General features: G+C 74.5%; 51 protein-coding genes, 3 pseudogenes and 1 riboswitch (1 of these 55 cut by a window edge). Of the genes and pseudogenes, 30 read left to right on the top strand and 24 right to left on the bottom strand.

Features of this window, described 5'->3' with window-relative positions:
• Window positions 1-575: 575 nt before the first annotated feature.
• Window positions 576-1,814 (bottom strand): molybdopterin molybdotransferase MoeA, encoded by a 1,239-nt coding sequence (moeA, locus tag AFB00_RS13570; protein ID WP_068797529.1) that lies wholly within the window; start codon window positions 1,812-1,814, stop codon window positions 576-578.
• 214 nt (window positions 1,815-2,028) lie between these two features.
• On the opposite strand from moeA, the gene groL reads away from it, so the two are divergent.
• Window positions 2,029-3,657, top strand: a complete 1,629-nt coding sequence (gene groL, locus AFB00_RS13565) for a chaperonin GroEL (RefSeq protein WP_068797528.1) — start codon at window positions 2,029-2,031, stop codon at window positions 3,655-3,657.
• Window positions 3,658-3,735: 78 nt separating this feature from the next.
• Here the strand turns inward: groL and AFB00_RS13560 are convergent, their stop codons facing one another.
• Window positions 3,736-4,704: a helix-turn-helix transcriptional regulator gene (locus tag AFB00_RS13560; RefSeq protein ID WP_068797527.1), complete on the bottom strand. Its 969-nt coding sequence runs from the start codon at window positions 4,702-4,704 to the stop codon at window positions 3,736-3,738.
• A gap of 48 nt (window positions 4,705-4,752) precedes the next feature.
• Here AFB00_RS13560 and AFB00_RS13555 point away from each other — a divergent pair, with 48 nt between their 5' ends.
• Window positions 4,753-5,352 (top strand): TIGR03086 family metal-binding protein, encoded by a 600-nt coding sequence (locus tag AFB00_RS13555; protein WP_068797526.1) that lies wholly within the window; start codon window positions 4,753-4,755, stop codon window positions 5,350-5,352.
• 106 nt (window positions 5,353-5,458) lie between these two features.
• Here the strand turns inward: AFB00_RS13555 and AFB00_RS34005 are convergent, their stop codons facing one another.
• On the bottom strand, window positions 5,459-5,899 hold the full coding sequence (locus AFB00_RS34005) for a PspC domain-containing protein (protein ID WP_068797525.1): 441 nt from the start codon (window positions 5,897-5,899) through the stop codon (window positions 5,459-5,461).
• Window positions 5,900-5,991: 92 nt separating this feature from the next.
• The gene (locus AFB00_RS13545) at window positions 5,992-7,653 is read right to left on the bottom strand and encodes a DNA repair helicase XPB (protein WP_068797524.1); all 1,662 of its coding nucleotides are present in this window, start codon (window positions 7,651-7,653) and stop codon (window positions 5,992-5,994) included.
• A gap of 414 nt (window positions 7,654-8,067) precedes the next feature.
• On the opposite strand from AFB00_RS13545, the gene AFB00_RS13540 reads away from it, so the two are divergent.
• The 4 genes from AFB00_RS13540 to AFB00_RS13525 all read left to right on the top strand — a co-directional run bounded on the left by AFB00_RS13540 (window position 8,068) and on the right by AFB00_RS13525 (window position 14,281).
• Window positions 8,068-12,513, top strand: a complete 4,446-nt coding sequence (locus tag AFB00_RS13540) for a nitrate- and nitrite sensing domain-containing protein (RefSeq protein WP_068797523.1) — start codon at window positions 8,068-8,070, stop codon at window positions 12,511-12,513.
• A complete protein-coding gene (locus AFB00_RS13535; protein WP_068797522.1) occupies window positions 12,510-12,938 on the top strand; it encodes a roadblock/LC7 domain-containing protein in 429 nt (142 codons plus the stop codon). The genes AFB00_RS13540 and AFB00_RS13535 overlap by 4 nt, the downstream gene beginning before the upstream one ends.
• A gap of 76 nt (window positions 12,939-13,014) precedes the next feature.
• Window positions 13,015-13,683, top strand: a complete 669-nt coding sequence (locus tag AFB00_RS13530) for a DUF742 domain-containing protein (protein ID WP_068797521.1) — start codon at window positions 13,015-13,017, stop codon at window positions 13,681-13,683.
• A complete protein-coding gene (locus AFB00_RS13525) occupies window positions 13,664-14,281 on the top strand; it encodes a GTP-binding protein (protein ID WP_083275507.1) in 618 nt (205 codons plus the stop codon). Before AFB00_RS13530 ends, AFB00_RS13525 begins: the two co-directional genes overlap by 20 nt.
• Window positions 14,282-14,377: 96 nt before the next feature.
• Here AFB00_RS13525 and AFB00_RS13520 read toward each other — a convergent pair whose 3' ends face one another.
• A complete protein-coding gene (locus tag AFB00_RS13520) occupies window positions 14,378-15,277 on the bottom strand; it encodes an alpha/beta hydrolase (RefSeq protein ID WP_068800288.1) in 900 nt (299 codons plus the stop codon).
• Here AFB00_RS13520 and AFB00_RS13515 point away from each other — a divergent pair.
• Both AFB00_RS13515 and AFB00_RS13510 read left to right on the top strand, forming a co-directional pair.
• Window positions 15,276-16,209 (top strand): annotated as a pseudogene (locus tag AFB00_RS13515) (helix-turn-helix domain-containing protein). The gene AFB00_RS13520 and the pseudogene AFB00_RS13515 overlap by 2 nt on opposite strands.
• Window positions 16,210-16,373: 164 nt before the next feature.
• Window positions 16,374-17,300 carry an FAD-dependent monooxygenase gene (locus AFB00_RS13510; RefSeq protein WP_068797519.1) on the top strand — a complete coding sequence of 309 codons (927 nt, stop codon included), beginning with the start codon at window positions 16,374-16,376 and terminating at the stop codon, window positions 17,298-17,300.
• Here the strand turns inward: AFB00_RS13510 and AFB00_RS31845 are convergent.
• A pseudogene (locus AFB00_RS31845) lies at window positions 17,297-18,194 on the bottom strand (IS5 family transposase). The gene AFB00_RS13510 and the pseudogene AFB00_RS31845 sit on opposite strands and share 4 nt — an antisense overlap.
• Before the next feature lie 46 nt (window positions 18,195-18,240).
• Window positions 18,241-20,526, bottom strand: a complete 2,286-nt coding sequence (locus tag AFB00_RS13495) for a helicase-associated domain-containing protein (RefSeq protein WP_068797518.1) — start codon at window positions 20,524-20,526, stop codon at window positions 18,241-18,243.
• A 114-nt stretch (window positions 20,527-20,640) separates the two neighbouring features.
• Here AFB00_RS13495 and AFB00_RS13490 point away from each other — a divergent pair, with 114 nt between their 5' ends.
• Both AFB00_RS13490 and AFB00_RS13485 read left to right on the top strand, forming a co-directional pair.
• A complete protein-coding gene (locus tag AFB00_RS13490; protein ID WP_068800287.1) occupies window positions 20,641-20,823 on the top strand; it encodes a hypothetical protein in 183 nt (60 codons plus the stop codon).
• A gap of 44 nt (window positions 20,824-20,867) precedes the next feature.
• The gene (locus AFB00_RS13485) at window positions 20,868-21,428 is read left to right on the top strand and encodes a nucleotidyltransferase family protein (RefSeq protein WP_068800286.1); all 561 of its coding nucleotides are present in this window, start codon (window positions 20,868-20,870) and stop codon (window positions 21,426-21,428) included.
• Between the two features lie 80 nt (window positions 21,429-21,508).
• Here the strand turns inward: AFB00_RS13485 and AFB00_RS13480 are convergent, their stop codons facing one another.
• Window positions 21,509-22,105: a LysM peptidoglycan-binding domain-containing protein gene (locus AFB00_RS13480; RefSeq protein WP_068797517.1), complete on the bottom strand. Its 597-nt coding sequence runs from the start codon at window positions 22,103-22,105 to the stop codon at window positions 21,509-21,511.
• A gap of 440 nt (window positions 22,106-22,545) precedes the next feature.
• On the opposite strand from AFB00_RS13480, the gene AFB00_RS13475 reads away from it, so the two are divergent.
• Entirely contained in the window at window positions 22,546-23,319 is a 774-nt protein-coding gene (locus AFB00_RS13475) for an HARBI1 family protein (protein WP_060714430.1), read from the top strand.
• Window positions 23,320-23,373: 54 nt separating this feature from the next.
• Here AFB00_RS13475 and AFB00_RS13470 read toward each other — a convergent pair whose 3' ends face one another.
• Entirely contained in the window at window positions 23,374-24,204 is an 831-nt protein-coding gene (locus tag AFB00_RS13470; protein ID WP_068796054.1) for an HARBI1 family protein, read from the bottom strand.
• 459 nt (window positions 24,205-24,663) lie between these two features.
• Between AFB00_RS13470 and moaC the strand changes: the two genes are divergently transcribed.
• The 3 genes from moaC to AFB00_RS13455 are packed head-to-tail and all read left to right on the top strand — an operon-like array spanning window position 24,664 to window position 26,071.
• The gene (moaC, locus tag AFB00_RS13465) at window positions 24,664-25,167 is read left to right on the top strand and encodes a cyclic pyranopterin monophosphate synthase MoaC (protein ID WP_083275505.1); all 504 of its coding nucleotides are present in this window, start codon (window positions 24,664-24,666) and stop codon (window positions 25,165-25,167) included.
• Window positions 25,164-25,643 (top strand): MogA/MoaB family molybdenum cofactor biosynthesis protein, encoded by a 480-nt coding sequence (locus AFB00_RS13460; RefSeq protein ID WP_068797516.1) that lies wholly within the window; start codon window positions 25,164-25,166, stop codon window positions 25,641-25,643. The genes moaC and AFB00_RS13460 overlap by 4 nt, the downstream gene beginning before the upstream one ends.
• The gene (locus tag AFB00_RS13455; protein ID WP_068797515.1) at window positions 25,640-26,071 is read left to right on the top strand and encodes a molybdenum cofactor biosynthesis protein MoaE; all 432 of its coding nucleotides are present in this window, start codon (window positions 25,640-25,642) and stop codon (window positions 26,069-26,071) included. The genes AFB00_RS13460 and AFB00_RS13455 overlap by 4 nt, the downstream gene beginning before the upstream one ends.
• Before the next feature lie 100 nt (window positions 26,072-26,171).
• Here the strand turns inward: AFB00_RS13455 and AFB00_RS13450 are convergent, their stop codons facing one another.
• On the bottom strand, window positions 26,172-26,735 hold the full coding sequence (locus AFB00_RS13450; protein WP_068797514.1) for a LysM peptidoglycan-binding domain-containing protein: 564 nt from the start codon (window positions 26,733-26,735) through the stop codon (window positions 26,172-26,174).
• A gap of 431 nt (window positions 26,736-27,166) precedes the next feature.
• Between AFB00_RS13450 and AFB00_RS13445 the strand changes: the two genes are divergently transcribed.
• The 8 genes and pseudogenes from AFB00_RS13445 (at window position 27,167) to AFB00_RS13415 (ending at window position 35,757) form a co-directional block, all read left to right on the top strand.
• Entirely contained in the window at window positions 27,167-28,108 is a 942-nt protein-coding gene (locus tag AFB00_RS13445; protein ID WP_442965856.1) for an AAA family ATPase, read from the top strand.
• 5 nt (window positions 28,109-28,113) lie between these two features.
• Window positions 28,114-29,250, top strand: coding sequence for a vWA domain-containing protein (locus tag AFB00_RS13440; protein WP_068797513.1), 1,137 nt, complete (start codon window positions 28,114-28,116; stop codon window positions 29,248-29,250).
• Window positions 29,243-30,358: an XdhC family protein gene (locus tag AFB00_RS13435; RefSeq protein WP_068797512.1), complete on the top strand. Its 1,116-nt coding sequence runs from the start codon at window positions 29,243-29,245 to the stop codon at window positions 30,356-30,358. Before AFB00_RS13440 ends, AFB00_RS13435 begins: the two co-directional genes overlap by 8 nt.
• A 155-nt stretch (window positions 30,359-30,513) precedes the next feature.
• Window positions 30,514-31,007: pseudogene (locus tag AFB00_RS35805) on the top strand (iron-containing alcohol dehydrogenase); the annotation flags it as partial.
• An 18-nt stretch (window positions 31,008-31,025) separates the two neighbouring features.
• A complete protein-coding gene (locus AFB00_RS35800) occupies window positions 31,026-31,691 on the top strand; it encodes a hypothetical protein (protein ID WP_442965869.1) in 666 nt (221 codons plus the stop codon).
• 9 nt (window positions 31,692-31,700) lie between these two features.
• A complete protein-coding gene (locus AFB00_RS13425) occupies window positions 31,701-33,071 on the top strand; it encodes a MadS family sensor histidine kinase (protein ID WP_083275504.1) in 1,371 nt (456 codons plus the stop codon).
• Window positions 33,068-33,772: a MadR family response regulator transcription factor gene (locus AFB00_RS13420; RefSeq protein ID WP_083275503.1), complete on the top strand. Its 705-nt coding sequence runs from the start codon at window positions 33,068-33,070 to the stop codon at window positions 33,770-33,772. Before AFB00_RS13425 ends, AFB00_RS13420 begins: the two co-directional genes overlap by 4 nt.
• 191 nt (window positions 33,773-33,963) lie before the next feature.
• Complete coding sequence (locus tag AFB00_RS13415) at window positions 33,964-35,757, top strand: HNH endonuclease signature motif containing protein (protein WP_068797511.1); 1,794 nt, start codon at window positions 33,964-33,966, stop codon at window positions 35,755-35,757.
• A 403-nt stretch (window positions 35,758-36,160) separates the two neighbouring features.
• Here the strand turns inward: AFB00_RS13415 and uxuA are convergent, their stop codons facing one another.
• From uxuA to AFB00_RS13395, 4 genes are read right to left on the bottom strand one after another with little or no spacing between them, the layout of a single operon-like run.
• A complete protein-coding gene (uxuA, locus tag AFB00_RS13410; RefSeq protein ID WP_197519843.1) occupies window positions 36,161-37,381 on the bottom strand; it encodes a mannonate dehydratase in 1,221 nt (406 codons plus the stop codon).
• The gene (locus AFB00_RS13405) at window positions 37,378-38,178 is read right to left on the bottom strand and encodes a 6-phosphogluconolactonase (protein WP_068797510.1); all 801 of its coding nucleotides are present in this window, start codon (window positions 38,176-38,178) and stop codon (window positions 37,378-37,380) included. Before AFB00_RS13405 ends, uxuA begins: the two co-directional genes overlap by 4 nt.
• Entirely contained in the window at window positions 38,175-39,581 is a 1,407-nt protein-coding gene (locus tag AFB00_RS13400; protein ID WP_068797509.1) for an AGE family epimerase/isomerase, read from the bottom strand. The genes AFB00_RS13405 and AFB00_RS13400 overlap by 4 nt, the downstream gene beginning before the upstream one ends.
• Window positions 39,578-41,110, bottom strand: a complete 1,533-nt coding sequence (locus AFB00_RS13395; RefSeq protein WP_068797508.1) for a sodium:solute symporter family protein — start codon at window positions 41,108-41,110, stop codon at window positions 39,578-39,580. The genes AFB00_RS13400 and AFB00_RS13395 overlap by 4 nt, the downstream gene beginning before the upstream one ends.
• A gap of 138 nt (window positions 41,111-41,248) precedes the next feature.
• On the opposite strand from AFB00_RS13395, the gene AFB00_RS33220 reads away from it, so the two are divergent.
• The 4 genes from AFB00_RS33220 to AFB00_RS13375 all read left to right on the top strand — a co-directional run bounded on the left by AFB00_RS33220 (window position 41,249) and on the right by AFB00_RS13375 (window position 45,564).
• Entirely contained in the window at window positions 41,249-42,217 is a 969-nt protein-coding gene (locus tag AFB00_RS33220; protein ID WP_068797507.1) for a LacI family DNA-binding transcriptional regulator, read from the top strand.
• A gap of 502 nt (window positions 42,218-42,719) precedes the next feature.
• Window positions 42,720-43,478: a hypothetical protein gene (locus tag AFB00_RS33215; RefSeq protein WP_156819520.1), complete on the top strand. Its 759-nt coding sequence runs from the start codon at window positions 42,720-42,722 to the stop codon at window positions 43,476-43,478.
• Window positions 43,468-44,895, top strand: coding sequence for a mannitol dehydrogenase family protein (locus tag AFB00_RS13380; protein ID WP_068797506.1), 1,428 nt, complete (start codon window positions 43,468-43,470; stop codon window positions 44,893-44,895). Before AFB00_RS33215 ends, AFB00_RS13380 begins: the two co-directional genes overlap by 11 nt.
• Before the next feature lie 69 nt (window positions 44,896-44,964).
• Entirely contained in the window at window positions 44,965-45,564 is a 600-nt protein-coding gene (locus tag AFB00_RS13375; RefSeq protein WP_068797505.1) for a hypothetical protein, read from the top strand.
• Between the two features lie 8 nt (window positions 45,565-45,572).
• Here the strand turns inward: AFB00_RS13375 and AFB00_RS13370 are convergent, their stop codons facing one another.
• Genes AFB00_RS13370 through thiO form a run of 3 tightly spaced genes read right to left on the bottom strand, consistent with a single transcriptional unit; the run spans window position 45,573 to window position 47,697 of the window.
• Complete coding sequence (locus tag AFB00_RS13370) at window positions 45,573-46,331, bottom strand: thiazole synthase (protein ID WP_083275498.1); 759 nt, start codon at window positions 46,329-46,331, stop codon at window positions 45,573-45,575.
• Window positions 46,332-46,333: 2 nt separating this feature from the next.
• Entirely contained in the window at window positions 46,334-46,534 is a 201-nt protein-coding gene (thiS, locus tag AFB00_RS13365) for a sulfur carrier protein ThiS (protein WP_068797503.1), read from the bottom strand.
• 2 nt (window positions 46,535-46,536) lie between these two features.
• Window positions 46,537-47,697: a glycine oxidase ThiO gene (gene thiO, locus AFB00_RS13360; RefSeq protein WP_068797502.1), complete on the bottom strand. Its 1,161-nt coding sequence runs from the start codon at window positions 47,695-47,697 to the stop codon at window positions 46,537-46,539.
• A gap of 1 nt (window position 47,698) precedes the next feature.
• Window positions 47,699-47,809: riboswitch (TPP riboswitch) on the bottom strand.
• A gap of 26 nt (window positions 47,810-47,835) precedes the next feature.
• On the opposite strand from thiO, the gene thiE reads away from it, so the two are divergent.
• Window positions 47,836-48,564, top strand: a complete 729-nt coding sequence (gene thiE / locus AFB00_RS13355) for a thiamine phosphate synthase (protein WP_083275497.1) — start codon at window positions 47,836-47,838, stop codon at window positions 48,562-48,564.
• On the opposite strand, the gene AFB00_RS33210 is transcribed toward thiE, so the two are convergent.
• The 6 genes from AFB00_RS33210 to ectA all read right to left on the bottom strand — a co-directional run bounded on the left by AFB00_RS33210 (window position 48,537) and on the right by ectA (window position 53,917).
• Window positions 48,537-49,646, bottom strand: coding sequence for a hypothetical protein (locus AFB00_RS33210; protein WP_156819519.1), 1,110 nt, complete (start codon window positions 49,644-49,646; stop codon window positions 48,537-48,539). The two genes, thiE and AFB00_RS33210, sit on opposite strands and share 28 nt — an antisense overlap.
• Before the next feature lie 250 nt (window positions 49,647-49,896).
• Window positions 49,897-50,571, bottom strand: a complete 675-nt coding sequence (locus AFB00_RS13345) for a DUF3159 domain-containing protein (protein WP_068797500.1) — start codon at window positions 50,569-50,571, stop codon at window positions 49,897-49,899.
• A 49-nt stretch (window positions 50,572-50,620) separates the two neighbouring features.
• Entirely contained in the window at window positions 50,621-51,505 is an 885-nt protein-coding gene (gene thpD, locus AFB00_RS13340; RefSeq protein WP_068800279.1) for an ectoine hydroxylase, read from the bottom strand.
• 171 nt (window positions 51,506-51,676) lie between these two features.
• Entirely contained in the window at window positions 51,677-52,072 is a 396-nt protein-coding gene (locus AFB00_RS13335) for an ectoine synthase (protein WP_068797499.1), read from the bottom strand.
• A 7-nt stretch (window positions 52,073-52,079) separates the two neighbouring features.
• Window positions 52,080-53,333, bottom strand: coding sequence for a diaminobutyrate--2-oxoglutarate transaminase (gene ectB, locus AFB00_RS13330; protein WP_068797498.1), 1,254 nt, complete (start codon window positions 53,331-53,333; stop codon window positions 52,080-52,082).
• Window positions 53,330-53,917, bottom strand: coding sequence for a diaminobutyrate acetyltransferase (ectA, locus tag AFB00_RS13325; RefSeq protein WP_083275494.1), 588 nt, complete (start codon window positions 53,915-53,917; stop codon window positions 53,330-53,332). Before ectA ends, ectB begins: the two co-directional genes overlap by 4 nt.
• A 446-nt stretch (window positions 53,918-54,363) precedes the next feature.
• On the opposite strand from ectA, the gene AFB00_RS13320 reads away from it, so the two are divergent.
• On the top strand, window positions 54,364-54,555 hold the full coding sequence (locus AFB00_RS13320) for a hypothetical protein (RefSeq protein ID WP_068797497.1): 192 nt from the start codon (window positions 54,364-54,366) through the stop codon (window positions 54,553-54,555).
• 49 nt (window positions 54,556-54,604) lie between these two features.
• On the opposite strand, the gene AFB00_RS13315 is transcribed toward AFB00_RS13320, so the two are convergent.
• Entirely contained in the window at window positions 54,605-55,366 is a 762-nt protein-coding gene (locus AFB00_RS13315) for an SDR family oxidoreductase (protein ID WP_068797496.1), read from the bottom strand.
• Window positions 55,367-55,473: 107 nt separating this feature from the next.
• Here AFB00_RS13315 and AFB00_RS13310 point away from each other — a divergent pair, with 107 nt between their 5' ends.
• Together AFB00_RS13310 and AFB00_RS13305 are read left to right on the top strand one after the other, a co-directional pair.
• A complete protein-coding gene (locus AFB00_RS13310; protein ID WP_068797495.1) occupies window positions 55,474-56,343 on the top strand; it encodes a HalD/BesD family halogenase in 870 nt (289 codons plus the stop codon).
• A 5-nt stretch (window positions 56,344-56,348) separates the two neighbouring features.
• Window positions 56,349-56,756, top strand: partial view of a choline/carnitine O-acyltransferase gene (locus tag AFB00_RS13305; protein ID WP_068797494.1) — the start only. Its footprint extends 1,407 nt past the window's final position; 408 of the gene's 1,815 nt are visible here — the first part of the coding sequence; it begins with the start codon at window positions 56,349-56,351; its stop codon lies beyond the right edge, outside the window.

The following is a 56,756-nucleotide window of genomic DNA, read 5'->3' as shown; positions in this document are numbered from 1 at the left end:
CTCCTGATGCTCCGGTTGGGGGGATCGTCACGCTACGCGGGCGGCCCGGACGCACGACCGGCGGGACGGCGCGGACACGCAGGGGCACCGTGCGGACACGTGCGGACACGCCGGGAGGGGCCGGTTCCCGCGATCCGCTGGGTACCGGTGGCACCATCTGACGGTTCGCGATGCACGGCGCGGTGCGCTCCCGGGCACGACGACCGGACCCCGGGAACGCAAAGGGCCGGGGCCGTCATCCCCCGAGACGACGACCCCGGCCGTGGAACCGCTCGTCCGCTCCCCAGCGACGGGCGGTGGGTCCTGTGCTGCGAAGGGTTTACCCCCTCGCGGAGAAAAGTATTCCTCCCCGGCGACCGGCAGTCCAGATCACGAACGATGTCGACCCTGATCTACCTCGTTCGGCGGAACGCACATCAGTATCGACGTCGCGCGCGGTGAGATCGTTGCCCGAGCTACCTATGAAGCGGGTCACACTATCGGCCCAGTGCAGACTCCGAGCGGGTGATCGCCCTGCCGCACAGTGCTTCCCCGTTTCCCCTCGGAACGGACCGCTCGGCGCGACCGGACCTCCCCTAACCGCCCAGAAGGACGATCGACACGCGCTCGCCGTCGGCCACCGCGGTCGTCTCCGCCGGGATGTCGATCAGGCAGTCGGCCCGGGCCAGCGCCGCGATCAGATGCGATCCGGTGGAGCCGACCTCGGCCACCGTGCCGGCGACCGCGTCGAGGATCCCGCGCCGGAACTGCCGCCGGCCGGGGACCGACGTGAGCGCCCCGTCCAGCCGGGCCGTCACCACCGGCCGTCCCGGGTCCGGACGGCCCATCGCGGCCCGCAGCGCCGGGCGGACGAACACCTCGAACGACACCAGCGAGCTCACCGGGTTCCCCGGCAGCGTCACCACCGCGACCGAGGTCCCGCCCAGCTCCAGGCGGCCGCAACCCTGCGGGCCACCGGGCTGCATGGCGACCTTCCCGAACGCGACGCCGTGCCCGAGCATCGCGTCCTTGACGACCTCGTAGGCGCCCGCGCTGACCCCGCCGGAGGTGAGGACGAGGTCGACGCCGTCCCCGGCCCGCTCGGCGAGGACGGCCCGGAACCGGTCGACGTCGTCCGGGACGAACGACAGCTGCTCGGCCGTCGCACCCGCCTCCCGGACCGCGACGGCGAGCATCGTGCCGTTCGACTCGTAGATCTGCCCCGGCGCGAGCTCCTCGCCCGGCGCCACCAGCTCCGAGCCGGTGGAGAGCACGAGCACGTGCGGGCGGCGGTGCACGGTGAGCCCGGGACGGCCCACCGCTGCGGCGAGACCGATCTGCGGCGCGCCGAGGACGGTGCCCGCGGTGAGCACGACGGCGCCGGCCGCGGCGTCCTCACCGGCCCGGCGGACGAAGGCGCCGGGCTGCGGCTGCGCGGAGATCCGGACCCGCCCGGTGCCGCCGTCGGTCCGCTCGACCGGCACCACCGCGTCCGCCCCGGCCGGGACCGGTGCCCCGGTCATGATCCGGGCGACCGTGCCGGGCGCCAGCGGGGGCACGTCGGTGCGCCCGGCCGGGATGTCCGCGGCCACCGGCAGCTCGACCGGGTGTGTGTCGGACGCGCCGGCGAGCTCGGCGGCCCGGACCGCGTAGCCGTCCATGGCGGAGTTGTCGAAGGGCGGCAGCGCGAGCCCGGCGGTCAGGTCCCCGGCCAGCACCCGGTCGCTCGCCCCCGCCAGCGGGACCGTCTCCGTGCCGGTCGGCCGCACCAGTTCCGCCACCGCCGCGGCGTGCTGCTCGACGCTGCGGGTACCACCCTCCGGCCAGCTGCTCATGCCGTCATCCTGCCCGGCTGCGGACCGGCCCCGCACACCGCGGCGATCAGCTTGCACTCGATACCTGCGAGTGCTAGAAACGGGACAGCATCCACTGGCACTCGTGTCTGTGGAGTGCCAGGTCGGAACGGTGAGTCCGGCGCAGGGTAGCCGGGCGTCCGTCGCGGGCACCGCATCCGATCACTCGACTCTGTCTACGGAGGGCAACACCCCCATGGCGAAGCAGATCGCGTTCGACGAGGAGGCCCGCCGGGGCCTCGAGCGGGGTATGAACACCCTCGCCGACGCCGTCAAGGTGACGCTGGGCCCGAAGGGCCGCAACGTCGTGCTCGAGAAGAAGTGGGGCGCGCCGACCATCACCAACGACGGTGTGTCGATCGCCAAGGAGATCGAGCTCGAGGACTCCTGGGAGAAGATCGGCGCCGAGCTGGTGAAGGAGGTCGCCAAGAAGACCGACGACATCGCGGGTGACGGCACCACCACCGCCACCGTGCTCGCCCAGGCGCTGGTCCGCGAGGGGCTGCGCAACGTGGCCGCCGGCGCGAACCCGATGGGTCTCAAGCGGGGCATCGAGAAGGCCGTCGAGGCCGTCTCCCAGGCGCTGCTGAAGAGCGCCAAGGAGGTCGAGACCAAGGAGCAGATCGCGGCCACCGCGTCGATCTCCGCCGCCGACAAGCAGATCGGCGAGCTCATCGCCGAGGCGATGGACAAGGTCGGCAAGGAAGGCGTCATCACGGTCGAGGAGTCGCAGACCTTCGGGCTCGAGCTCGAGCTCACCGAGGGCATGCGCTTCGACAAGGGCTACATCTCGCCCTACTTCGTGACCGACGCCGAGCGCATGGAGGTCGAGCTGGAGGACCCCTACGTCCTGCTGGTCTCCTCCAAGATCTCCACGGTCAAGGACCTTCTCCCGCTGCTGGAGAAGATCATGCAGTCCGGCAAGCCGCTGGCCATCATCTCCGAGGACGTCGAGGGCGAGGCCCTGGCGACCCTGGTGGTCAACAAGATCCGCGGGACGTTCAAGTCCGTCGCGATCAAGGCCCCCGGGTTCGGTGACCGCCGCGAGGCGATGCTGGCCGACATGGCCATCCTCACCGGTGGCGAGGTCATCTCGGAGAAGGTCGGGCTCAAGCTCGACACCGCGGACCTGTCGCTGCTGGGCACCGCCCGCAAGGTCGTCGTCACCAAGGACGAGACGACCATCGTCGACGGTGCCGGTGACGCCGACCAGATCGCGGGCCGGGTCAACCAGATCCGTGCCGAGATCGAGCGCACCGACTCCGACTACGACCGCGAGAAGCTCCAGGAGCGCCTGGCCAAGCTCGCCGGTGGTGTCGCGGTCATCAAGGCCGGTGCGGCGACCGAGGTCGAGCTCAAGGAGCGCAAGCACCGCATCGAGGACGCCGTGCGCAACGCGAAGGCGGCCGTCGAGGAGGGCATCGTCGCCGGCGGCGGCGTCGCCCTGCTGCAGGCCGGTGCCGGCCTGTTCGAGGGTCTCGGCCTGGACGGCGACGAGGCCACCGGCGCGAACATCGTCAAGGTCGCGCTGGAGGCCCCGCTCAAGCAGATCGCGGTCAACGCCGGTCTCGAGGGTGGCGTCGTCGCGGAGAAGGTCCGCAACCTGCCCACCGGTGAGGGCCTCGACGCCTCCAACGGTGAGTACAAGGACCTGGTCAAGGCCGGCATCATCGACCCGGCCAAGGTGACCCGCTCGGCGCTGCAGAACGCGGCCTCGATCGCGGCCCTGTTCCTCACCACCGAGGCGGTCATCGCCGACAAGCCGGAGAAGGGCGGCGGCGCCCCCGCCGACCCGACCGGCGGCATGGGCGGCATGGACTTCTGATCCAGGCTCCCAGCCACCAGCACCATCCGCGGGGGCGGTACCGGTTCGCCGGTGCCGCCCCCGCGGCGTGTCCGGGGTTCACCCCAGCGCGACGACGGCCGCCCTGGCCCGGCCGAGCAGCGTGGCGCGCAGCTCGCCCGGTGCGACGATCTCGACCTCGGGCAGCAGTGGCCAGAGCATCGTGGCGGCGTGCCGCAGGTCCCCGAACGCGGCCGTGACCTCGACGGTCCCGCCGTCGGACCGCTCGTCGCCGACGGTGAGCCCGGCCAGCAGGTGCCGGGCGGCGGCCGCGACCCGCACCCGGACCGCGACCCCGGGGTGCCGGTCCCGGAAGTCCGCGCGCCGGCGCAGCCACAGCTGCTCCAGGTCCACCCCGTCGGGACGGCGTGCGGGCTCGTCGAGCACCTCCGCGGACCCGATCCGCGAGACCCGGTAGGTCCGGTCCTCCCCGTCCCGGATCGCGAGCAGGTACCAGCGTCCGGACGCCTGGACCAGCCCGACCGGGTCGACCACCCGCTGCACCGGCGCGGGTACCGGCCCCTCCCGGCGGGGCCCGCCACCGGCCCGGTACCGGATCCGGAGCCGGGTGCCGCCGAACACCGCCCGCTGCACGGCGTCCAGCGCCGGGGTCCCGTCGTCGGCCGGGTCGGCGAGCAGCCCGCCGCTGCGGACCAGCACCCGTCCGGCGGCCCCGGCGGCCCGGGTCCTCGCCGTCTCCGGCATCGCCGCCACGATCTTGCGCATCGCCGACGAGAACTCCGGCCCCAGCCCGAGCGCGCCCGACGTGGCGACGGACCCGGAGGTCAGCAGCGCGACGGCCTCGCCGGGCGTCAGGCCGGTCAGGTCGGTGGTGAAGCCGGGCAGCAGCGCGAACCCGCCGTGCCGGCCGCGCTCGGCGTAGACCGGGATCCCGGCCGCGGAGAGCGCCTCGACGTCGCGGAGCACGGTCCGCTGGGAGACCTCCAGCTCGGCGGCGAGCGCGGCGGCCGTCATCCGGCCGCGGTGGCGTAGCAGCAGCGTCAGTGAGAGCAACCGGTCGGCGCGCACCGGGAAAGCATGACAGGAGATGTCGTGATTCGGGACCAGGCTGGTGCCATGACGACGACGGACGACCTCCCGACCGATCCCCGCCCCACCTGGTTCGCCGCCCTGGACCGGGTCGCCGCGCTCGCGGCGGCCGTGCCGGCGGACCGCATGGCCGACCCGACCCCGTGCGACGGGTTCGACGTCCGCACCCTGCTCGCCCACCTGGTGACGACGGTGCGCCGCCCGGCGGCCCTCGCCGCCGGTACCGATCCCGCGGCGCCACCGCTCGTCAGCGCGGACGTGCTCGACGCACCGGCCGCGGCCTACGTCGCTGAGGCCGCCGCCGTGCAGGTGGCGTGGTCGCGCCCGGATACCGGGGCGCTGCTCGACCGGACCGTCCGGCTGCCGTTCGGCGAGGTCCCCGGCCGGACCGCGGTGTGGGCGTTCGTCAACGAGACGCTGGTGCACGGCTGGGACCTCGCCGTCGCGACCGGGCAGGACCCGGAGGGCGATCCGGAGCTCGCGACGACGGCGCTGGTGGCGGCCCGGCAGCTGATCCCGGCCGAACCGCGCGGCGGCCCGGTCCCGTTCGCGCCGGTCGTGCCCCCCGCACCCGGCGCCGGACCGGCCGAGCGGCTGGCGAACTGGTCCGGCCGGTCCCGGCCCTGACCCTGCGGTGCCCGGCGCCGGCCGGCGCGGGTGCGGCGCTCCCCTCGTGCGCCGCACCCCGGCCGGCCCGGCCCCGCGTCCACCGCCGCCCTGACCCGCCGGCCCGTCAGCCGACCGGGGCGATGATCCAGGCGGCGAGGTAGACCAGCGCGGCCGCGCCACCGGTGACCAGGGTGAGCACCAGCACGAGGATCCGCAGCAGCGCCGCGTCGGCGCCGAGGTCCGCGGCCAGTGCGCCGCACACCCCGCCGAGCATCTTGTCGGTGGCGCTGCGCCGCAGGCGGAAGGAGCCGAGCCGGGACGCCAGGCTCGGGCCCGCGGTGGTGTTCTGCGGCGCGCCGGTGCCGGGCGGCAGTCCCGGCCCCGCGGTCCCGGCCGGGCCGTCCGCGGCCGGAGCCGCGGTGGCGGTCGTGGCCTGCGCCGCCGTGGTGTCGTGGACCGCCGTGGTGTCGTGGACCGCGGTGTCCTGCGCCGCGGCGGTGCCGGCCGCGGCCGGGTCGGTCGCGGTGGTCTGGGTCGCGGAGGTGGTGGCTGCTGTGGTGTCCATGGCTCCACCCTGTCCGGCCGGGCCGGGCCGGAACTCGGGATCGCCCCGGAGAACGACCCGGAACCGGCCCGGTCCCGGGTCGGGGGGCGGGCTCAGTCGGTCTCGGGGAGGGCGGGGCCGAGCAGGTCGTCGGCGTCGACGATCCGGTAGGCGTAGCCCTGCTCGGCGAGGAACCGCTGCCGGTGCGCCGCGTAGTCGGTGTCCACGGTGTCCCGGGAGACGACCGAGTAGAAGTGCGCCTGCCGGCCGTCGGCCTTCGGGCGCAGCAGCCGCCCGAGCCGCTGGGCCTCCTCCTGGCGCGACCCGAACGTGCCGCTGACCTGCACCGCGATCGTCGCCTCCGGCAGGTCGATGGAGAAGTTCGCGACCTTCGAGACGACCAGGGTGTCGATCTCGCCGTTGCGGAACGCGTCGAAGAGCTTCTCCCGCTCCCGGTTGCGGGTCGAGCCCTGCACGATCGGCGCGTCCAGCTTCTCGCCGAGCGCCTCCAGCTGCTCCAGGTAGGCCCCGATCACCAGCGTCTGCTCCCCCTTGTGCCGGTCCAGGATCGCCTGCACGACGTTGAGCTTCGTGTGCGCGGTGGACGCGGCCCGGTAGCGCTCCTCGGAGTCCGCCGTGGCGTAGGACATCCGCTCGGCCTCGGTCAGGGTCACCCGCACCTCCACGCACTCGGCGGGGGCGATCCAGCCCTGGGCCTCGATGTCGCGCCACGGGGCGTCGTAGCGCTTCGGCCCGATCAGCGAGAACACGTCGCCCTCGCGGCCGTCCTCCCGGACCAGGGTCGCGGTGAGGCCGAGCCGGCGGCGGGACTGCAGGTCGGCCGTCATCCGGAAGACCGGCGCGGGCAGCAGGTGCACCTCGTCGTACACGACCAGGCCCCAGTCCCGGGAGTCGAACAGCTCCAGGTGCCGGTACTCGCCCTTGGTCTTGCGTGTCACCACCTGGTAGGTCGCGATGGTGACCGGGCGGATCTCCTTGCGCTCACCGGAGTACTCGCCGATCTCCTCCTCGGTCAGCGACGTCCGCGCGATCAGCTCGCGCTTCCACTGCCGGCCGGAGACGGTGTTCGTGACCAGGATCAGCGTGGTGGCCCCGGCCCGGGCCATCGCCGCGGCGCCGACCAGCGTCTTGCCCGCGCCGCAGGGCAGCACGACGACCCCCGAGCCGCCGTCCCAGAACCCGTCGACCGCCTGCTGCTGGTAGTCCCGCAGCGTCCAGTCGTCCTGCCGCAGCTCGATCGCGTGCGCCTCGCCGTCGACGTAGCCGGCGAGGTCCTCGGCCGGCCAGCCGACCTTGAGCAGCGACTGCTTCAGGCGGCCGCGTTCCGAGGGATGGACGACGACCGTGTCGTCGTCGATCCGCTTCCCGAGCATCGGTGTGATCTTCTTCTGCCGGAGGATCTCCTCCAGCACCGCGCGGTCCAGCGCGGTCAGCACCAGGCCGTGCGCGGGGTGGTTGGACAGCTGCAACCGCCCGTACCGCCCCATCGTGTCGACGACGGCGACCAGCAGCGGCTGCGGCACCGGATAGCGCGACCACCGGACCAGCGCGTCCACGACCTGCTCCGCGTCGTGCCCCGCCGCGCGGGCGTTCCACAGCGCCAGCGGGGTGACCCGGTAGGTGTGGACGTGCTCCGGGGCGCGCTCCAGCTCGGCGAACGGGGCGATCGCGGCGCGTGCGGCGGCCGCGTCGGCGTGGTCGACCTCGAGCAGCAGTGTCTTGTCGGATTGCACGATGAGAGGACCGTCGGTCACGGAGTGAATCCTTTCGACGCCTGTTTGCCGGAGTTCCGGGCCCGCCGGGCATCGAGCCGAGACGAACGGTCGACGTGTGTCACGTCACGTGGCCGGAGAGCAACCGTCGCTACGCCACTCGGGACAGCGGCACTTTGGGGGCTAGACTCCGGAGCCGTTCGTCACGCACAGACGAGACCCAGCCCGATCCTATCGGCCGGACTCCCCCGGGACGCGGCACCCGCCGCCCCGTGTCGGCACGAGATGGTCGAGCGGGTCCCGTCGTGACCCGAAAGGCGCCCCGGAACAGCTGATGCTCCCCCTCCTCGACGACGCCCCCCGGCGGACCCACCGGCCCGCCGCTCGCCGGGATCACCCGGGAGTCACCGCTGCCCCGATCGCGCCCGGACCGGAGACCGACAGGGAGACCTCGCCGTGAGCACCGCGACCAGCACGGAAGCCCCGAGAACCCTCTCCGAGCGGCTCGACCCGCGGAACTGGAGCCTGGTCGCCAAGCTGGCGGTCGTCGGCCTGGTCCCGACGGTGCTCGCGCTGACGATCGGCGCGATCCGCGTCATCGACCAGGCGAACGTGGCCGAGGAACTCGGCCGCGGCAGCGCCCTGGTCGACGTCCACCAGCAGATCGATGCACTGTCCGGAGCCCTGCAGGCCGAGCGGGACGCCGCCGTCGTCTTCGTCTCGGCCAACCGGCCGGGTGATCGCCTGGCCGTCGACAACGCCCAGACCGCGACCGACGAGGCCCTGCGCGACACCACCGAGCTGCTCGGTGCCGCCGTGGAGCAGGCGCCGCAGCTCGCGACCGCCCGCCGCCAGGCGGAGACGACGCTCAGCCAGCTCCCGGTCATCCGCTTCCAGGTCGCCGAGGGCCCGTCGCCGGTGGCCGACGTCAGCAGCCGCTACACCTCGGTCGTCCAGCGGGTCCTCGGTCTCGACCGGGCACTCGTCGGGCAGCTGCAGACCACCGAGACGTCCGGTCTGACCAGCGCGCTCGGCTCCGGCGCGAACGCCGCCGAGGCGATCGAGCTGGAGCGCTCGGTGGTCAACGGGGCGCTCGCGGCCGGCCGGCTGGACGAGGCGCAGCGGGCGCTGCTCACCGGCGCCGACGCCACCTTCCAGACCGCGGCGGGCGACTTCCAGGCGTCGCTCTCCCCGGAGCAGGCGGACGCGTTCGGCAACTTCGCCGCCGCACCGCCGAACTTCGAGCGCGACACGCTGCGCGACCGCGCACTCGCCGCGCCCCCCGACGCGCCGCTCGACATCGACCCGCTCGCGTGGAAGGCCGCCGTCGACCGCTCCGCCGAGGCCATCGACCAGTCCACCGGCGCCGCCGAGCAGGCCTTCGTCGACGGCCGGAACGCGGCCGCCGAGGAGGCGGGCAACACCGCGGGCCTGAACTCGGTGCTGCTGATGCTGACCCTGCTGCTGACCGGTGGCATCGTGCTGCTGCTCGGCCGGCAGATGGTCCGCTCGCTGCGGCTGCTGCGCAGCTCCGCACTGGAGGTCGCGGAGCGCAAGCTGCCCGCGGCGGTGCAGTCGGTCCGTTCCGGGCAGGCGCCGAACGCCGTCGTCGAGCCGGTGCCGGTGGACAGCCGGGACGAGATCGGTGAGGTGGCCCGCGCGTTCGACGCGGTGCACGGCCAGGCGATCCGGCTGGCCGCCGACCAGGCGGCGCTGCAGCAGAACGTCAACAGCATGTTCGTCAACCTGTCGCGCCGCTCCCAGGCGCTGGTCGAACGGCAGCTGCAGCTGATCGAGCAGCTGGAGAGCAACGAGCAGGACGCGGACCAGCTGTCCAACCTGTTCCAGCTGGACCACCTCGCGACCCGTATGCGCCGCAACAGCGAGAACCTGCTGGTCCTCGCGGGCACCGACCTCGCGAAGCGGAACGTGGCACCGGTCCAGGTCGTGGACGTGCTCCGGGCCGCCGTGTCCGAGGTCGAGCAGTACCAGCGGGTCATCGTCCAGACGCCGCCGAACGCGACCATCGCCGGGCGGGCCGCGAACGACCTCGTCCACCTGCTGGCCGAGCTGCTGGACAACGCCACCAACTTCTCCCCGCCGGACTCGCAGGTCGTCATGTCGACCACGCGCACGGCCGACGAGTCGCTGCTGGTCGAGATCTCCGACCGCGGTGTCGGCATGACCGGCCCCGAGCTGAACGACGCCAACCAGCGGCTGTCCGGCCCGTCCGAGGTGGACGTCTCGGCGTCGCGCCGGATGGGGCTGTTCGTGGTCGGCCGGCTCGCCTCGCGGCACCGGATCGGCGTCCGGCTGTCCGGCACCGCCGGTGGCGGTGCGGGCGGGCTCAACGCCTCGGTGATCGTCCCGCCGCTGCTGGTCCCCTCCGCCGCGCTGCCCGAGCAGCGCCGCGACGGCGGCCAGCAGCCGTGGGGCCAGGACGCCCCGGCTCTGCCGCCCGGACCGCCCGCACCGGGCAACCGGGCACCCGAGGCGCCGGTCGCGCCCGTCGGCGGGGCCCCGGCCCCGGTCTCGGCGGTCAACGGCTCCGGGCGCGGCGGATCGCTGCCCTCGCTGGTCGCGGGCTCGGACGGGCCGCTGACGCCGACGTTCGAGGCCGGTCACGCCACCACCGGTGGCGCCCGGAACGGATCGCTCTCGGCCCTGCCGACCCGCACGCCGGGCTCGTCGCTGCGCCGCAACGCCCAGCCCGGCGACGCGGCGGGCGAGGAGAAGACCTCGACCAACGGGGTCGCCCCCGGCGGCGGTGCGCAGGCGTTCCTGCCGTCGCGCGACGGCGGCACGGCGGAACCGACCTCCTCGGACTTCTTCACCCCCGCCGACCAGAAGCCCCGGTCGTCCGGCCGGGGCGGCACCGAGCCCGGCGGCACCGGGCCGAAGGGCCTGGACGCGCTGCGCGGACGGCCCGGCACCCCGGACCGCCCGACCGGCACCGGGGCGGGCGACGCCGCCGGGACCGGCGAGCAGCCGGCCGTCGACGGGCAGTCCCCGCGTCCCGCGGCCGGTACCGCCGCCGCCCTGGGCCTGGGTCTCGCCGGTGCGGCCGGCCGCTCCGGCACCGACGGCCGTCGCGAGATGGACGACACCGTCGTGATCGGCGCCGCGGTCGACGACGACGAGCCGGCCGGCACCCCCGCGCCGGACACCGACGGCCCGGCCACCGCCAGCACCGACACCGCCAGCACCGACACCGACGGCTCCGACGCCCCCGTCGCCGGGGACCGTCCGGCGACGGCGGACCGTACGTCGGCCGACGACCCCGGTACGACCGCCGACGCCGAGCAGCTGCCCGCGGAACCGCCCGCCCGGGAGACCGACGCCGACGCCGGGCGCACCACGGCCGACGCCGGGCCCGGTGACGCCGAGGACGACGAAACCTCCGCCGACGGGCCGGCCGGCACGGCCGACGTCCGGGCCGCCGGCGGCGTGACCGACACGCAGGACGCCGGGACCGACGCCACGGACGACCCGGCGGACGACGCCGCGAGCACCGGCACGGGTTCGCCCGAGTCCGGTACGACCGGGTCCGGTGCGGCTACGGCCGGTGCGGTCGCCGCCGGTGCGGCCGGTGCCGCGCTCACCGGTGCGGCGATCTCCGGGGCGGGTTCCCGCCCCGGCCCGGACACCGACGACGAGACCGACGACGGGGCGGGCCCCGACACTGCCGACGCCGGTCGTACCGCGGCCGGTAGGACCGACCCGTCCGGGACGACCAACCGGCCCGCCGCCCCCGCCGCCCCCGTCGCCCCCGTCGCCCCCGTCGCCCCCGCGGCCTCCGCGCCGGCCGACGAGGACACCTCCGGCCCGGCGGAGCCGCGGAACACCCCCGGCACCCCGCCCGGGGCACCGACCGAGGAGACGTCGACCGCGTCGTTCCCCGCGGTGCGGCCCAGCGGGCGCGAGCCGATGGGCGGACCGCTGCCGGACGGGCACCCCGGCCCCAGCCGGCGCCCGGTGATGCCCGGTGGCCGCGCACCGTCCCGCGGCCCGGTCCCGCTGCCGCAGCGGGCACCCGGCCGGGGCGGTCCGGGCACGAACGGCAGCCCGGCGCCCGCTCCCGGGCCGAACGGGGTCCCGGCCCCGACGGCCAACGGCTCCGCGGCACCCAACGGGTCCGCGCCCAACGGGTCCGCGCCCAACGGAGCAGGTCCGAACGGGACGGGACCGAACGGCGGGCCGGGCGTACTGCCCAAGCGCCCCGTGCGCGGCCCGGCCGGGCCCGCACCGGCCGCCCCTCCCGGCGAGGAGGAGCTGTTCGCACCGAAGGTGCCCGTCGAGGGCGACCGCGGCCAGCTCCGCAAGCCCGGTGCGATGGACCAGGTCCGCGCGCACAACGGCAGCGCCGCCGAGGGCGGACCGACCACACCGATCTTCGACGACATCGCGTCCGCCTGGTTCCGCTCCAACCGCTCGGTGCCGGTCCGCTGGCAGGACGGCTCGCCCGCCCAGACCGGTGGGCCCGCCACGGCCGAACGGACCGCCACCGCGGCGCCCGCGACGCGGACCAGGACCGCCGAGGAGAACGGCGCACCGGACTTCGCCTCACCCGCCGACGAGGTCTGGCGGCAGGCGCAGGAGGCCGGCGACGCCCCCGCCGCCGAGGTCCCGGACGAGCAGCTGACCCAGGCCGGGCTGCCGAAACGGCGCCCGCGGGCGCGGTTGCTCCCGGGCAGTGCGGCAGGATCCACCGTGCTCAGTCCCGCACCGGCCGCCGAGCCGCGCGACGCCGAGAGCGTCCGTGGCCGGTTGGCCAGCTACCAGCAGGGCGTGCGTCAGGGGCGCGAGAGTGCCTCGAGCACGCGGCGCACCACCAGTGCGGCCGGGTCCCCCGAGCCGTCCGCCGAACGACAGAACTCGTCCGACCCCGAGGAGACCCCGTGAGGCCACAGCAGGCACAGCCGAGCCAGAGCCGATTCGGCTGGCTGGTCACGAACTTCGCCGAGCGCGTACCGGGTGTCGCGCACGCGATCGTCGTCTCGACCGACGGGCTGCTGCTGACCGCGTCGGACCGGCTCCCCCGCGACCGCGCCGACCAGCTCGCCGCGGTGGCGTCCGGTCTGGTCAGCCTGACCCAGGGTGCCGCCCGCTGCTTCGACGCCGGCGGCGTGGTGCAGACGGTCGTGGAGATGGACCGCGGCATCGTGCTGCTCATGTCCATCAGCGACGGGTCGTGCCTCGCGGTGCTCGCGTCGCCGAGCTGCGACATCGGTCTGGTCGGCTACGAGATGACGCTGCTGGTCGACCGGGTCGGCCAGCTGCTCACCCCGGAGCTCCGCGCCGAGCTGCAGGGCTCGTTCGGGCCCTGAGCCCGGACCGAAGCGACGACCGAGGCGATACCGTCATGCGCCGCAGCCGACGATCGACCAGAGCGGGTGAGATCCGATGACCCAGGACCCGGGGGGGTCTGGGCCCGAGCCCACGTTCGCCGACGTCATGAACGGGTTCAGCCTGGACTCGAAGCGCAAGCCGAAGAAGCGCCGCTGGGGACGCGACCGGCAGGAGGACGAGCAGCCGGAGGCCCCGGTGGACCGTCCGCCCGCCGCGCCCGCACCCGCACCTCCGCCCGCGCCGGTCGAGATGACCGGTCCGTACGGCCGCGGTACCAACCCGCAGGGCTACCGGCCGGTCCCGGCCGAGCCCGAGATCGTTCCACCCCCGCCGCCACCGCCACCGCCGGGCGCTCCGGCTCCGGCGCCACCGGCGGAGGGCGGTGCGTCCTTCGTCCGGCCCTATGCCTGGACGCGCGGGCGGACCAAGTCGGGCTACGAGCTTGCGATCGAGACCCTGGTCTCGGTCAGCAACCGTGCCCTCAGCCAGCTGGAACAGCTGCCGATGGAGCACCGTTCCGTCGCCGATCTCCTGGTCGAGCAGACCCGCTCGGTGGCGGAGGTCGCGGCGCTGCTGTCGCTTCCCCTGGGCGTGGCCCGGGTGTTGCTCGGGGACATGGCCTCGAGCGGCACGGTGACCGTTCACCAGACCGCGAGCACCCCCGGCAACGTGCCGGACCTCGCGCTGATGGAAAGGGTGTTGAGTGGACTCCGTCGGCTCTAGGCCTCAGCCGCATCAAGCAGCTGCCGGCCCGGCCCGCGCGGCGACGATGTCGGCCAAGATCGTTGTGGCCGGCGGGTTCGGCGTCGGGAAGACCACGTTCGTCGGGTCGGTCTCGGAGATCATGCCGCTGACCACCGAAGCCGTGATGACCGAGGCGAGCTCGTCGCACGACGACCTCTCGGCCACCCCCAACAAGCGTTCGACGACGGTCGCGATGGACTTCGGCCGGGTCTCGCTGGACTCCGACCTCGTCCTGTACCTGTTCGGGACGCCGGGGCAGCAGCGCTTCTGGTTCATGTGGGACGACCTGGTCCGCGGCGCGATCGGCGCCGTCGTCCTGGTCGACACCCGCAGGCTGGCCGACTCGTTCGCGGCGATCGACTTCTTCGAGGACCGCAGTCTCCCCTACGTGGTGGGGGTGAACGCGTTCGACGGCCGCCTGCAGCACGGGCTGGAGGACATCCGGGAGGCGATGTCGATCGACCCGGCGGTGCCGATGGTCGTCTGCGACGCCCGGCAGCGGCAGTCGACCAAGGAGACGCTGATCGCCCTGGTCCAGCACGCGATGCACCAGCGGATGGCCGCCGGCGCCCGCTGAGGCCGCTGTACCGCGACCGCGACCGTACGGGCGGGCCGCGTGACACCCGCCGGGTCGGGTGTCACGCGGCCCGCTCGGTGTTGTCCGGGGGTCCCGTCAGGCGGCCCCGGGCGCGGCCAGGTGGGTCGCGAAGAACGGCGCCAGTTCGGCGACGGCGGCGGTGACGTGCTCGTCGACGTCGTAGAGCGACACGTGGGTGGCGCCGTCGACCACGACCAGCCGTTTCGGCTCGGCCGCTCGTTCGACGGCCGCCCGGCTGATGTAGGCCGTGTCCGCCGCCGACCCGACGATCATCAGCAGCGGGCGCGGCGCGATGAGCCGGACCAGGGCGTAGGAGTCGTACTGGATGATCTGGTCGAGGTTGCGCACCGGCCAGGGCTGCACCGCCCGCGGATGGTGTCCGCGCGGGGTGCGGTAGTACTCGTAGGTCTCCGCGTCCACGGCGTCGGTGATCCACTCCTGCCGGTGGATCCCCTCCCCCCGCGCCTCGGCGGTGCGCGCGGCACCGGCCCGTTCGAGCAGCGCCCGCGTCGTCTCCGGGCTCTGGCCGCCGCCCAGCCCGTCGCGCATGACGGTGCCCAGGTCACCCGCGCTCACCGTGGCCACCGCCCGGATCCGCAGGTCGGTCTGGGCGGCGTAGGGCACGTACCCGCCGGAGGCGCAGATCCCCAGCGCGCCGATCCGGCCCGGATCGACGTCGTCGCGCGCGCTCAGGTAACCGACCGCGGCCTTCACGTCCTCGGCCCGCTGGAACGGGTCCTCCAGGCCACGGGGTTCGCCCTCGCTCTCGCCCTGGTACGCGGCGTCGAACACCAGCGTGGCGAACCCCGCGCGGACCAGGCGTCCGGCGTAGATGCTCGCCGTCTGCTCCTTGACCCCGCCGCTCGGATGGCCGACGACGACGGCCGGGAACGGTCGCCCGGCGGGCGCGTCGGGCAGGAGGAGGGTCCCGGCCAGCGCGAGGCCGTTGCTCGGGAAGGTCACGTCGATCCGCATGCCGTCCAGTCTCGGCCGGTGCACCCGGCCCGGCGTGGGCCAGAGCTGTCCTCCCCCGGCCGGGCGGGGTGCTGCGAGACTCGGCCGGATGGGCAGCGAACTCGGTGACTTCCTCAGGGCGCGACGCCGCAGGGTGGACCCGGCCGCGGCCGGGATCGTCGACGACGGACGGCGGCGCGTCCCCGGCCTGCGCCGGGAGGAGGTCGCGCTGCTGGCCTCGATCAGCCCCGACTACTACACCCGTCTGGAGCAGGGCAGGCGCCGGGCGGCCGAGCCGGTGCTGGACGCACTGGCCCGGGTCCTGCGACTGACCGGTGACGAGCGGGCCCATCTCTTCGAGCTCTCCGGCAGGGACGGCGCATCGCCGCGCCGCCGTCCGGCCGGGCGGGTCCGGCCGCCGTTGCAGCACCTGCTCGACGACCTCACCGACACCCCCGCGCTCGTGCTGGGCAGGCGCACCCAGGTCCTGGCCTGGAACCCGCTGGCCGCGGCGTTGTTCACCGACTTCGCCGCGCTGCCTGCGGACCGGCGCACCTTCGTCCGGCTGGTCTTCCTCGATCCCGTCGTGCGCGCTGTACGTCGACTGGGAGCACGTCGCGCGGTCCTGCGTCGCGCAACTGCGGAAGGAGGCCGCCGCGGACCCGGGGGATCCGGCGCTGACCGCGCTGGTCGGCGAGCTGTCCGTGCAGGACCCGGACTTCCGGCGGTGGTGGGCCGAGCACCGGGTCCTCCGGCGCACGGCGGGGACGAAGACCCTCCGCCATCCGGTGGCCGGCGAGCTGGACCTCGACTGGTCGACGCTGAGCGACGCCGCCGACCCGGACCAGCACCTCATCGCGCTGACCGCCGCCCCGGGTACCCCGGCCCGCGACGGCCTGCGCCTGCTCGCCTCGTGGGCCGCCGCCGGCCCGGCCCGCCCGCGACCGCGCTGATCAGTCGCGCCCGATCCGGGTCTGCAGCCCGGTGAGGAGCCACTCCAGCACCTCGGCGAAGCCCTGCGGCGCGGCCCGGAGCCGGTCCGGGTCGGCGGCCCAGGCGCTGAAGTGCGGATGGGCGCCGGCGGCGGCGATCCGTTCCAGGTACGGCGCGCAGCCCGGTGCGCGAGTCGCTCGGCATCACCCGCTCCGGTCCCGGGCCGGTCGGCGAGCCCGGCGTCTCGGTCTGCTTCCGGGCCGATCTCGGCGACGTCCTCGGCGGGCGCGCGTTCAACCTCTGCCGGATCGACCATCCGGCGGCCACCGGCGCGCTGGCCTCGGTCGACGGGCGGTACCGGTGGGTGTTCATGACCGGTGCCCCGCCGGGGGCGGATCCGGCCACCCGGGACTGGCCGGCCGTTCTGCGGAACGCGATCGGCGCACCCGTGCCGGACCTGGAGGTGGTCGACGTGCTCGCCTGGCGGCCCGAGTCGCTGGTCGCGGACCGGTTCGGCGTGGGCCGGGTGTTCCTGGTCGGGGACGCCGCACACGTCATGCCGCCCTGGGCCGCGATGGGTGCCAACACCGGCATCGCGGACGCGCACGGTCTCGGCTGGATGCTCGCCACCGTCCTGCACGGGGAGGCCGGTCCCGCGCTGCTCGACGCCCACGACGCCGAACGCCGTCCGGCCGCGGTCTTCGTCGCCGACCAGTCGACCCGGCGGGCCGGGCGCGTGCACGGGCCGGACGCGGCGCCCGATCCGGCGCTCGCCGACCCGTTCGTGCTCGCCGCGGGCGGCACCCAGTACCTGGCGGGCGCGGTCCGGCACGGCGGGCGTCCCGATCCCGAACCGGTCACCACGTTCGCCCCCGCCGGGCGGGTCGGCACCCGGGTACCGCACCGCAGGCTCCCCGGCGGCCGGTCCACCCTGGACCTCGCCGGCCCCGGCTGGGCGGTGCTCACCGGCGACGACGGCGGCGCCGACTTCCTCGGCCCGCGGGAGTGCGTGCTGCTGCGCCCCGACGGCGTCGTCGCCTGGCGCGGCGACGATCCGGCCGCGGCGTGGCGGGTGCGGGCCGAACTGCTCGCCGCCGGGGCCGGCGACTAGGGTGTGTCTCCCAATGCGCGGAGCCAGGTGACGATCGCCTTCAGGACGGCGCCGCCGCGGAAGGTCAGGGCGAGCTTGTCGTAACGGGTGGCCAGCCCGCGCCACTGCTTGACGTGGCAGAACCCGCACTCGACGACGTTGCGGTTTCGGTAGTCGACCGGATCGAATGCGGGCGGTCGGCCACCGCGTGAGCCCCGTCGTTTGCGGTGTCCCTGCTGGTCAGAGGGCTCCGGAATGACAGCGATGATCCGGCGCTCGCGCAGGTGCCGGCGGATCGCGCGTGAGGAGTAGGCCTTGTCCGCGCGCACGCGTTCGGGCCGGGTCCGGGGTCGTCCCGGGCCCGGTCGGGCGATGCTCAGGCGCGCCATCAGGTGCGGAAACATTGGCGAGTCGCCGCCCTGGCCGGGGCCGAGGAGGACCACCAGCGGGCGGCCGTGCCCGTCAACGAGCTGGTGGATCTTCGTCGACAGCCCTCCGCGGGACCGTCCCAGCGCGTGATCTGCTGGTTCGGCGAGCAGATTCGTGTAGTTCGATCCGGCCCCCTGTGTCGCGCTTGAGGGTCGCGGCGTGCTGGTGGGCACGGATGATCGTGGAGTCCACGCTGACCGCCCACCCGAGCACCTCGGCGGCGTCGGCCTCGATCAGAAGAGCAGCCAGGATGTGGTCCCAGGTGCCGTCGCCGCTGTAGCGGCGGTGCCGCTTCCACAACGTCTGCCACGGCCCGAACTCGGCTGGGACGTCGCGCCAGGGAAGCCCGCACCGATACCGGTAGATGATCCCCTCGAGCACCCGGCGGTCATCGCGGAACGGGCGCCCGCGACGACCCTCGGAGGAGGGCAACAGCGGCGCCAGACGGGCCCACTGGGCATCAGTCAGGACAGCGGTACGCGGCACCGATCAAGCATCGCGCACCCCGGTCCGCCTATCTGGGAGACACGCCCTAGGTCGACTCGACCTGGGCGATGGCCGTGATCCGGTGCAGCTGGATCCGGCGCAGCTCACCGTTGATGATGTCCCGGCCCTCGACGACGCCGCCACCGACCGATGTCGGCGCCAGCACCCGGTCGCCGGCCACACCGTGGGCGTCGACGAAGCCGATCCAGACGGTCCGCCCCTCGCGCACCGCCGCCTGCAACGAGGCGAGATTGCCGGTGGAGCCGGTGGCCTCGCGCCGTCCCGCGACGCTGCGCCGCACCCCGGCGAGCGCGTCCCCGGCCCGCAGCCGTTCGACGAGCTCCTCGGCCCGCACGGAGGTCCCGTCGTGCACGACACCGCCGGTACGGGCGTTGGCCCCGCGCCGCCGCGACTCCGCACGACGGCCGCGTGCCTTGAGGTCCAGGACCGCGCCCCCGTCGTCCTCCGCGGCCGGGCTGAACCCGGCGGCACGCAGGCCGTCGAGCACCTCGGCCAGCGGGAGGGCGCTCACCACGACCGTCGGCGCGATCCGGCGCAGCCCGAGCTCGCGGGTGCCCTCGTGCGCGAGCACCTCGGAGAGCAGCACCTCCTCGTCGGACCGCAGGAAGCTCGCCACGGCGCCGCCGCGCAGCCGTCCGTGCCGGCGGGCGACGTCGTCGACGAGGTAGGTCAGCGTCTGCGGCACCGGGGTCCGGGAGCGCGCGGTCAGGAACTCCCGCACGTCCTCGGCCGTGCGGCCGGTGTCCAGCGCGCGGCGCAGGCTCTGCTCGGTGAAGCGGTAGACCGTCGCGCCACCCGCGGATTCGACGTCGGCCAGCACCGCGAGCTCGTGCGCCAGGTCCGCGGACAACCGGCCCGGTGCGACGGCGGTGAGGTCGGCCTGCAGCAGGATCTCCTCGACCGGGGCGGGGAGTGCGGCGTGCAGGGCCGCGGCCGCCTCGGTGGGGTGCCGGGCCTCCCGGGTCGCCGGGTCCAGGAGCACCCGCCCGGCGGTGGTCATCGCGTCGAGCGCGACGACCCCGATGACCGTCCCCTCCTCGACCGTCCAGCCGACCATCTCGTCGCGGAGCCGGCCGCCGCGCCGGGGCGCCGCCCAGGCGAGCACCTGCGCGAGGTCCTCGGCCGACCCGACGGCCGTCCCGTCCGGCAGGTCGGCGAGCGCCTGCAGGATCCGGCGCCGGTCCCGCGGCGCGGGCGGCCGGCGCGGGCCGTCGGAGAGCGCGTTGACCGGCTTGTCGGCCTCGTCCCGGCGGCCGACGACGCCGGGCAGCCGCGGCAGCTCCAGCCACGTCCTGGCCAGCACCGCCCAGCGGGACTCCTCGGGGCCGGCCGCCCAGACGTCGGCCTCCGGGGTCGGCAGCCACTCCGGCGTCAGCGACTCGGTGTCGCCGATCAGGTCGGCGCCGAGCAGGATCTCCAGGATCAGCGCGGCGGTGGCCTCGTCGGTGTCCGCCGCCTTCGCCGCGCGGCGCAGTTCGCGCACTCCGAACCCGCCGGAACGCAGCACCCCCGGCGCCTCGGCACCCAGCATCTCGAGCACCTTGTCCACCCGGCGCAGGAACTCCAGCGCCGCGCCCGCCCCGGTGCCGTCGACCGTCTTCGGGTCCCGCTCGCGCACGGTGACGTCCGGCCGGGTGACGTCGACGTCCCGGCCCATCGGCCGGTCCCCGCGCAGCGCGAGCGCCACCTGGCGCGGCAGCTCGACGGTCTCGGTGTCGCGGCGCACCAGCAGGCCCTTCGACACCAGTGCGCCGACCGGGCCGGATCCCTCCGAGGCTCCGCGGGACCGCCCGATCGGCGGTCCCTGGGCGAGCACCTCCAGCACCCGGCGCTCGTCGGAGGTGACGCCGGCCAGCAGCTCGTCCAGCGCCACCGTCGCGACGACGCCGCTCCCGTCCCGGCCGAGGCCCGCGGGCCACTGGCCGACCACCTCGGACGCCGCGGGGATCACGGCGAGCCCGTCGTCCGGGCCCCAGGCCAGGGCGAGGTCCCGCAGCGGCGCGAGCCCGGCGCGGAAGGTCGCCCCGTCCACCCCGGCGCCGAGCCACCAGCGGGGGCCGCGCTCGGTCGTCGTGCCGTCCACCGGGCCGCTGCCCGCACCGGCCAGCACCAGGGCCTCCAGCACCGTCAGCGCGACGGTGCCGAGGTCCTCGCAGGCGCGCTGCACCGACGCCCGGATCGACGCCCGGGTCGCCAGCACGGTGAGGTCGGCCGGCGGGGGCACGGCGAGATCCGGGCGGGCGCGCAGCAGCGCGGCGAGGAAGCCGTCGTCCTGCTCCCGCAACCACTCGACCAGCGACGTCTGCACCACTGCCAGCGTAGTCGGGTGGCGGGAGCCGCACCGGGGCGGACAGGGGGCACCGCCGGGGGATACTGGCGGGGACACCGCCCCCGGCCCCGCCGGGCACCGATGCTGGAGGAACCGATGGCCGCGAAGCCCGTCAACCCGGACCGGATCGACCCGAACTGGCCGCAGCTGCCGGACGGCGAGCACCCGCTGACCGAGCTCACGGGCACCGTGCAGGGCAACATGTCGCCGTTCGGTGAGGTCGAGTTCCCGATCGACAGCGTGCCCTACGAGCACCCCGTCACCGAGATCAACCGCTGACCGTGGTCGCGGGTCTCCTGCTCGCCGGGGGTGCGGGCCGCCGGATGGGCACTCCGAAGGCGCTGGTGCGGCTGCACGGCGAACCGCTGGCGGTACGTGCGGTGAAGGCGCTGCAGGCCGGTGGCTGCGGCCCGGTCACCGTGGTGCTCGGTGCCCGTGCCGACGACGTCACCGACGTGCTCCGCACCGCGGGCCTGGGCACGAACGACAGCGACGTGGGTGTCGTCGTCGCCGAGGACTGGGACGAGGGCATGGGCGCCTCGCTGCGCCGTGGGCTCGGCGCGCTGACCCACCTGCCCGGCACCGGGGCGGCGCTGGTGCACCTGGTCGACCTGCCCGGCGTCGGGCCGGAGGCGATCGCCCGGCTGGTGCAGGGCGCGACCCACTCGTCGTTGCGGCGGGCGGCCTACGACGGCGTCGGCGGGCACCCGGTGCTGCTCGGCCGGGACCACTGGTCCGGTGTGGTCGGGACGGCGGCCGGCGACGCGGGGGCCCGTGACTACCTCGCCGGGCGTCCGGACCTGGAGCTCGTCGAATGCGGCGACGTCGCCGCCCCGGACGACGTGGACACCCCGGCCCAGCTGCGCCGCCTCGCCGGCACCTGAGCCACCCGCACACGCGTGTGCCCCGGTTCCGCTGGGAACGGATCCGGGGCACACGTGCGGGAGCCCTGCCGGGCCGGCGGTCAGAGGTTCAGGACCTGACCCGGGTGGATGAGCTGCCCGCCGTTCAGACCGGGGTTCTTCGCGAGCAGGTCCTTCCAGTTGCCGGCGCCCTGCGCGGCGGCGATCCGGCCGAGCGTGTCGCCGGACTTCACGGTGTACGTGCCGCCGGACGCGGGAGCGCTCAGCTTGGTCCGCTCCGGGGCCTGGGCCCCGGCGTCGCGCTCGACGGTGCGCGGCGTGGCGGAGCCGGAGGCACCGGTCTTCTTCGAGCACGACGGCCAGGCGTTCCAGCCCTGCTCGGCCAGCACCTTCTCGGCGACGGCGATCTGCTCGGTGCGGCTGGCCTGGTGCGCCGACGACGCGTAGTCGCCGCCACCGAAGGCCTGCCAGGTGGTGGGGCTGAACTGCAGCCCACCGTGGTAGCCGTTGCCGGTGTTCGCCGACCAGTTCCCGGTGCTCTCGCACTGGGCCAGCTCGTCCCAGGTGGAGTCCGTGGCGGCGTTGGCCGGGACGACCGCGAGCATCGGGGCGCCGAGGACGGCGCCGGCGACGGCGGTGCGGGCGATGGCCCGGCCGGTGGTACTGGGTTTGCGGTGCTTGCCTCGGTATCGAGCCATGACAGGTCTCCCGCGCGGCGCATTCCGATGGCGGCCGGGGAGTTGGCCACCGAACCGCTCGGCGGTCGGCCCTGTCCCACGGGTACCTCGGGGGCCGGTGGCCGCCGGACAGGGAGCGCTGCGGCACCGGAGCCCGTCCGCAATGGGGGAGTCGGCCGGGCTGCGATCGAAAGTAGGTCACGTCCGGACGGCGCGGAAGTCGGCTGCGACACGGCGCGTCGGCGCCCCCGCCGCGCCTATCAAGATCGAACAATGAGCCTTTCCCAGTAGTGGGGAGCGGCTGGCGGCGACACGCCGGGGGCGTGGAGGTGCTCAACGAGGGTGCGGGACCCCGGTAGAAGAGGTCGGTCCGCTCAAAGATCGACTCACCACCGAGGTCCCGCGTGCCCGATCCTGTCACCTACACCGCCGTGCTCCCGATCGGGGAGCCCACCGCGTCCATGTTGTCGCGGCTGTTGGCCGAGGAACGCCTCCGGCGCGGGACCCGGCGCGGGCGCCGGGCGCTGGACTGTGACCGCCACGCGGTGCTGGTGCTGCGCTGGTTCCTCGACGCCACCCGGGTCGCTCAACTCGCCGCCGACAACCAGCTGAGCCTGTCGAGTACCTACCGCTACCTGCACGAAGGCATCGACGTCCTGGCCGCCGCCGCGCCTGGACTGCCCGGCGCGCTGCTCGCGGCCCGCACCGCCGGGCACACCCACGTTCACCTCGACGGCACCGTGATCCACACTGACCGCTCCCGCACTCCCGGACCGACCCCGGGAGTGGATCTGTGGTGGTCGGGCAAGCACCACGTCCACGGCGGGAACGTTCAGGTCCTCACCGCGCCTGACGGGTGGCCGTTGTGGACATCCCCGGTGCGCCCGGGCCGCGAGCACGACACCACCTGCGCCCGCGGCCACCCCGGCCTGCTCGACGCGATCGAGGACTGGACCGACGACACCCACGTCGTGCTCGCCGACCTCGGCTACGACGGTGAGAACACCCGCCTGACCTGCCCGTTCAAGACCCCCACCGGCGGTGGGCTGTCGGTGGACAAGCGCACCGTCAACACGCTGCACTCCGCCGTCAGGGCTGTGGCCGAACGCGGGAACTCCCTGCTCAAGACCACCTTCAAGGCGCTGCGTCGGGTCAGCTTCTGCCCCTGGCGGATCGGCGCGATCACCGCCGCCGCGCTCGTTCTCCTCCACGTCGAGCACGACCGAACCACATGATCAACCAGCACCTACTGGGAAAGGCTCAATGAGGTGTTCTCAGTAGCGTGGTGATCATGTTGTGCGGTCGTATTCGGTGTGGAGTAACACGAGCGCGGCGGCGGTGATCGCGCCGGTGCGCCAGGGACAGAGGGTGACTCGCTGTAGCGTTGCGAAGGTGGTCTTGAGCAGGGCGTTTGCTCGTTCGGCGAGTGCTCGGGTGGCTGAGTGCAGGCTGTTGACGGTGCGCTGATCGACTGTTCGGCCGCCGGCGGGGATGGGTTTGATCGGCACGGTGAGTCGGTGGGCCTCACCTTCGTAGCCGAGATCGCCCAGCGCGGCGTGGTCATCATCGATCCAGTGATCGAGGTCTTCGAGCAGACCGGGGTGGGCTCGGGCACAGGTCACGTCGTGTTCGCGCCCGGGTCTTCCCGGGGATGTCCATAGCGGCCATCCATCCGGGGCGGACACGACCTGGACGTTCCCGCCGTGGCGGTGGTGTTTACCCGACCACCACAGGTCGACCCCCGCGGTGGGGCCGAGCGCGCGGCAGCGGTCGGTGGCGATCAGGGTGCCGTCCAGGTGAACGTGGGTGTGTCCGGCGAGGCGGGCGGCGAGCAGGGCACCGTGCAGCCCGGGTGCGGCGCTGGCGAGGACGTCGATGCCTTCGTGCAGGTAGCGATAGGTGGTCGCGGTACTGATCGCGTTGTCGCGGGCCAGGTGCCGGACCCGGGTGGCGTCGCAGAACCAGCGGATCACCAGCACTGCCTGGGCGAACGGGGTCAACGCCCGCCGCCGGGGGCGGGTACCGCGGCGACAGCGTTGAGCGGCCAGAAGCCGAGCCAGGTAGGCCACGGTGTGCTCCCCGATCGGGAGGACAGCGGTGTAGGTGACAGGATCGGACATGCGGGGCCTCGGAGAGTTCGTTGATCTTGGTCGACCAACTGAGCCTTTTTCAACCTGACCAGCGAGCTTCTGCGTCAGGAGATCGCGAAGGTTGCAGCGCAACTGCTCTGACCACAGCTGCACAGGTCACCGGCTCGCCAGCTCGGCGTCTGCACCCACACAACCAGGCCCCTGAGCTGCCGGAACGGCAGGTTGAAAAAGGCTCACTGCTCTACCGGGGCCCTGCCCCATGTCCTAGACATCTCCACTCCCTCGGCGTGTCGCAGCGGAACGACCACCACTACTGAGAACACCTCAATGCGTTATCCCTGGTCATTAGCCCCGATCACGAACCGGATACGGCAGTGGAAACTCTGTGTTCGGTTGCACAAACGTGTTATAGATCACAGCAACCTCCCCCATCAGGGTGGCCCGTGCGCCCGGCCTGCGGGAACGTCGGCGCCGTATAGGGTCGACCGGGTGAGTACCGAGCTGAGCCACGTCGACGAGGCGGGCGCGGCCCGCATGGTCGACGTCTCCGACAAGCAGCCGGGGCGCCGGTCCGCCGTCGCGACCGGGGTGGTGCACACGACCGCCGAGGTCGTCCGGTTGCTGCAGACCGACGGCCTGCCCAAGGGCGACGCGCTGGCCACCGCCCGGATCGCCGGGATCATGGGCGCCAAGCGGACGCCGGACCTGGTCCCGCTGTGCCACCCGATCGCGATCAGCGGCGTGACGGTCGACCTGGAGCCGGCCACCGGCCCCGGCGACACGGCGGGCTCGGTCACCCTGCGGGCCGAGGTGCGGACCACCGACCGCACCGGCGTCGAGATGGAGGCGCTCACCGCCGTGGCCGTCGCGGGCCTGACCCTGCACGACATGATCAAGGCGGTCGACCCGGCCGCGGTGCTGGACGCCGTGCGGGTCGAGCGCAAGGACGGCGGGAAGACCGGCACCTGGACCCGCCCGGAGGACCGGTCGTGAGCGGGCGCGATGCCCGCGTCGTCACCGCGTCCACCCGCGCCGCGACCGGGGTCTACGAGGACCGGGGCGGGCCGATCATCACCGCCTGGCTGCGCGAACGCGGCTACGAGACGCCCGATCCCGTCGTCGTCACCGACGGCGAGCCGGTCGGCGCCGCGCTGCGTGACGCCGTGGCCGCGGGGGTCGACGTCGTGCTGACCACCGGAGGGACCGGCATCTCCCCCACCGACGCGACACCGGAGCAGACCCGGGCGGTACTGACCCACGAGGTCCCCGGGCTCGCCGACGCCGTGCGCCGGGCCGGCGAGGACGCCGTCCCCACCGCGGTGCTCTCCCGCGGCCTGGCCGGGGTCGCCGGGCGGACGCTGATCGTCAACCTGCCCGGGTCACCGGGCGGGGTCCGCGACGGCCTCGCGGTGCTCGACCGGGTGCTCGACCACGCCGTCGACCAGCTCCGCGGGGGTGACCACCGGTGACCGGCGCCGAGGTCCGGCGGGCGACGGTCGGCCCGGAACCGCTCGACGTCGACGAGCACGCCCGGCTCGTCGAGCATCCCGCGGCGGGTGCGGTGGTCACCTTCGCCGGTGTGGTGCGCGACCACGACGGCGGGCGCTCGGTGCGGGGCCTGGAGTACAGCGCGCACCCCACCGCGGAGCGGATCGTGGCCGAGGTCGCCGAGCGGGTCGCGGCCGGCACCCCCGGGGTGCGGGCGCTCGCCGTCGGGCACCGGGTGGGGCCGCTGGAGATCGGCGAGGTCGCGCTGGCCTGCGCCGTGGCCGCCGAGCACCGGGGCGAGGCGTTCGCCGTCTGCGCCGAGCTCGTCGACGAGGTGAAACGGCTGCTCCCGGTCTGGAAGCACCAGCGCTTCGCCGACGGCACCGACGAGTGGGTCAATTCTGCCTGACCCACCCGCCGGGCCGTCGTCGCGCCGGGGCGGGTGCTGGGGAACACCGCGCGCCCCGATCCGTTCCGGCCCCGGATGGCGGCCCGGGCCGGAGGGAGGATCAGCCGGTCTGCAGGACCTGGCCGACGCCGATCGCGTTCACGTTCGCGATGCCGTTGCGCGAGGCGAGCTCGGAGACCGAGGTGCCGTGCGCCGAGGCGATCTTGCCGAGGGTGTCACCCGAGCGCACGGTGTAGCCGCCGCCGGAGGACTGCTTCTTCGGCGCGGCGGACTCCTGCGCGGGGGCGGAGGCCTTGACCCGCTTGCCGGTGTCCGCCGAGTGGCCGGTGATACCCAGCTTCTTCGAGCAGGACGGCCAGGCGTTCCAGCCCTGCGCCGCCAGCACCTTCTCGGCCACGGCGATCTGCTCCGAGCGGCTGGCGTTCGCCGCCGACCCGGAACCGCCGTAGGCACGCCAGGTGGACGGCGAGAACTGCAGCCCGCCGTGGTAGCCGTTGCCCGTGTTGATCGACCAGTCGCCGCCGCTCTCGCACTGCGCGAGCTGGTCCCAGACGCCGTCCGGGGCAGCGGAGGCGGTACCGGCCATCGCGGCCGTCGCGCCGACCGCGACGAGGCCGGCCGCAGCTGCACGCAGGAGGCGTCGGCCCTTGAGTCCCTGAGACATCGAAATTCGCTCCCACCGCGCCGGCCCGATCGAGCACACACCGCCCTGGGGGGAGAGGCGCCTGGGGGACGCCAGCGATGTGGTCTCTCTCGTCCCCGTCCCGTTCTCGATTCCTCGACGGACCGGACTGCCGCGGGACGGGGGTGGTTCGGCGCGGCGGGCCCGGATGTTGGCTCGTTCTGCTGGCCGTTCCGTTCGGACCGGCCGACGAGAAAGGTGAATGGCCGAATTCGATCCGTCAAACATCGAATGCGTGAGCGGAGTCACTGTAACATGCGTGTCATTATCACACCCGCACTAAACGTGCTGGTCAACGACGTCACATCACGGACCTATCTCGTAACCGTGAATATTTCAGCTTCGGAAGCACATCGAACCTTCCGGGCCCCTCGTTCGTCAGTACAGGGATCGGCACCCGCCGCCGCGGCCACATGTGGCCGCCCCCCGCGCTCGTCCTGCATGCTGGTTCGGTGAACGACTCCGCACCCGGCGCCGTGCCGGGATCGCCGGGCGGCCCGGCCGAGCTGGCGGCGGCGTTGCGCGCCACCGGCTACCTCGCCGACGACGGCCTGGCCACGGCCGCGTACCTGGCGATGCAGATGAACCGCCCGCTGTTCTGCGAGGGCGAGCCCGGCACCGGCAAGACGGCACTCGCCGTGGCACTGGCGCAGACCCTCGACGCACCGTTGATCCGGCTGCAGTGCCACGACGGCATCGACGCCGGCCAGGCGCTCTACGACTGGGACTTCCCCCGCCAGCTGCTGCACCTGCGCACCCTGGAGGCGACCGGCGGGGACCTCGACGCCGGCGCGGTCGAGTCCTCGCTCTACGACGAGCGCTTCCTGCTCGACCGGCCGGTCCTGCGCGCGCTGCGCACCAGCCCCTCGGTCCTGCTCGTCGACGAGATCGACCGGGCCGACGACGAGTTCGAGGCGTTCCTGCTGGAGGTGCTCACCGAGCACGCCGTCACGATCCCGGAGATCGGCGAGGTGCGGGCCACGACGCCACCGGTCGTCGTCCTCACCTCGAACCGGACCCGCGAGGTGCACGACGCGCTGAAGCGGCGCTGCCTGTACCTGTGGCTGGAGCACCCGTCGATCGAGCGGGAGATCGAGATCCTGCACAGCAGGCTTCCGGAGGTGCCGGAGCGGCTGGCGGCCGCCGTCGCGCGGGCGGTGCAGAAGCTGCGCCAGGCGGACCTGATCAAGCCGCCGGGCGTCGCGGAGACCCTGGACTGGGCGCGCGCACTGCATCTCGTCGGCGCCCGGCACCTGGACCCGGAGAACGCGGCCCGCACGCTCGGCGCGGTGCTCAAGTACCGGGAGGACGCCGACCGGGTGCACGCCCGGCTCGACAGTCTGCTGGCCTCCTGAGCGCCGTGGCCGGGTCCACCACCACACGGCCCGCCGACGAGCTGCTCACCGGGCTCGTCGGCTTCACCGAGGTGCTCCGCGCCGCCGGGGTGCCCGTCTCCCAGGAGCGGGTGACCGCGTTCCTGCAGGCACTGGACGTGCTCGACGTCACCGACCGGGACCAGGCCTACTGGGCCGGGCGACTGACCCTGTGCGCCGACCCGGACGACGTCGGACGCTACGACCTCGCCTTCCCCGCGTGGTTCGAACCCGCGCAGGGCCGCCGCGCCACCAACGCCGACGAGCGGCCCCCGGCGCCGCCCCGGCTCGCCGCGCTGCTGCCCGGCCGCGAGGGGGCCGGCTCCGGCGACGAGGACGGCGGGCCGCAGATCAGGGCGGCGGCGACCGGGACCGAGGTCCTGCGCAGCCGTGACCTCGGCGAGCTCTCCCCCGCCGAGCGCGAGCACCTGCGCCGGTTGATGACCCTGCTCCGCCCGGAACCGCCGACCCGGGTCTCGCGGCGCCGGCGCCCGCACCGGCGTGGCGACGCGGACCCGCGGCGCACCCTGCGTACCGCCATGCGCAACCAGGGCGAGCTGGCCGCGATCCGGTACCGGCACACCACCCGGCGACCGCGCAAGGTCGTGCTGCTGATCGACGTCTCCGGGTCGATGGAGCCCTACGCCGACGCGCTGATGCGCTTCGCGCACGTGTTCGTCCGCCGCGCACCCCGCTCGGTGGAGGCGTTCACGCTGGGCACCCGGCTCACCCGGATCACCCGGGAGCTGCGCCAGCGCGACCCGGAGCGGGCACTCGGCGCGGCCGGGAAGGCGATCCCGGACTGGTCCGGCGGGACCAGGCTCGGTGAGGTGCTGGCCGCGTTCGTCGACCGCTGGGGGCGCCGCGGCGCGGCCCGGCGCGCGGTCGTCGTGATCTTCTCCGACGGCTGGGAACGCGGCGGGACCGAGCTGCTCGGGGCCCGGGTGGCGGAGCTGTCGCGGCTCGCCCACCGGCTGGTCTGGGTGAACCCGCACGCCGGGAAGGACGGCTACGCCCCGGTCCAGGGCGGAATAGTGGCGGCCCTGCCGTACTTGGACGATCTGCTGGCCGGGCACAGCCTGGCGACGCTGGAGGAACTGCTCGAGGTGGTCAGAGATGCGTGACGTGATCGACCAGCTGGAAGGCTGGTGGCGCGACGGACGGCCGGCGGCGCTCGCGACCGTGGTGGGGACCTTCCGGTCCGCGCCCCGCCAGCCGGGGGCGTCGATGCTGGTGGGGTCGGCGGGCGAGGCCGTGGGTTCGGTGTCGGGCGGCTGCGTCGAGGGCGCGGTCTACGAGCTGGGCCAGCAGGTGCTGGCCGACGAGCGCCCCGTCCTGCAGCGCTACGGCGTGTCCGACGACGACGCGTTCGCCGTCGGCCTCACCTGCGGCGGGATCCTCGACGTGTTCGTCGAGAAGGTCACCCCGCAGACCTACGACCAGCTCGGCCGGATCGCCGCGGCGATCCGGGACGAGGAGCCGGTGGCGGTCGCGACCGTCGTCGCCGGGCCGTCGGAGCTGCTCGGCAGCCGGTTGGTCGTCTGGCCGGACCGGACCGAGGGCGGGACCGGGTCGGACCGGATCGACGACGCCGTCCGGGACGACGTCCGCGGCCTGCTCGACTCCGGCCGCAACGCCACCCTGACCTACGGCGTCAACGGCGAGCGCCGTGGTGAGGGGCTGCAGGTCTTCGTCGAGTCCTTCGCCCCGCCGCCCCGGATGATCGTGTTCGGCGCGATCGACTTCGCGGCCGCGGTCGCCCGGATCGGTTCGTTCCTCGGCTTCCGGGTCACCGTCTGCGACGCGCGGCCGGTGTTCGCGACCGCCAGCCGGTTCCCCGGCGCCAACGAGGTCGTCGTCGAGTGGCCGCACCGCTACCTGCAGGCCGAGTCCGACGCCGGCCGCGTCGACCAGCGGACCGCGCTCTGCGTGCTGACCCACGACCCGAAGTTCGACGTGCCGCTGCTGGAGGTCGCGCTGCGGCTGCCCGAGGTCGGCTACATCGGCGCGATGGGGTCGCGGCGCACCCACGACGACCGGCTGGAGCGGCTGCGCGAACGCGGCGTCACCGAGGCCGAGATCGAGCGGATGTCCTCACCGATCGGGCTCGACCTGGGGGCCAGGACCCCGGAGGAGACCGCGGTCTCGATCGCGGCGGAGATGATCGCCCAGCACTGGGGCGGGGCGGGCGCCCGGCTCGCCGACCGGGAGGGCCCCATCCACACGTCCTGAGGCCTCCGCTTTCGGGGAGCACCCGCCGTCCGCGACCGGCCCGCAGGGGCGTCGGGGCCTGTACCGTGGAACCACGCTCGTGACGGAGCCGCGGTCCCGGGCGACCGACGCGGTGCGGGCTCCGGCGAGGTCGCGACGGAGCGGAGGAGGGCGGCGTGGTCCTCACCGGGACGACCCCCACCGCACGGCTGTCCAAGTTCCACGCGCCCGAGATCGTCTTCGGGCACGACTCGCTGGGCGAGACCGCGCACGCCGCGGTCCGGCTGGGTGCCCGGCGGCCGTTCGTCGTCACCGATCCCGGCCTCACCGAGGCCGGCTGGCCGGACGAACTCCTGACACACCTGCGCGGCGCCGGGCTCGCGCCCCGGCTGTGGCAGGAGATCACGCCGAACCCCAAGGACCACGAGATCCAGGCCGGGTTCGAGCGGTACGAGAACTCCGGGTGCGACGTCGTGATCGGCGTCGGCGGCGGGTCGGTGATCGACGCGGCGAAGGGGGTCGCGCTGCTCGCCTCGAACGGCGGCGCGATCGGCGACTACGAGGGCATCGACCGGATCACCAGCCCGATCCCCCGCTGGTCATGGTGCCGTCCACCTCGGGCACCGGGGCCGACGTCTCCCAGTTCTGCATCGTCACCGACACCGAGCGGCGCACCAAGATCACGATCATGGGCCGGGCGCTGGTCCCGGACGTCTCGGTGATCGACCCCCGGCTGCTGGTCACCATGCCGGACTGGCTCAACGCGGCCACCGGGCTGGACGCGCTGACCCACGGCATCGAGGCGTTCGTCTCGCTGGCGCACGGCCCGCTGACCGACACCCACGCGCTGCACGCCGTCACGCTGGTGCACTCGAACCTGCCGACGACGATGGTCCGCCGCACCGACGACGGCCCCCGCACCGCGATGGCCCAGGCCGCGCTGGAGGCCGGGCTGGCCTTCACCAACGCGATCCTCGGCGCGACGCACGCGATGAGCCACCAGGTCGGCGGGATGCTGGACCTGCCGCACGGCCTCATCAACGGCGTCCTGCTGCCGCACGTCATCCGGTTCAACGGTGCCGACGACCCGACCCGGTTCGTCCCGATCGCCCGGGCGATGGGGCTCCCGGCCCGGCCGGGGATGCCCGGCGACGAGGCGGTCGACATGGTCGCGACCGAGGTCCGCAAGCTCGCCGACGAGGTCGGCGTCCCCACCGGGCTCGGGGCCATCGGGGTCCGGGAGGCCGACGTCCCGCGGCTCGCCCGGCTCACCCTCGGCGACGCCTGCCTGACCACCAACCCGCGCTCGGCCTCCGTGGAGCAGATCGACGATCTGTTCCGGCGGGCGCTGTAGGGGCGCGCGGTGACCGCTGCCGCCCGGTTCCCGAACCGGCGCACCCCGGCCCCGTCACCGTCCGGGCTGCGGTCGCGTCCCGATCTCGACCAGCTCACCGGTCTGCGGTCCGGGAAGCCGTCGTTCTACCCGCAGTACCGGGTGAACCTGGAACGGCTGACCAGGGTCATCGTGGCGCTGGACCGGATCTCGGCCGCGCTGGTGCGGACGACGGAGGGCTCCGAGGCGCTGGTCCGTGCGGTCACGGCCGCCGCCGCCGACCATCTCACCGCGGACTGGGTGGTCCTCGCGCTCGTCGACGGCGAGCTCCCGGACGCCTCGCCCCGGCACGTCGTGCTCGGTCCGGACGGCGTCGAGTGGGCGGACCTCGGCCTGGTCCCGGAGAAGGTGGCCCGGCACGTCCGCGCGCTGCACGAGGGCACCGGTGACGACGAGCACCACGGTGCGGCGGCCCTGCGGCACCTGCACGTCCCCATCCGGCTGAACGGCCGGACCGTCGGCGGGTTCGTCGCCTGGACTCCGCCGGAGCGCGACATCGACGACACCGACCACTCGGTGCTGCGCATCCTGGCCGGTCAGACGGCGTCGGCGCTGCAGAACTGCGCCTTGCTGGAGCGGTCCGAGCGGCTGCACGCCCGCACCGCGGCGCAGGCCGAGGACCTGCGCCTGCGCAACGCCGAGCTGATGGCGACCCAGCAGGCGCTCGGTGCGGCCCGGCAGCGCGAGGTGCTCGACGAGGAGCGGCACCGGATCGCCCGCGAGCTGCACGACAGCGTCACCCAGTACGCGCTCTCGGCCGGGATGCACATCGAGCTGTGCCGCTCGGAGATCACCGACCCGGACCTCGCCGGGCACCTGAACACCGCCAAGGACCTGACCCGGCGCGCGGTCGAGCAGCTGCGCTCGGCGATCTACGCGCTCAACGACGACGACCACGGCGACAAGGACCTCCCCTCCATGCTCCGCCGGTTGTCCACCGTGCACATGCCGGACGAGCTGCGGGTCGAGGTGGCCATCGGCGGGGCGCCGGTCGCGTTGCCGCACGAGCACGAGCAGTCGCTGTTCCGGATCGCCGGCGAGGCGTTGTTCAACACGGCGATGCACGCGTCCGCGACGCGGGCGGTGGTGCGGCTGGCGTACCAGCCCGAGCGGGTCCGGCTCTCGATCTCCGACGACGGCGGCGCCGCCCCGGAGGAGATCCGCCGCACCCTGCGCGCGGCGCCGGTCCGCGGTCCCTCCGGGGAGCACCGCGGCCTGGTCAACATGGACGCGAGGGCCCGCGAGATGGGCGGGATGCTGCGGTTCCGCCGCTCCCGGATCGGTGGGCTGCAGGTCCGGGTGGACGTCCCGCTCGGGGCGGCCCGCGAGGAGGAACGATGAGCGGGCCGGCCCGGACCACGGCGACGACGTCCGGGGGCCGCCCGTCCCCCGGCCCGCCGGGCACCCGGCCGATCCGGATCGTGCTGGTCGACGACCACTCGATCATGCGCCAGGGCCTGCGCGCCGTGCTGGAGCGCGAGGACGACCTGCGGATCGTCGGCGAGGCCGGCAGCGCACCGGAGGCGTTCGCCGCCGTCACGGCGGGGCGTCCGCAGGTCGTCCTGCTCGACCTGAAGCTCGCCTCCGGCCCGCAGACCGACGGTCTGGAGGTATGCCGCAGGCTCTGCTCCGAGCATCCCGGGATCGGGGTGCTGGTGCTGACGACGTTCGCCGAGGACCGTCTGGTGGTCGAGTCGGTGCAGGCGGGCGCCCGCGGCTACGTCGTGAAGGACGTCGACACCACCGAACTCGTCCGCGCGATCCGCGCCGTGTCCCGCGGCGAGAGCGCCTTCGACGCCCGCTCCGCATCGGCGATGGTCCGCTCGCTCTCCGGCGGGATCCCGGACCGGGAGCGGCTGACCGACCGCGAGCTGGACGTGCTCCGGCTGCTGGCCCGTGGCCTGTCCAACCGGGCGATCGGGGCCGAGCTGTTCATCTCGGAGACGACGGTGAAGTTCCACGTCGGGAACCTGATGCGCAAGCTGATGGTGTCCCGCCGCGCCGAGGCCGTCTACGCAGCGACCAAACTCGGCCTCCTCTGACCCCGCGTCCCGCGTTTCCGCGTTCCGCGGAACGCGGTCCCGCCCCGGCCCGGCCGACTCCGCCCCGCCCCATCCGGCCCATCCCGCCCGGTCCACCTGGCCGGCGGGCTCCCCCTGATGGCCGGAGAACGTCGTACCGGGGTGCGACAGTGACTGTCGAACGTCAGTTCGATTCCGCTGGAGGTCGTCCGATGCCCGCCCCCACCGCGTCCCCGTCCGGCACACCCCTGCCCGAGCTGGAGTCGGAGCTGCTCGGCCTGGCCGGGCACATCGCCGCCGCCGAATGCCGGTTCCTGCAGCTGCTGGCCGAGTTCGACGACCGCGGCGGCTGGGCCGGGGTCGGCATCCGCTCGTGCGCCCACTGGCTGTCCTGGCGGGCGGGGATGAGCCTGCGGACGGCGACGGAACACCTCCGCGTCGCCCGGGCCCTGACCACGCTCCCCCGGATCACGGAGGCGTTCGCGGCCGGCCGGATCTCCTACTCCAAGGTCCGTGCCCTGACCCGCATCACCGGCTCGGACAGCGCCGCCCTGGCCCGGATCGCCGCAGCCACCGCCACCACGCCCGCGCACCCGGACCCGGACCCGGACCCGGACCCGGACCCGACCCCGCCCACCCCGCCCGCGGGGTCCACAGAGTCCACCGCCCCCACCTGCTCCTCCACGGCCACCGGGCCCACAGAGGCCACCACGCCGATCGAGCCGACCGGGTCCACCGCGCCCACCATGTCCTCTGCGCCCACCGGGTCCCCGGCGCCGACGTGCTTCTCCGCGGCCACGACCGGCGGGCCCACCGCACGCACGGGCCCGACCGCGCCGGGAGCCGTCGGCCACGCCGGGAGCGCGCTCGGCTCCGACGCCGGCAGCACCGGCACCGATCATCCGGCACCCACGGCTCCCGAGACGGGCGTCGCCGATCCCGAGACCGTGGAGCGGGTGCTCCTCGACCTCGCGCTGTCGGGGACCGCGGGCCACGTCGAGACCGTGGTCCGCGCCGTCCGCCGCCGGGTCCCCGCTCCGACGTGGGTGGCCGCCCGGCGGTCGGTGAGCTGGTACCACGACGTCGACGGTTCGCTCGTCCTGCGCGGTCGTCTCGCCCCCGAGGAGGGAGCCGCGCTGATCGCCGCGATCGAGGGCCGCGTCAGCGCATCCGCCCCGGCCCCGACCCCGACAGTGCCGACAGCGCCGACCGGACCGACCGGACCGGTCGATCTCGACACCCGGCCCGCCGGTCTGCCGTCGGACCTCGACCAGCGCGGTCTCGAGCAGGCGCCCGGGCCCGCCGTGGACCGGATCGCGGCCCGGCGCGCGGACGCGCTCGTCGACCTCGTCCGCCACCGCGACGCCGGGGACGGTGCCGGGCCGGTGGTCGAACGCGGCACCGCCCACGTCGTCGTCCATCTGGACGTGGCGAGCGGGACCGCCCGGCTCGCCGACGGACCGGAGATCCCCGGGGTGGTCGCGGAGCGACTCGCCTGCGACGCGCGGGCCCAGCTGCTCCTCGACGACCGGGCCGGGAACCGGCTCCACCTGGGCCGGTCCCGCAGGCTCGCCAGCCCGGCGCAGATCGCGGCGCTGACCGCACGGGACGTGGCCGACGGTGGCGGCTGCCGGTTCCCCGGCTGCCCGCACGACCGGCACCTGCACGCGCACCACGTCCGGCACTGGCTGCACGGCGGATCCACCGATGTGGACAACCTCGTCCTGATCTGTGGACACCATCACCGGCTCGTGCACGACCACGGCTACCGCGTCCGCTACGACCAGGGGCGCTGGGTGTTCCGCCGGCCGGACGGCACGCTCGTCCCGGGAGCGGGTGACCAGCTGGACGGGAACACCGACGAACTCGTGGACATGCACGTCCGGGCCCGGATCGCGATCGACCGGGACAGCCTCACCCCGGCCTGGTACGGCGACCGTCTCGACCCGGAGCCGATCCTGGACGCGCTGCTCCCGCCGGTGCCGCCGGCCGCCGCCGCGGCATGAGCACCGTGACCGCGTTCCACGGCACCGACGTTCCACGGCGCAGAACGCACGGCTGCGTTCCGCGGAACGCGGCTACCGGGACCGGCAGGACAGCGCTGCCTGCGGAACAGCACCGGGCCTGCCGACCACACACCGAGCGCGACGGAGACCGCCGCCCCGGACCACTCGGCGCGGCGTTCCGCGGAACGCTCCGGCCCGTGCGACCACGACAGCGGATCACAGACCGCGACGACCCGTGACGCACGACCGGAACGAACGTGACGGCGCCCCCCGGCGGGCGCCGCGGCCACCGTCCCGCAGCACGGTCGGCACGGACTGTGGCTGTCCCGTGTCCCGGGTGCTACGCGGCGGGGGCCGGGCGGCAGGACGGCGCTGCCTGCGGCACGAGCGGGTGGGCGGGTGGTCAGGCGTCCGTGGGGGAGTCCGCGTCGGTGTGGCTTCGGGCCACGCCCATCTCCAGGCCCCGTAGCTCGGCGAGACCGCGGAGCCGGCCGATGGCCGAGTAGCCGGGGTTGGTGCGGCGGCCGAGGTCGTCGAGCATCTGGTGGCCGTGGTCGGGGCGCATCGGGATCCGTCTGCCCTCCCGGCGGGACAGCCGGTCCACCTCGCGGACGACCGCGTACATGTCGGAGCTCCCACCGAGGTGGGTCGCCTCGTGGAAGCTGCCGTGCGGCTCCCGCTGCACGTTGCGCAGGTGCAGGAACCCGATGCGGGAGCCGAACCGGCGGATCATCGCGACCAGGTCGTTGTCCTCCCGCACCCCGAGCGAGCCGACGCAGAAGCACAGCCCGTTCGCCGCGGCGGGGACCGCGTCGAACAGCGTCGCCAGGTCGGACCCGGTACTCACCACGCGGGGCAGGCCGAACAGCGGGAACGGCGGGTCGTCGGGATGGACGACCAGGCGGACGCCCAGCTCCTCGGCGGTCGGCACCACCTCGGTCAGGAACCTGATGTGGTTCGACCGCAGGGTGTCGGCGTCGATCGTCGCGTACGTCGCGAGGACCTCGCGGAACTCCGCGGTGCCGAAGCTCTCCTCGCTGCCCGGGAGGCCCGCGACGACCGTGCGCTCCAGACGGTGCCGGGCCTCGTCGTCGAGCGAGGAGAACAGCTGCGCCGCCCGGGCCGTGGTCGCGGCGTCGTAGTCCGCGCCCGCTCCGGGGCGGCCGAGGATGTGCAGGTCGAAGGCGGCGAGGGCGTCGGCGTCGAACCGCAGGGCGAGCGCGCCGTCCGGCATGGGGTACGCGAGGTCGGTCCGCGTCCAGTCCAGGACCGGCATGAAGTTGTAGGTGACCGTCCGCAGGCCGCACGCCGCGAGATTGGCCAGGCTCTCCCGGTAGGCCGCGACCGCCTCGTCGCACCCGGCGCTGCGCCGCTTCACCGACTCCGCGACCGGCAGGCTCTCCACCACCGACCAGCGCATGCCGTGCGCCTCGATCAGCTCCCGGCGCCGGGTGATCGCCTCGACGCTCCAGACGTGGCCGTTGGGTACGTCGTGCAACGCGGTGACCACGCCCTCGCACCCGGCCTGCCGGATGTCGGACAGGCTCACCGGGTCCTCGGGGCCGAACCACCGCATGGTCTGTTCCATCGAGGTGTCCGTCGACGTGTCGCGGGACGTGGTCATCGGGTCGCTCCCTCTCCTGCCGGGACGACGGGCGCGGACTCCCGGTCGAGGAACAGTTCCACGGCCGGGTGCTCGCGAAGGTACGAGGCCGGCGACCCGGCGTCGACAGGACCCAACAGCGCCCGGGTGACGGCCGCCCGCTTGCGCGGTCCCGGCACCGTGCAGACGAGGTGCCGGCCGTCGAGCAGGGTGGGCAGGGTCAGCGTCAACGCCCGGGTGGGCACGTCGTCGACGCCCGCGAAGCAGCCGTCGTTGACCTGCTGGACCCGCGAGGCGTGGTCCAGCTCGACCAGGCGGGCGGCCTGCGGGTCGTGCCGGTCCGCGAGCGGCGGGTCGTTGAACGCCAGGTGCCCGTTCTCCCCGATGCCGAGCAGCACCAGGTCCAGCGGCGCCGCGGACAGCAGCTCCGCGTACGCCCTGCGGCCGGCCTCGGCGGCCTCGGCGGCGCCGTCGGCGACGTCCATGTAGTGCACCGTTCCCGGCGACACCGCGTCGAGGACGTGCCGGCGCAGGTACGCGGCGAACGTCCCCGGCCCGCCCTGCGGCAGCCCGACGTAGTCGTCGAGCTGGAAGGCCACGACCCGGGACCAGTCGATGCCCTCCGCGGCACGCAGCTCGGCCAGGCACGCGTCCTGCGACGGGGCGGCCGCGAACGCGACCCGGACCAGCTCCTGCCCGGCCAGCAGCCGTCGCAACAGCTCGGCGGCCGCGCGGCCGGCCGCGCGGCCGGCCGCCGGTGCGGTGGGCTCGACGCGGACGGCGATGGCGCTGTCGGCGACGGTGAGCGTGGATGTCATCGGTTGCCTCTCTCGGTCGTGCTCGCGGGGGTGACCCCGGTGGTGTTCTCCGGGGTTGCCCGAGCGGTGTTCCCGGCGGTGGTCCGAGTGGTGTTCCCGGCGGTGGTCCGAGCGGTGTTCCCGGGGGTGGCCCGAGTGGTGTCTCCGGGGGTGGTCCGGGTGGTCGTCCCGGCGGTGACCCCGGTGTCCAGCCGGTGCAGCAGGAGCAGCGCGCGTGGGATGTGGAACGGGTCCTTGACCGGCAGCGCGACCACCTCGTCGAGCGGGCGGCCGGATCGGTCCCGGATCTGGGTCCACTCGCCACCGTGGTGGTCGGGGAACGTGGCGAGCGTGTAGTCGGCGATGCGCTCGTGCCAGGCCGCCAGCTCGGCCGACCCGAACTCCTCGGCGAGCAGCCGGGTGGCGTAGAGCGCCTCGACGTGCACCCACCAGAGCTTGGTGTCCCAGGTCCGCCGGACCAGGTCCTCGTAGGGGTCGCCGCCGCGGAGCCGGCCGCGCGGGGCCCCGCCGTCCCGAGAGTCGACGTAGCGGAACAGGCCGCCGCGCTCGGGGTCCCAGGCCAGGGTGAGGCAGCGCAGTGCGAGGTCCGGGGTCCACTCGGGCGGACCGGCCGTGGTCTGCCCGTGGCGGTGGGCGTCCGCGACCATCCACATCGCCTCCAGCAGGTGGCCGGGGGTGACGTGCCGGGCCGCCAGGGTGTCGGTGTCGGCCGGTGTGTCCGGGCGCAGCTCCCACCAGCCGTCCCGGCGCCACATCCCGCCGGTGAGGGTCCGGCGGGCCCGCTCGGCGACGCCAGCCGCGGGGACGGAGCCGGTGAGCCGGCCCAGCTCGGACCCCACGTTCAGGAGCAGCATCCGGGACGCGGAGTCGGTGAACCCGGCCGGAACCGGGTACGGGGCGCTCGGGGCGGTGCGGGCGTCGATCCGGCGTTCGGCGGACTCCAGCAGCTCCAGCGCACCGGCGGCCCAGCGGTGCGCCTGTGCCACCGTCGCGGCGCGGGACCCGGCGGCGCCGGCGAGCCCGAGCGCCGCGAACAGGTCGGCGAGGACGCTGGTGCCGGTGCCGGGATCGCCGTCGGCCGGGCGCCCGCCCCGGGTCCCGGTGACGAAGTGGGTCCGGGCCCCGCCGGCGACGGCGTGCTCCTCGACGAACGCCGCGGTCCGGCAGGCGCGCTCGTGCCAGCGGCCGGCGTCCCCGGTCAGCCGACCGGCGTCGCACTCCGCGCCGAGCTCGGCGCACAGCCACGCCCAGCGGCCCTGGGACCAGGTGTACTTGTCGTCGGTGAGCCGGGAGCCGTCGTCGCGCAGGCAGGTGTGGACCCCACCGGTCGCGTCGTCGGCGCCGTGACGCTCCCACCACGGCAGGACCGAGGTCTCCAGCAGCGCCCGCCAGGGACGGGTCACGACCGGACCGCCCCGGCGGTGCCGGGTGCCGCGACCGCGGCGTCGGTCCGGATCGCCGCCACCAGCTCGTCAGACGCCGCGTTCCGCCACGGGCGCAGCAGCCCCATCAGCACGAACAGGACGACCGAGACCAGGATCGGGGTCGCGACGGTGATCGCCTGGGCGGTGCCCTCACCGAGCGCGTCGAGCCGGTCGCCGATGACGTACCGGTTGACGACGAACACCGCGATCCCCGCCGCCCACGAGACGAGCGCCGCGGACGGGCCGCACCGCCGGAACGCCGGCAGCATCCCGAGCAGCATCGGCACGGCGATCGGGCCGACGAGCGCCCCGAACCACAGCACGAGCAGGCCGAGCACCCCGCCGAAGGAGTCGGCGGACAGCGCGATCGCCATCGACGCGGCGATGAACAGGAACGTTGAGACCCGCCCGGCGAGCAGTTCGCTGCGGCCGACCAGCCGGCCCCGGCTGCCGCGCAGCACCGGCACGATGTCGCGCACCACGACCGAGGAGATCGCGTTGGCGTCCGACGACGTCATCGCCATCGTGTGCGCGAACATCCCGGCGAGGACCAGGCCCACCAGGCCCGACGGCAGGAGCAGCAGCACCAGCTCGGCGTAGGACTGCTCGGGGTCGGCGAGGTCCGGGAGCAGCAGCGGCGCGGCCCACATCGGCAGGAACAGCACGAGCGGCCACACGAGGTAGAGCACCCCGGACAGCCACATCGACTTGCGCGCCGCGGACGACGTCGGCGCGGCGATGAACCGCTGCGCCAGGTTCCAGGTGCCGCCGTTGTAGGACACGAAGTTGATCAGGCAGTAGGCCAGGAAGAACGGCACCGTCAGGGTCCCGGCGAACGGGTCCGAGTGCGACGGCGGCAGGTCGTCCCACATCGTCACCACCGACCCGATGCCACCGAGGCTGCCCATCGCCGCGACCAGCAGGGCGAGCGCCGCCACGAGCTGGATGAGGAACTGCCCGAAGTCGGTGAGCGCGTCGGCCCACAGGCCCCCGATCGTGGAGTACACCAGCGTGACCCCGCCGACGAGCAGGATCCCGACCGGCAGCGAGAGCCCGGCGAACGTGTTCAGCAGGATCGCGCTGGCCGCCCACTTGGCCGCGACGTCGAAGACCTTCAGCACGGTGCCCGACCAGGCGAGCACCTGCTGGGACGGGATGTCGTAGCGCACCGACAGGTACTCCAGCGGGGAGACGATCCCCAGCCGCTCCCGGATGCGCGGCCAGCGCGGCGCGAAGACGAACGACCCGATGGCGCAGGCGATCGTGATCGACACCGCCCACCAGACGTACACGGCGAAGCCGGTCGTGTAGGCCAGCGCGGCGTAGGCGACGAAGACCGCGGCGGAGTACCCCGACATGTGGTGCGAGATCCCCGAGAGCCACCACGGCATCGCGCCGCCGGCGGTGAAGAAGTCCTCGGCGGACCGGATCCGCCGCTTCGACCACCAGCCGATGGCCACCATGACGCCGAAGTACCCGGCCAGCACTACCCAGTCGGCGATACCCATGCCCACTCCCAGGATCGATCCGATCGCACCATCGCGACCTGCGACGCTCTGGATGAAAAGGTTTGCAGTCAGAATGGACGCTGTCAACGGCCGTCCGTAATCTGGCGCCGTCGTCCGTCCGGAGGGAGCGAGGCAGCGGTGGCCGTCACGATCGTCGAAGTGGCCCAGCTCGCCGGGGTCTCCCCGGCGACCGTCTCGCGCGCGTTCAGCCGCCCCGACCTGCTGCGCGACGACACCCGGGAGGCGGTCCTGCGGGCCGCCGACAAGCTCGGGTACTCGCCCAACCGGGCGGCCCAGGGCCTGGTCACCGGCCGGACCGGGAACATCGGGGTGCTCGTGCCCGACATCGTCAACCCGTTCTACCCCCCGGTCATCAAGGGGGCGACCGACGCCGCGGCGATGACCGACCTCTCGGTGTTCCTCGCGACCACCGACTCCGATCCCCGGCGCGAGCTGCGGATGGCCCGGGAGATGGCGAAGCAGGTCGACGGCCTGGTCCTGTGCGCCACCCAGCTCCCCGACGACGACCTGGCCCTGCTCGCCGGACACTGCCCGCTGGTGCTGGTGAACAGCGAGCGTCCCGGCCTGACCTCGGTCGTCATCGACACCGAGCCCGGGATGACCCGGGCCGTGGACCATCTCGCCGATCTCGGGCACCCCGGATTCGTCTACCTCTCCGGGCCGGAGACCTCGTGGTCGAACTCCCGCCGGCTCGCCGTCCTGCGCGCGCACGCCGTCGAGCGCGGCCTGGCGATGACCGTCCTCGGCCCGTTCGACCCGAGCTACGCCTCCGGCCTGGCCGCTGCCGACCTCGTGATCGGCAGCGGTGCGACGGCGGTCGTCGCGTTCGACGACCAGATGGCGCTGGGCGTGCTGACCGGCCTGGCCGACCAGCAGGTCGACGTGCCGGGGGAGATCTCGGTGATCGGCTGCGACGACGTCCTGCCGGTCGGCATGGCCCGACCGTCGCTGACCACGGTGAACGCCCCGTGCGCCCGGCTCGGCCGGCGCGCCGTCGCGCTGATCCCGCGGGCCGGGCAGGCCGAGCGGCACGCCTACGACGGCACCCTCGTGGTCCGCGGGTCGACCGGCCGGGCGGCCTCCTGACCCCAGCGGCCGGGTTGACGTGAAAACGTTTGCATCCCATGCTGACCGTCCACAGCTCCACTCCCCGGCAGGAGACCGACCCGATGACCGTGATCAGCGGACGCGACGTCGCCACCGGCCGCCCGGTGCGGGTGCACGCCACGGGCCCGACCATCGACGCGGTGGAGCCCGGCGGCCCGCCGCCCGGCGACGACGACGTCTGGGTCGCACCCGGGCTCGTCGACCTGCAGGTGAACGGGTTCGCCGGGCGCGACGTCAACGCCGCCGGCGTGACCGCGGCCGACGTGGCGCACCTGACCGCGGAGCTCACCGCGATCGGGTCACGACCTGGGTCCCGACGATCATCACGGCGTCCGAGGAGCGGATCGTCGCCGCCCTGGAGGTCGTCGCGGCGGCCCGGCGGGCCGATCCGGCGGTCGCCCACGCGATCCCGTTCGTCCATCTCGAGGGCCCGCACATCTCCGACCTGGACGGCCCGCGCGGCGCGCACGACCGGCGGTGGGTGCGGCCGCCGTCGATCGCGGAGTACCGGCGCTGGCAGCGCGCGGCCGGCGGGCTCATCGGCATCGTCACGCTGTCGCCGCACCATCCGGGCAGCCGGGAGTACGTCGCGGCGCTGCACGCCGACGGGGTGCACGCGGCGGTCGGGCACACGCACGCGACCGGGGCGGAGATCGACGCCGCGGCCGGGGCGGGCGCCGTCCTGAGCACGCACCTGGGCAACGGCGCGCACGGCGAGCTGCCCCGGCACCCCAACTACATCTGGTCCCAGCTCGCCGACGACCGCCTCACCGCAACCTTCATCGCCGACGGGCACCACCTGCCGGGCGAGGTGCTGCGGTCGATGCTCCGGGCGAAGGGGCCCGGGCGCAGCGTCCTGGTGTCCGACGCCGTCGCGCTGGCCGGGATGCCGCCGGGCAGCTACGAGACCCCGGTGGGCGGGACCGTCGAGCTGTCCGCGGACGGGCGGCTGTCCCGGCCGGGCACCCCGTTCCTGGCCGGCGCGGCCTGCAGCCTCGCCGACGCGGTCGCGCGGGTGACCGGGCTCGCCGGGATCGGCCTGGCCGACGCGGTCACCCTGGCGACGGCGAGCCCCGCGCGGTTCCTGCCCCCGGGGTGCCCGGACCGCGGGGTGCTCCGGGCGGGCGCCGCCGCCGACGTCATCACCTTCCGGTGGCGCCCGGGGGATCCCACGCTCGACGTCCGGACCGTGCTCGCGGGCGGGCGACCGGTCACCACGGAGGCCCGGCATGCCGGCTGACCTGTCCGCCGCGACGCTCGCGCGGGTCCCGGAACGGATGCGGCCACGGGCCCGTCCCGGCGGTGCCGCTACGGCGGCCGGTGCGGGAGCCGCGCCGGGGATCGTGCACCTCGGGCCCGGTGCGTTCCACCGTGCCCACCAGGCCGTCCACACCGAGGACGCGACCGCCGCCTCCGGTGACGACCGCTGGGGCATCCTCGGGGTCGCGCCGCGCAGCACCGGGGTCGTCGACCGGCTCGCCGCGCAGGACTGCCTCTACAGCCTGACCGAGGCCGGTGCCCGGGGTCGCTCGACCCGGGTCGTCGGCGCCCTGACCGCCACCCTGGCCCTGACCCGGGACCGCCCGGAGGTCGTCGCGGCGATCGCCTCGCCGCACACCCGGATCGTCACCCTGACGATCACCGAGGACGGCTACACCGGTGGCGACGCCGTGACCGTGCTCGCCGACGGCCTGCTCGCCCGGCTCGCCGCCGGTGCGACGCCGGTGGCCCTGGTGAGCTGCGACAACGTCCGTAACCGGGACCAGGTCCTGCGGCGGGCGGTGGACGCGGCGGCAGCCCGCCTGGAGCCCGGCCGGCGGCGGGCGCTGGCGGAGTTCGTCGCGGGCGCCGTGACGTTCCCCGGCTCGGTCGTCGACCGCATCACCCCGGCCGCGACCGACCGGGACGCCGCGCTGGCGTCGGCGGCGCTGGGGGTGCGCGACGCGGCCGCCGTGGTCACCGAGCCGTACAGCAGCTGGGTGCTGACCGACGACTTCCCCGGCGGGCGGCCCCGCTGGGAGGACGCCGGGGTCACCTTCGCCGCCGACGTCGAGCCGTTCGAGCGGCTGAAGCTGCGTGTCCTCAACGCCGCCCACTCCGCGCTCGCCTACCTGGGCGGCCCGGCCGGGCACCGGACGATCGCGGCGGCGGCCGGGGACCCACGGCTGCTGGCTCTGGTGCGCCGGATGGTGCACGACGAGGTCGCCCCGGCCCTCGCCGCCCACGGCACCCCCGTCGCGGACACCCGGCACTACCTCGACACCGTGCTCGGGCGGTTCGCCAACCCGCACCTGCCGCACACCACGGCGCAGGTGGCCAGGGACGGCTCGCGCAAGCTCCCGGTCCGGATCCTGGACACGATCACCGAGCTGCGGCGGGCCGGGACGATGCCGGACGCGGCGACGTCGGTCGTGGCCGCCTGGATCCGCACCGTCCGGAACCCCGTGTCCGACGACGGCGGCCCGCTCGCCGTCGTCGACCCGCTGCTGTCCCGCGGGGTGCTGGCCGACCCGGGGCGGGCCACGGCCGCGGAGTTCCTCCGGCTGCTCACCGCGGACGGCGACGGTGCGCTCGCCGCCGACGAGGAGTTCCTGGCGCTGCTCGACGCCCGGGTCCGGGAGCTGGACCGGCACGGGACGGCCGCCGTCCTGGGATGACCTCGGACAGCACCGGACAGCACCGGACAGCACCGGGCGGGTCCGTACCGGGACCGGTAGACAGGGCCGATGCGCTGGTACGCGGAACGCCCGGGACGGCTCGCCCGGCAGGTGCTCGCCGACCTCGTCGCCCTGGCCTGGGCGGTGCTCGCGGTGCTGGCCGGGATCGCCGCGCACGACGGCCTGTCCGCCCTGCGCGGGCCCGGCGAGTCACTGGTCGCGGCCGGTGGCCGGGTCACCGACGCCTTCACCGGCGTCTCCGGGGCGGTGTCGGCGATCCCGCTCGTCGGCACCGACCTGGCCAGGGCCCTGGACCCGGCGACCGCGGCGGGCACCGACCTGGCCGACGCCGGACGGCAGTACGGCGAGACGGTCGGCGCGCTCGCGACCGGGGCGCTCGTCGTCGTACCGCTGCTGATGCTGCTGCCGGTGGTCCTCGGCTGGCTGCCGCTGCGGCTGCGTTACGCCCGGCGGGCCGGTTCCGCGGTGGCCGCCCGAGGGACGGCGGACGACCTGCTCGCGGTGCGTGCGCTCACCAGGGTCCCGGTGCGTCGGCTCACCCGGATTGCGCCGGATCCGGCGGCGGCCTGGCGGTCCGGCGATCCCGGCGTCGTCCGGGAGCTGGCCGCACTCGAGCTCGGCGACCTGGGGCTGCGTCCCGGGCGGTGACCGGCGGGTCAGCCGTCCTGGTCAGGGGAGCTGGCGTGCGCCCAGTACCGGCGCGGGATCCGGCCGGCGTGCCGGGCGTCCCACCCGGCCTCGACGCCGTGGCGCATCGCCCGCGCCATCCGCTCCGGATCCGCCGCCCTGGTCACCGCCGTCGCGAGCAGCACGGCGTCGCAGCCCAGCTCCATCGCCAGCGCCGCCTCGGACGCGGTGCCGATCCCGGCGTCGAGCACGACCGGGACGCCGGCCGCGGCGACGATCATCTCGATGTTGTGCGGGTTCCGGATGCCCAGCCCGGTGCCGATCGGCGACCCCAGCGGCATGACGGCCGCGCACCCGGCCTGCTCCAGCTTCCGGGCGAGCACCGGGTCGTCGTTGGTGTAGGGCAGCACGGTGAAGCCGTCGTCGACGAGCTGCTCGGCGGCGTCGAGCAGCTCGACCGGGTCCGGCAGCAGGGTCCGCTCGTCCGCGACGACCTCGAGCTTGACCAGGTCGGTCTCCAGCGCCTCGCGCGCCATCCGGGCGGTGAGCACGGCCTCGGCCGCGGTCCGGCAGCCCGCCGTGTTCGGCAGGATCCGGATGCCGAGCGTGCGCAACAGGTCCAGCAGCCCGGTCCCGCCCTCGACGTCGACCCGGCGCAGCGCGACCGTCGTCAGCTCGGTGCCGGACGCGACCAGCGCCCGCTGCAGGATCTCCAGGTTCGCCGCACCCCCGGTGCCCATGACCAGGCGGGAGTCGAACAGGTGGTCCCCGAACGCGAGCTTGTCCATCGTCATCCTCCCTGTACCGCGGTCAGCACCTCGACCCGCGCGCCGTCCGCCGGGGTCGTCGTGGCCCAGGCCGCCCGCGGGACGACCTCGCCGTCCACCGCGACCGCCACCCCGCGCTCCGGCAGCCCGGCCGCGGCCAGCACGCCGGCGAGATCGGCCCCATCGGGGACCTCGTGGTCCTTCCCGTTCAGCACGATCCGCATCCTCAGCTCCTCTCCACCGCGGCCGGTTCGACCCGCCGCGGGTCCGCCGGACGGGCGGCGTCGGGCACGGCGTCGCCGCGCAGCGCCGCGACGACGGCCGCCGCGGTCACCGGCACGAGCAGCATGCCGTTGCGGCCGTGGCCGGTCGCCGCGACCAGCCCCTCCGGCCCGATCCGGCCGATCAGCGGCAGGTTGTCCCGGCTGCCGGGACGCAGTCCCGCCACCGCCTCGACCAGTGCGTACTCCGCGATCCCCGGGAGGACCCGCTCGGCGTCGCGCAGCAGGTCCCGGACCCCGCCGACGGTGACCGTGGTGTCGAACCCGTTCTCCGCCGTCGTCGCGCCGACCACCAGGTCACCGTGGCCGGGTACCGCGCGCGGGACGGCGTACACCGGGCGCCCGTCGACCAGCGCCCGCACCGTCCGCTCCGGCGGCGGGAGCGCCCCGGGCCGGTGCGCCAGCCGCAGGATCTCGCCCTTCACCGGCCGGACCAGCCCGGCGAGCGCCGGGTGCAGCTCCGGGGAGTGCGCACCGGCGGCGACGACCACCGCGTCCGCGCGGATCTCACCGCCGTCGCCCAGCCGGACGCCGGTCACGGCGGTCCCGTCGTCCACCACCGCCGCCACCGCCCGGGTGTCGACGGCCACCCCGGCCCGGTCGCACGCGGCACGCAACGCCGCCAGCAACCGGCGGTTGTCCACCGACGGGTCGCCGGGTACCGAGATGCCGCCCCGGACGTCCGGCCCGATCGCCGGCTCCAGCCGGCGCAGCTCACGGCCGGTCAGCCGCTGCACCGGACGGCCGAGGGAGTCGAGGTGGTCGGCGAGCGCGTGCAGCTCGGCACGGTCCCCGGAGCCGGTCGCCGCGACGACGGTGCCCTCCGGGTGCAGCCCGGCGTCGAACCCGGCGTCGGCGGACACCGCGGCCGCGAACAGCGGCCACCGGGCCACCGAGTCGAGCCCGAGTGCGAGCAGGTCCTCCTCGCCGGGCCAGGCCTCGGTCACCGGGGCCAGCATCCCGCCGGCCACCCAGGAGGCCCCGCTGGCCGGTGCCGGGTCGACGAGCGTCACCCGCCAGCCGTCCTGCGCGGCCGCCCGGGCCACCGCGAGCCCGATGACCCCGGCTCCGGGGACGACCAGGCGTCCGGTCGCATGTCCGATCATGGTTCGACGTCACCCCACTCCCTGCGCCGGCATGACCCGGATCAGGTTCGACGGTCGGGACCGCGACTTGGTCCCCTCTCAGCCCGCGCGCCGGGCTCCCGTGTTCACGCTCGTACGCGGACCAGGCTACGCCGTAGCGTGCGGGCCGTGCCCGACACCGATTCCCGTACCGGCTCCCGCGCCGCGCGGCTCGCCCGCCTGCAGGACGCGCGGCTCTACCTGTGTACCGACGCCCGCACCGAGCGGGGTGACCTGGCCGCGTTCGCCGACGCCGCGCTCGGCGGCGGGGTCGACGTCGTGCAGCTCCGGGACAAGGGCGGGCCCCAGGGCCCGCTGGAGGCCGCGGCCGAGCTCGCCGCGCTGGAGATCCTGGCCGACGCCTGCCGCCGGCACGGCGCCCTGCTCGCGGTGAACGACCGGGCGGACGTCGCGCTGGCCGCCGGCGCGGACGTCCTGCACCTCGGCCAGGACGACCTGCCGGTGCACTGGGCCCGGCGGGTGGTCGGCGACGAGGTGCTCCTCGGGCGGTCGTCGCACAGCGCGGAGGAGACCCTGCGGGCGGCCGGCGAGCCGGGGATCGACTACTTCTGTGCCGGGCCGTGCTGGCCGACGCCGACGAAGCCCGGCCGCCCCGCCCCCGGCCTCGACCTGGTGCGCACCGTCGCCGGCCGGGCGCCGGAGCGGCCGTGGTTCGCGATCGGCGGCATCGACGAGCAGCGCCTCGACGAGGTCCTCGCGGCCGGGGCGGAGCGGATCGTCGTCGTCCGTGCGATCACCGGGGCCGAGGACCCGGGCGCCGCCGCCGCCCGGTTGCGGAAGCGGCTGCCCGGCGGCTCCGGTCAGTTCGAGGAGCCCTCGCCGTCCTGACCCGAGCGGTCCGACTGCTGCCGGCCGGACTCGGGCTGCTGCGTCGGCAGCACCCGGTTCAGGCCCTCCTGGAGCGGGTTCTCGCCGCGCGAGCCGTTCTCCCCGGTCTGCTCACCGGACTCGCCGGTGCTGCTGCCGGTGCTGTCGGTCGAGGTCTCCGAGCTGCTGCTGGTCGAGGACTCCGAGCTCTCGGTCGTGGACTCCGAACCGCCGGTGGAACCGCTGCCGTCGTCGGCGGGCTCGGCCGGCGGCGGGCCGGAGACCACCCGGCCGACCGAGGTGCCGGAGCTGGTGCCCGCCAGCGACGAGCCCTTGACCACCTCGATCCCGGTGATCAGGAACATCGAGACGCCGAACGTGACCAGCCCGAGCACCGCGGCCACGATCACCGTCCGCCGGGTCACCCGGACCCGGCGCCAGCCGCCGCGACCGCCGGACGGCTGCCCGGGGGCCTGCGACGGGTCCAGCAGGACCGTCTCCTCACCGGTGGAGCCGCTGGGACCGCCCGGGTGCCCGGCCGCCGCGACCGTGCCGGCGACACCCCGGCCCTTGCGGGCCGCGGCCTTGTCCTTGATCTCCAGGGCCTTGTTCCTGCTCACCTCGATCGAGCGGGTGAACAGGGTCGTCGCGAGCGTCGAGATGATCGAGCCCAGCGCCGCGCCGACGATGGTCCCGACGGCGCCGAGGAACGACCCGAGGATCGCCGTGACGATGGCCGCCCCGGCACCGGCCGCGATCTTGGTCGGGCTCAGGTCCGCCTTCAGCGACGTCGTCTCACCGCCCGCCGCGGTCGTCGGCGACGGGGAGGCGGCGGCGGTTCCGCCGCCGGGTCCCGGCCGGTCCCCGCCGACCGGGCCGTTCGGGCCCCCGGGGCCGGTCGCCGGTAGCGGCGCCGCGGCACCGGCCGGGCGCGCCCCCGGCTGCCCGCCGGGCGGCGTCCCCGGCGGGACCCCCGGCCCGGGCACGACCCGGGTCGGCCGGGGCACGCCCTGCCGGGGCGGACCGGGTGGTCCGGGACGCTGCGGCCGCGACGACGCGGTGCGCCGCTGGTCCGGGACGCGGGGCGTCTCCGGGGCGGCCACCGGGTGCCCGGTGCGGCTGGGGGGTACGGGGCGGTTCGGGCCGGGAACGCCGCGACGCGGGTCGGGCTCCGGGGGACGCTGGTGTGCCATGGCTCCTTGCAGCAGTCGTCGGCGGAGGTGCTCCTGCAGGTGGGAACGTCCGGGCACGGGCGAACGCGCCGGATGATCACCGGATGTGCGAACCGTCACCCGTCCGAGTGAAAGGTCACGGCGAGGTCACGATACTAGCGTCACCCGCCGTCGGCACCTGTCACCGGGGGTGACGAATCCCCGGGTGATCGCCGGGCAGCGCCGTACGCAGCAACGGCCACGACACGAGCAGGCTGAGCCCGACCAGCGCGGGGCTCAGCACGGTGCGGGCGAGCGCGAGCAGCACGACCTGATCGGCCGCCCACAACGGGATGAAGACCGCCAGCCGCACCACGTACTGGAGCACCCACGCCCAGGACGCCCGCTGGTAGCCCCGCAGGAGGTCCGGATCGCGGCGCCAACGGCTCCGCTGCCCGAGCGCCGTACCCAGGACCACGCCGAGCAACGGCCACCGGACGACGATCGAGATCGCCCACACCAGCGCGCTGCCCATGTTCGACACGATCTGGACCAGGAAGAAGTCCGACGCCCGGCCGGTCAGCAGCGCCACCCCGGCCGCGACGACGACGCCGGCCAGCCCGAACAGCACCGCGCGCGGCCTGCGGCCCTGGCGCAGCCGCCACAGCGCCACCGCGGCCCCGGCCACGATCGCCGCACCCGCGCCCCAGTTGACGCCGAACGCCGAGCCCGCGGTCCCCGCGACCACCCAGCCGAGCGCGAACGCGACGACCGGGACCGACGCGTCGACCGCACCGGCCCGGCCGCCCAGGAGCTCCGACAGACCCGGGTCCGGCGGGGACGGGGCACGGGAGGCGGGATCACCCTCTGGGGTCACGCCACCAAGGGTGCCCTATCCCGCGCCCCGCGGTGTGCAGCGGCACGGATCAGCGGACCGGTGTGGTGTCCCGGGCACCGATGTGGGCCGGTCGCGGCCGCGGCGCGGCGAACGGCTCACCACACGCGTTCTCGACGCTGTTGAACACCAGGAAGATGTTCGAGCGCGGGTACGGGGTGATGTTGTCGCCCGAGCCGTGCATGCAGTTCGAGTCGAAGAACGTCGCCGCGCCCGCCGCGCCGGTCATCATCGCGATGCCGTGCCGCTGCGCGAGCGCCGAGATCGACCCGGCGTCCGGGGTGCCGGCCTCCTGCTCGCGCAGCGACGAGACGTGGTTGTCCTCCGGCGTGCGCCCCACGCAGGACACGAACGTCCGGTGCGATCCCGGCATGATCATCAGGCAGCCGTTGAACGGGTGGTTGTCGGTCAGCGAGATCGAGCAGCTGACCGCCCGCGGACCGGGCATCCCGTCCTCGGCGTGCCAGGTCTCGAAGTCGGAGTGCCAGTAGAATCCCCCGCCGCGCAGGCCCGGCTTGTAGTTGATCCGGCTCTGGTGGACGTAGACGTCGGAGCCGAGGATCTGGCGGGCCCGGGACAGCACCCGCTCGTCACGGACCAGCCGGCCGATCGCGTCCGAGATGCGGTGCACCTCGAAGATCGAGCGGACCTCGTCGGACGACTTCTCCACCACGCAGCGCTCGTCGGCGCGCACGTCCGGGTCGGTCGCGAGCCGCTCCAGCTCGGCCTGGTACTCGGTCACCTCGTCGGCGGTGAGCAGCGCGGGGACGCCGACGAAGCCGTCGCGCTCGTGCGCGTCGAGCTCCTGGGCCCCGAACATCCCGGCGCTCGCCCGGCCGCCCCAGACGGTGGGCTCGGCGCGGTCGACGAAGGCGGGGGTCCCGGAGACGCGCGTGGGGTAGCGGTCGGCGCGCAGGCTGCGGGTGTCGGGCTGGGGGTCGAGGTTCGTACTGCCGGCGACAGCGGTCACGGGCGGTCCTCCTAGCGGTGGTGCGATGTCCTTTCCCGGGATCGGCCTGTATCTAGACCGCGAGGGGCGTTCCCGCTGCCGGGCAGCGGAAACGCCCCTCGAGACGGTGGTTGTAGCTCAGTCCTCGACGACGAGCGGGTAGACCCCGTTCTCGTCGTGGACCTCCCGGCCGGTGACCGGCGGGTTGAAGACGCAGACGCACTTGATCTGGGTCTTCGGGCGCAGCTGGTGGCGCTCGTTACCGCTCAGCACGTAGATGGAGCCCGGCGCCAGCTGGTAGGTGACGTCGTTGTCCTTGTCGTAGAGCTCGCCCTCACCCTGGGTGATGAAGACGGCCTCGATGTGGTTGGCGTACCAGAAGTCGTTGATCGTCCCGGCTTCGAGGGTGGTCTCGTGGACCGAGAACCCCACCTTGTCGTTCGCCAGCACGATCCGCTTGCTGCGCCACTGCCCGTTCTCGGACTTGACGTCGCGCTCGGTGTCGGTGATCTCGTCGAGGGTACGGACGATCATGTGGGTATCAGCTCCCGATGACGGTGCGGACGGACTCGCCGATGATTGCAAGTCCCTCGTCGAGCTCGTCGTCGGTGGTCGTCAACGGCGGCAGGAGCTTGAGGACCTCGTCGTTCGGGCCCGCGGTCTCCAGCAGCAGCCGGTGCTCGAAGGCCTTCCCGGCGATCTTCTCCGCCAGGCCCTCGCCCTCGAACTGGATGCCCCGTGCCAGGCCGCGGCCCTTCACGAACATCTCGGTGCCCGGGTTGTCCGCGATGATCTTGTTGAAGCCCTCCTCGACCTTCTCGCCCTTGCGGATCGTGTCCTTCTCCAGGGTGTCGTCGGTCCACCAGTTGCGCAGGGTGTGGGTGGCCGTCACGAAGGCAGGGTTGTTGCCGCGGAAGGTCCCGTTGTGCTCACCGGGGCCCCACTGGTCGTGCTCGGGCTTGATCAGCACCAGGGCCATCGGCAGGCCGTAGCCGGAGATGGACTTCGAGATGGTGACGATGTCGGGCTTGATCCCGGCGATCTCGAAGGAGAAGAACGGGCCGGTCCGGCCGCACCCCATCTGGACGTCGTCGACGATCAGCAGGATGCCCTTGCGCCGGCACAGGTCCTCGAGGCCCTGCAGCCACTCGATCCGGGCCGGGTTGAGCCCGCCCTCGCCCTGCACCGTCTCGACGATGACCGCGGCCGGCTCGTTCAGGCTGGACCCGGTGTCGTCGAGGACCTTCTCGAACCACAGGAAGTCGGGCATCTTGCCGTCGAAGTAGTTGTCGAACGGCATCGGCGTCGAGTGCACCAGCGGGATGCCGGCCCCGCCGCGCTTCATCGAGTTGCCGGTCACCGACAGCGCGCCCAGCGTCATGCCGTGGAACGCGTTGGTGAAGTTGATCAGCGCTTCCCTGCCGGAGATCTTGCGCGCCAGCTTCAGCGCGGACTCCACGGCGTTGGCGCCGGTCGGGCCGGGGAACTGGACCTTGTACTCCAGGCCGCGCGGCGCCAGGATCACGTCCTGGAAGGTGGTCAGGAACTCACCCTTGGCCCTGGTGTACATGTCCAGGCCGTGGGTGATGCCGTCGCCGGTCAGGTAGTCGATCAGCGGCTGCTTCAGCGCGTCCGGGTTGTGCCCGTAGTTCAGGGCCCCGGCACCTCCGAAGAAGTCGAGGTAGGAGTGGCCGTCGACGTCGGTCAGGCGGCTGCCCTTGGCCGTGTCGAAGACGACCGGCCAGTTGCGGCAGTAACTCCGGACCTGGGACTCGAGATCCTCGAAAACGGTCATTTCTTCCCACCCTTGTCTGCTGCGATCGGGCCGATGCGGTAGAGGTGCTCCGGCTCGTGCGAATCGCCGAGCAGGTCCGGGCCGAACAGATCGGACCGCTCGATGGTCGTGTCGTGTCGTCTGGCGAAGGAGCTGAAGAGCTTGATGGACGACGCGTTGTCTGGTGTGATCGTCGTCTCCATCCGGTCGGCGCCGGAGTCCGCGGCCGCGGCGTCCCACACGGCGTCGAGCATGCGGCCGGCGAGCCCGGCCCCCCGCGCGACCGGGTCCACGCACACCTGCCAGATCAGCAGGGTGCCGGGCGCCTGCGGGCGCAGGTAGCCGGTGACGTAACCGACGGCGCGGCCGTCGCTCCGGCGGGCGATCACCGACGTGCGCGCGAAGTCGCGGCACCACAGCACGTAGGCGTAGCGGGAGTTCGCGTCCAGCGTCTGCGACTCGACCGCGAGACGCTCCATGTCGACCCCGTCGGCCGCGGACGGGACCACGATCTCGTAGGAGTGGTCGCCGCCGGCGCCGGCACCCGCCGGGGCCCCGGACGAGGGTGCGGACGCTCGGGATTCGGCCTGCTCGGGAGCGATCATGTCGGTCGAGATTAACGGGCGGACGGGGCAGGTGCAGGTTCTGACGGGCAGCACGGGCGCCCGGAGCACCGGATCTCGTGACCGGGGTCACAGTCCACGAATGGGTGCACGAACCGGGCGTCCGCCCAGCAAGCGGGCGTTTTCCGGTGCCTCCGGCGACCCGCGTGGGGGACGCCGGCACCGGTCGTCCCAGCCGTCGTCGTGGCGCTCACCACGCTCCGCGACGGAGGCCCCGCAAGTTCGGCCGTTCGTGCGGATGCACTTGCATCTGCACGACTCTCGCGCGACGATGGACGCTCCGCCGAACCGCGCCCGGAGGAGCCATCGTGCCGGTACCACCCGCAAGTACGCGTCAGGCGCCGTCGTCCGCGTCCGTCGCGGCGCCGGAACCAGGCATCACCGTCACCTGCGCCAGCGACGGGCGGAGCCACGTCGTCCCGCACGCGGTGCTCGCGGACTCCCTGACCGCCGAGTCGGGCCGGTGCACCGCGGTCTGCGGTCACATCGTGCTGCCCGCCTCGCTCGCGTCACCGCCCGGGGCCGGGTGCGTGCTCTGCGAGGAGGCCTCCGGCTCGCCCCGCCGCGCCGTCCGCCGCCGGTCCTGGATCGGCTTCATGCGCACCCCGCGGTCCGCCTGAGGCGTCCGCTCCCCGCGCGCCCGGGGTCCCCGCCCCGGGCGAGACCCGCTCAGCGCCCGCCGCTGACGTCGAGCACCGACCCGGTCACGTAGCTCGCCTCGTCCGAGAGCAGCCACGCGATCGCCGTCGCCACCTCGTCCGGCCGCCCGGCCCGTCCCATCGGGATCGTCGGGGCGACCCGCCCCACCCGGTCCGGTTCCCCGGCCCGCGCGTGGAAGTCGGTGTCCAGCAGCCCCGGGCGCACCGCGGCCACCCGGATGCCGTCGGCCGCCACCTCCTTCGCGAGCCCCACCACCAGTGACTCGACCCCGGCCTTCGCCGCGGCGTAGTCGTTCCACTCGTCGGGCGATCCCAGCACCGCGGCCCGGGACGTGACGTGCACGAGGACGCCGCCGTGGCCGCCGTAGCGCGGTGACATCCGGTGCACCGCCTCCCGGGAGCAGAGCAGCGGGGCCCGGAGGTTGAGCGCGAGCACCCCGTCGATCCGCTCGTCGCTCATGTCCTCCAGGCGCTGCTGCGACGGCGCACCGCCCGCGTTGACGACCACACCGGCCAACGGGGACGGCATCGCCGCGGCCGAGTCGAACAACCGCTCGACGCCCTCGGTCCGGGTGACGTCGGCCGCGACGGCACGGGCCGTCACCCCGCTCGCGCGGCAGTCGGCGACGACGGCCTCGGCGTCGTCGGGCGAGGCCCGGTGGCCCACGAGCACGTCGTGGCCGCGGGACGCCAGCAGCCGCGCGGTGGCGGCCCCGACCCCGCGGCTGGCCCCGGTGACGAGCACCGTCGTGCGGGATCGGACTCCGTCCATGGTCGACGACCTTTCCGCACCGGGTCCGCCACCGGCAAGCGGGGCAGAATGGTCGACGCCGTACCCGAGGGTGGCGTCGCAGCCACCCCGTGTGAAGGAGCTGATCGGTGCCCCCGTCCGCACCCGTCGTCCCGCAGTCGCTCGAACCGGTCGATCTCGACCGTTACCCGGTGCACGAACCCGGGTCACGGGGCTGGGACGCGGCCGTCCGGTCCGCCCGCGAACGGCTCGCCGCGGGCGGCTGCGCGGTGCTGCCCGGCTTCGTCCGCGCCTCCTGGCTGGACCGGCTGCGACGGGAGGGGGAGAGCGTCGCCCCGCTGGCGCACCACGAGACCGAGGTCGTGAACGTCTACAACACCGACCCGGACCCGGACCTGCCGGCCGACCACCCGGCCCGGGTGCCGCTGGAGCGGGGCAACGCCTTCGTCGCCCGCGACCGGATCCCGCACGACCAGCTCGTCCACCGGCTCTACCCGGATCCCGGCTTCCGGGCCTTCCTCGCGGCCTGCGTCGGCGTCCCGGAGCTGCACGAGCTGGGCGACCCGTTCGCCGGACTCTGCCTCAACGTCGTCGCCGACGGCCGGTCGCACCCGTGGCACTTCGACACCAACGAGATCGCCATCAGCCTGCTGACGCGGGCGCCGGAGGCGGGCGGGACGTTCGAGTACTGCCCGGACATCCGCTCGGCCGACGCCGAGAACACCGGCGACGTCGCCGCGGTGCTGGCCGGCGACGGCGGCGCCCGGATCCGGCGGCTCGACCTGTGTGCCGGTGACCTGCAGCTGTTCCGGGGCCGGTACTCGCTGCACCGGGTCACCGAGGTGCGCGGGGCCACCGCCCGGCACACGGCGATCTTCTCCTACAGCGCGCGGCCCGGCGTCGTCGGCAGCGCCGTCCGGACCCGGCAGCTGTTCGGCCGGACGGCGCAGGTGCACCGGAGCCCGCGTGACGTCCGCGTCGACGGACTGATGGACTGACCGGCGTGACCCAGCCCTCGACCTTCGCCGCCGACGACGACCTGCCGAAGGTGCCGCTGCCCACGCTCGCCGCCTCGGTGGACCGCTTCCTCGAGTGGTGCGCACCGCTGCTGACCCCGGACGAGTACGCCCGCACCGAGGACGCGGCCCGCGAGCTGCTCGTCCCCGGCGGGACCGCCGAGATACTGCAGGCCGACCTGGAGCGCTTCGACGCCTCCGCGCACAGCTGGCTGGACGAGTTCTGGCCGTCGCGCTACCTCGGCCGCCGGGACCGGATCGCGCTCAACGCCAACTTCTTCTTCCAGTTCGGCCCGGGGACACCGGACCAGTGCCTGCGCGCCGCCGAGCTGGCGACGGCCGCGCTCGGGCACAAGGCCGACCTGGACGCCGGCACGTTCCCGCCGCTGTCCACC

Origin of the sequence: Pseudonocardia sp. HH130630-07 (assembly GCF_001698125.1) — a bacterium.
Lineage (GTDB): Bacteria > Actinomycetota > Actinomycetes > Mycobacteriales > Pseudonocardiaceae > Pseudonocardia.
This window is presented reverse-complemented; position numbering and strand designations above follow the sequence as displayed.

Bases quoted from the DNA above. Each gene is read 5' to 3' on its own strand.
- moeA (WP_068797529.1), bottom strand. From the start codon at position 1,814: ATGAGCAGCTGGCCGGAGGGTGGTACCCGCAGCGTCGAGCAGCACGCC.
- groL (WP_068797528.1), top strand. From the start codon at position 2,029: ATGGCGAAGCAGATCGCGTTCGACGAGGAGGCCCGCCGGGGCCTCGAG.
- AFB00_RS13555 (WP_068797526.1), top strand. From the start codon at position 4,753: ATGACGACGACGGACGACCTCCCGACCGATCCCCGCCCCACCTGGTTC.
- AFB00_RS34005 (WP_068797525.1), bottom strand. From the start codon at position 5,899: ATGGACACCACAGCAGCCACCACCTCCGCGACCCAGACCACCGCGACC.
- AFB00_RS13530 (WP_068797521.1), top strand. From the start codon at position 13,015: ATGACCCAGGACCCGGGGGGGTCTGGGCCCGAGCCCACGTTCGCCGAC.
- AFB00_RS13520 (WP_068800288.1), bottom strand. From the start codon at position 15,277: ATGCGGATCGACGTGACCTTCCCGAGCAACGGCCTCGCGCTGGCCGGG.
- AFB00_RS13490 (WP_068800287.1), top strand. From the start codon at position 20,641: ATGGCCGCGAAGCCCGTCAACCCGGACCGGATCGACCCGAACTGGCCG.
- AFB00_RS13485 (WP_068800286.1), top strand. From the start codon at position 20,868: ATGGGCACTCCGAAGGCGCTGGTGCGGCTGCACGGCGAACCGCTGGCG.
- AFB00_RS13480 (WP_068797517.1), bottom strand. From the start codon at position 22,105: ATGGCTCGATACCGAGGCAAGCACCGCAAACCCAGTACCACCGGCCGG.
- AFB00_RS13475 (WP_060714430.1), top strand. From the start codon at position 22,546: ATGTTGTCGCGGCTGTTGGCCGAGGAACGCCTCCGGCGCGGGACCCGG.
- AFB00_RS13470 (WP_068796054.1), bottom strand. From the start codon at position 24,204: ATGTCCGATCCTGTCACCTACACCGCTGTCCTCCCGATCGGGGAGCAC.
- AFB00_RS13450 (WP_068797514.1), bottom strand. From the start codon at position 26,735: ATGTCTCAGGGACTCAAGGGCCGACGCCTCCTGCGTGCAGCTGCGGCC.
- AFB00_RS13445 (WP_442965856.1), top strand. From the start codon at position 27,167: ATGTGGCCGCCCCCCGCGCTCGTCCTGCATGCTGGTTCGGTGAACGAC.
- AFB00_RS13435 (WP_068797512.1), top strand. From the start codon at position 29,243: ATGCGTGACGTGATCGACCAGCTGGAAGGCTGGTGGCGCGACGGACGG.
- AFB00_RS35800 (WP_442965869.1), top strand. From the start codon at position 31,026: ATGGGCCGGGCGCTGGTCCCGGACGTCTCGGTGATCGACCCCCGGCTG.
- AFB00_RS13420 (WP_083275503.1), top strand. From the start codon at position 33,068: ATGAGCGGGCCGGCCCGGACCACGGCGACGACGTCCGGGGGCCGCCCG.
- AFB00_RS13415 (WP_068797511.1), top strand. From the start codon at position 33,964: ATGCCCGCCCCCACCGCGTCCCCGTCCGGCACACCCCTGCCCGAGCTG.
- uxuA (WP_197519843.1), bottom strand. From the start codon at position 37,381: ATGACCACGTCCCGCGACACGTCGACGGACACCTCGATGGAACAGACC.
- AFB00_RS13405 (WP_068797510.1), bottom strand. From the start codon at position 38,178: ATGACATCCACGCTCACCGTCGCCGACAGCGCCATCGCCGTCCGCGTC.
- AFB00_RS13395 (WP_068797508.1), bottom strand. From the start codon at position 41,110: ATGGGTATCGCCGACTGGGTAGTGCTGGCCGGGTACTTCGGCGTCATG.
- AFB00_RS13380 (WP_068797506.1), top strand. From the start codon at position 43,468: ATGCCGGCTGACCTGTCCGCCGCGACGCTCGCGCGGGTCCCGGAACGG.
- AFB00_RS13375 (WP_068797505.1), top strand. From the start codon at position 44,965: ATGCGCTGGTACGCGGAACGCCCGGGACGGCTCGCCCGGCAGGTGCTC.
- AFB00_RS13370 (WP_083275498.1), bottom strand. From the start codon at position 46,331: ATGGACAAGCTCGCGTTCGGGGACCACCTGTTCGACTCCCGCCTGGTC.
- thiS (WP_068797503.1), bottom strand. From the start codon at position 46,534: ATGCGGATCGTGCTGAACGGGAAGGACCACGAGGTCCCCGATGGGGCC.
- thiO (WP_068797502.1), bottom strand. From the start codon at position 47,697: ATGATCGGACATGCGACCGGACGCCTGGTCGTCCCCGGAGCCGGGGTC.
- AFB00_RS13335 (WP_068797499.1), bottom strand. From the start codon at position 52,072: ATGATCGTCCGTACCCTCGACGAGATCACCGACACCGAGCGCGACGTC.
- ectB (WP_068797498.1), bottom strand. From the start codon at position 53,333: ATGACCGTTTTCGAGGATCTCGAGTCCCAGGTCCGGAGTTACTGCCGC.
- ectA (WP_083275494.1), bottom strand. From the start codon at position 53,917: ATGATCGCTCCCGAGCAGGCCGAATCCCGAGCGTCCGCACCCTCGTCC.
- AFB00_RS13315 (WP_068797496.1), bottom strand. From the start codon at position 55,366: ATGGACGGAGTCCGATCCCGCACGACGGTGCTCGTCACCGGGGCCAGC.